This window comes from Streptomyces sp. DT224 (assembly GCF_049844595.1).
Classification (GTDB): Bacteria; Actinomycetota; Actinomycetes; order Streptomycetales; family Streptomycetaceae; genus Streptomyces.
Window position 1 is genome coordinate 286,518 of record NZ_JBNCLI010000002.1, and the last position, 57,671, is coordinate 344,188.

Annotated in this window: 35 protein-coding genes (2 of these 35 cut by a window edge); 19 read left to right on the forward strand and 16 right to left on the reverse strand. The window is 72.7% G+C overall.

Annotated elements, in window-relative coordinates; genetic code table 11:
• The 3 genes from ACLQ2N_RS05000 to ACLQ2N_RS05010 form a co-directional block, all read right to left on the reverse strand.
• On the reverse strand, positions 1-1,184 hold the beginning of the coding sequence (locus ACLQ2N_RS05000; RefSeq protein ID WP_425809420.1) for an ATP-binding protein. Its footprint begins 2,023 nt before the window's first position; only the first 1,184 of its 3,207 coding nucleotides appear in the window; the start codon lies at positions 1,182-1,184; the stop codon falls past the left edge of the window.
• A 219-nt stretch (positions 1,185-1,403) separates the two neighbouring features.
• The gene (locus tag ACLQ2N_RS05005; protein ID WP_425809422.1) at positions 1,404-4,346 is read right to left on the reverse strand and encodes an FG-GAP repeat domain-containing protein; all 2,943 of its coding nucleotides are present in this window, start codon (positions 4,344-4,346) and stop codon (positions 1,404-1,406) included.
• Positions 4,346-6,904, reverse strand: coding sequence for a S8 family serine peptidase (locus ACLQ2N_RS05010; RefSeq protein WP_425809424.1), 2,559 nt, complete (start codon positions 6,902-6,904; stop codon positions 4,346-4,348). Before ACLQ2N_RS05010 ends, ACLQ2N_RS05005 begins: the two co-directional genes overlap by 1 nt.
• A gap of 245 nt (positions 6,905-7,149) precedes the next feature.
• Here ACLQ2N_RS05010 and ACLQ2N_RS05015 point away from each other — a divergent pair, with 245 nt between their 5' ends.
• Positions 7,150-8,445 carry a hypothetical protein gene (locus ACLQ2N_RS05015; RefSeq protein ID WP_425809426.1) on the forward strand — a complete coding sequence of 432 codons (1,296 nt, stop codon included), beginning with the start codon at positions 7,150-7,152 and terminating at the stop codon, positions 8,443-8,445.
• 15 nt (positions 8,446-8,460) lie between these two features.
• Positions 8,461-9,480: a DUF389 domain-containing protein gene (locus ACLQ2N_RS05020; RefSeq protein ID WP_425809428.1), complete on the forward strand. Its 1,020-nt coding sequence runs from the start codon at positions 8,461-8,463 to the stop codon at positions 9,478-9,480.
• Between the two features lie 6 nt (positions 9,481-9,486).
• On the opposite strand, the gene ACLQ2N_RS05025 is transcribed toward ACLQ2N_RS05020, so the two are convergent.
• On the reverse strand, positions 9,487-10,923 hold the full coding sequence (locus tag ACLQ2N_RS05025; RefSeq protein ID WP_425809430.1) for a phytoene desaturase family protein: 1,437 nt from the start codon (positions 10,921-10,923) through the stop codon (positions 9,487-9,489).
• A gap of 87 nt (positions 10,924-11,010) precedes the next feature.
• Here ACLQ2N_RS05025 and ACLQ2N_RS05030 point away from each other — a divergent pair, with 87 nt between their 5' ends.
• Positions 11,011-11,853, forward strand: coding sequence for a nucleotidyltransferase domain-containing protein (locus ACLQ2N_RS05030; protein WP_425809432.1), 843 nt, complete (start codon positions 11,011-11,013; stop codon positions 11,851-11,853).
• A gap of 6 nt (positions 11,854-11,859) precedes the next feature.
• Here ACLQ2N_RS05030 and ACLQ2N_RS05035 read toward each other — a convergent pair whose 3' ends face one another.
• The gene (locus ACLQ2N_RS05035; RefSeq protein ID WP_425809434.1) at positions 11,860-12,291 is read right to left on the reverse strand and encodes a MarR family winged helix-turn-helix transcriptional regulator; all 432 of its coding nucleotides are present in this window, start codon (positions 12,289-12,291) and stop codon (positions 11,860-11,862) included.
• A 90-nt stretch (positions 12,292-12,381) separates the two neighbouring features.
• Between ACLQ2N_RS05035 and ACLQ2N_RS05040 the strand changes: the two genes are divergently transcribed.
• A complete protein-coding gene (locus ACLQ2N_RS05040) occupies positions 12,382-13,227 on the forward strand; it encodes an SDR family NAD(P)-dependent oxidoreductase (RefSeq protein WP_425809436.1) in 846 nt (281 codons plus the stop codon).
• Between the two features lie 16 nt (positions 13,228-13,243).
• On the opposite strand, the gene ACLQ2N_RS05045 is transcribed toward ACLQ2N_RS05040, so the two are convergent.
• From ACLQ2N_RS05045 to ACLQ2N_RS05070, 6 genes are all read right to left on the reverse strand, one after another.
• Positions 13,244-14,071 (reverse strand): inositol monophosphatase family protein, encoded by an 828-nt coding sequence (locus ACLQ2N_RS05045; protein WP_425809438.1) that lies wholly within the window; start codon positions 14,069-14,071, stop codon positions 13,244-13,246.
• Between the two features lie 47 nt (positions 14,072-14,118).
• Entirely contained in the window at positions 14,119-15,396 is a 1,278-nt protein-coding gene (locus ACLQ2N_RS05050) for a lectin (protein ID WP_425809440.1), read from the reverse strand.
• 267 nt (positions 15,397-15,663) lie between these two features.
• Positions 15,664-17,346 carry an ABC transporter family substrate-binding protein gene (locus tag ACLQ2N_RS05055; protein WP_425809442.1) on the reverse strand — a complete coding sequence of 561 codons (1,683 nt, stop codon included), beginning with the start codon at positions 17,344-17,346 and terminating at the stop codon, positions 15,664-15,666.
• Between the two features lie 58 nt (positions 17,347-17,404).
• A complete protein-coding gene (locus tag ACLQ2N_RS05060) occupies positions 17,405-19,486 on the reverse strand; it encodes a dipeptide ABC transporter ATP-binding protein (RefSeq protein WP_425809444.1) in 2,082 nt (693 codons plus the stop codon).
• Positions 19,483-20,406: an ABC transporter permease gene (locus ACLQ2N_RS05065; RefSeq protein ID WP_425809446.1), complete on the reverse strand. Its 924-nt coding sequence runs from the start codon at positions 20,404-20,406 to the stop codon at positions 19,483-19,485. Before ACLQ2N_RS05065 ends, ACLQ2N_RS05060 begins: the two co-directional genes overlap by 4 nt.
• A gap of 1 nt (position 20,407) precedes the next feature.
• Positions 20,408-21,391 (reverse strand): ABC transporter permease, encoded by a 984-nt coding sequence (locus ACLQ2N_RS05070; RefSeq protein ID WP_425809448.1) that lies wholly within the window; start codon positions 21,389-21,391, stop codon positions 20,408-20,410.
• A gap of 350 nt (positions 21,392-21,741) precedes the next feature.
• On the opposite strand from ACLQ2N_RS05070, the gene ACLQ2N_RS05075 reads away from it, so the two are divergent.
• Positions 21,742-22,806 carry a lipoate--protein ligase family protein gene (locus ACLQ2N_RS05075; protein WP_425809450.1) on the forward strand — a complete coding sequence of 355 codons (1,065 nt, stop codon included), beginning with the start codon at positions 21,742-21,744 and terminating at the stop codon, positions 22,804-22,806.
• Here the strand turns inward: ACLQ2N_RS05075 and ACLQ2N_RS05080 are convergent.
• Both ACLQ2N_RS05080 and ACLQ2N_RS05085 read right to left on the reverse strand, forming a co-directional pair.
• The gene (locus ACLQ2N_RS05080; RefSeq protein ID WP_425809452.1) at positions 22,803-24,278 is read right to left on the reverse strand and encodes an amidase; all 1,476 of its coding nucleotides are present in this window, start codon (positions 24,276-24,278) and stop codon (positions 22,803-22,805) included. The two genes, ACLQ2N_RS05075 and ACLQ2N_RS05080, sit on opposite strands and share 4 nt — an antisense overlap.
• 114 nt (positions 24,279-24,392) lie before the next feature.
• Positions 24,393-24,746: a hypothetical protein gene (locus ACLQ2N_RS05085; RefSeq protein ID WP_425809454.1), complete on the reverse strand. Its 354-nt coding sequence runs from the start codon at positions 24,744-24,746 to the stop codon at positions 24,393-24,395.
• Between the two features lie 259 nt (positions 24,747-25,005).
• Between ACLQ2N_RS05085 and ACLQ2N_RS05090 the strand changes: the two genes are divergently transcribed.
• The 3 genes from ACLQ2N_RS05090 (at position 25,006) to ACLQ2N_RS05100 (ending at position 30,448) form a co-directional block, all read left to right on the forward strand.
• Complete coding sequence (locus ACLQ2N_RS05090) at positions 25,006-25,779, forward strand: hypothetical protein (protein ID WP_425809456.1); 774 nt, start codon at positions 25,006-25,008, stop codon at positions 25,777-25,779.
• Between the two features lie 127 nt (positions 25,780-25,906).
• A complete protein-coding gene (locus ACLQ2N_RS05095) occupies positions 25,907-29,215 on the forward strand; it encodes a right-handed parallel beta-helix repeat-containing protein (protein WP_425809458.1) in 3,309 nt (1,102 codons plus the stop codon).
• Positions 29,216-29,281: 66 nt separating this feature from the next.
• Positions 29,282-30,448, forward strand: coding sequence for a S8 family serine peptidase (locus tag ACLQ2N_RS05100; protein ID WP_425809460.1), 1,167 nt, complete (start codon positions 29,282-29,284; stop codon positions 30,446-30,448).
• A gap of 6 nt (positions 30,449-30,454) precedes the next feature.
• Here the strand turns inward: ACLQ2N_RS05100 and eccCa are convergent, their stop codons facing one another.
• Positions 30,455-34,417 carry a type VII secretion protein EccCa gene (gene eccCa, locus ACLQ2N_RS05105; protein WP_425809462.1) on the reverse strand — a complete coding sequence of 1,321 codons (3,963 nt, stop codon included), beginning with the start codon at positions 34,415-34,417 and terminating at the stop codon, positions 30,455-30,457.
• A 184-nt stretch (positions 34,418-34,601) separates the two neighbouring features.
• Between eccCa and eccD the strand changes: the two genes are divergently transcribed.
• From eccD to ACLQ2N_RS05160, 11 genes are all read left to right on the forward strand, one after another.
• Positions 34,602-35,993 (forward strand): type VII secretion integral membrane protein EccD, encoded by a 1,392-nt coding sequence (eccD, locus tag ACLQ2N_RS05110; protein ID WP_425809464.1) that lies wholly within the window; start codon positions 34,602-34,604, stop codon positions 35,991-35,993.
• A gap of 13 nt (positions 35,994-36,006) precedes the next feature.
• Positions 36,007-37,485: a type VII secretion protein EccB gene (eccB, locus tag ACLQ2N_RS05115; RefSeq protein ID WP_425809466.1), complete on the forward strand. Its 1,479-nt coding sequence runs from the start codon at positions 36,007-36,009 to the stop codon at positions 37,483-37,485.
• 110 nt (positions 37,486-37,595) lie between these two features.
• The gene (locus tag ACLQ2N_RS05120) at positions 37,596-37,943 is read left to right on the forward strand and encodes a hypothetical protein (RefSeq protein WP_425809468.1); all 348 of its coding nucleotides are present in this window, start codon (positions 37,596-37,598) and stop codon (positions 37,941-37,943) included.
• 53 nt (positions 37,944-37,996) lie between these two features.
• Complete coding sequence (locus ACLQ2N_RS05125; RefSeq protein ID WP_425809470.1) at positions 37,997-38,341, forward strand: WXG100 family type VII secretion target; 345 nt, start codon at positions 37,997-37,999, stop codon at positions 38,339-38,341.
• 42 nt (positions 38,342-38,383) lie between these two features.
• Positions 38,384-38,851 carry a type VII secretion system-associated protein gene (locus tag ACLQ2N_RS05130; RefSeq protein ID WP_425809472.1) on the forward strand — a complete coding sequence of 156 codons (468 nt, stop codon included), beginning with the start codon at positions 38,384-38,386 and terminating at the stop codon, positions 38,849-38,851.
• 45 nt (positions 38,852-38,896) lie between these two features.
• Positions 38,897-41,785 (forward strand): AAWKG family protein, encoded by a 2,889-nt coding sequence (locus ACLQ2N_RS05135; RefSeq protein ID WP_425809474.1) that lies wholly within the window; start codon positions 38,897-38,899, stop codon positions 41,783-41,785.
• A gap of 4 nt (positions 41,786-41,789) precedes the next feature.
• The gene (locus ACLQ2N_RS05140; RefSeq protein WP_425809476.1) at positions 41,790-42,326 is read left to right on the forward strand and encodes a YbaB/EbfC family nucleoid-associated protein; all 537 of its coding nucleotides are present in this window, start codon (positions 41,790-41,792) and stop codon (positions 42,324-42,326) included.
• Positions 42,323-42,640: a hypothetical protein gene (locus ACLQ2N_RS05145; RefSeq protein ID WP_425809478.1), complete on the forward strand. Its 318-nt coding sequence runs from the start codon at positions 42,323-42,325 to the stop codon at positions 42,638-42,640. Before ACLQ2N_RS05140 ends, ACLQ2N_RS05145 begins: the two co-directional genes overlap by 4 nt.
• A 3-nt stretch (positions 42,641-42,643) precedes the next feature.
• Complete coding sequence (locus ACLQ2N_RS05150; protein ID WP_425809480.1) at positions 42,644-51,592, forward strand: hypothetical protein; 8,949 nt, start codon at positions 42,644-42,646, stop codon at positions 51,590-51,592.
• Between the two features lie 93 nt (positions 51,593-51,685).
• Positions 51,686-54,505, forward strand: a complete 2,820-nt coding sequence (locus ACLQ2N_RS05155) for a hypothetical protein (protein WP_425809482.1) — start codon at positions 51,686-51,688, stop codon at positions 54,503-54,505.
• 49 nt (positions 54,506-54,554) lie between these two features.
• Positions 54,555-55,901, forward strand: a complete 1,347-nt coding sequence (locus tag ACLQ2N_RS05160; RefSeq protein WP_425809484.1) for a hypothetical protein — start codon at positions 54,555-54,557, stop codon at positions 55,899-55,901.
• 49 nt (positions 55,902-55,950) lie between these two features.
• On the opposite strand, the gene ACLQ2N_RS05165 is transcribed toward ACLQ2N_RS05160, so the two are convergent.
• On the reverse strand, positions 55,951-57,480 hold the full coding sequence (locus ACLQ2N_RS05165; RefSeq protein ID WP_425809486.1) for an NCS1 family nucleobase:cation symporter-1: 1,530 nt from the start codon (positions 57,478-57,480) through the stop codon (positions 55,951-55,953).
• 97 nt (positions 57,481-57,577) lie between these two features.
• Positions 57,578-57,671 carry the final stretch of a TIGR03842 family LLM class F420-dependent oxidoreductase gene (locus ACLQ2N_RS05170; protein WP_425809488.1) on the reverse strand. 923 nt of this gene lie beyond the right edge of the window, so the window shows 94 of its 1,017 coding nt (coding positions 924-1,017); its start codon lies off the right edge, out of view — the gene reads right to left on this strand; it ends in the stop codon at positions 57,578-57,580.

The following is a 57,671-nucleotide window of genomic DNA, read 5'->3' on the forward strand; positions in this document are numbered from 1 at the left end:
GCCCGCCGGGCGAGGTGGCTCAGCAGCTGGAAGGAGCCCAGGTCCGCCGCGTGCAGGTCGTCGAGCACGATGAGCAGCGGCTGCATGGAGGCCAGCTCGCCGAGCAGGCCGGCGGTGGCGCGGAAGAGGCGGTCGCGCTCCTCCTCGGGGCTGCGCTGGGAGTCGGCGCGCACCCGGCCCAGGGCGGGCAGGAACGCGGCCAGTTCGGGGTACTCCCCGCCGACGCGGGCTCGTTCCGCCTCGTCGCGTTCGGCCAGCCAGCCGTCCAGCGCCTCGGCGAACGCCCCGTACGGCGTGTGGCCCTCCGCGTCGTGCCCGCCACCCCACAGGACGGCCGTGCCGGAGGCCGCCGCCTTCCGGGCCACCTCGCCGACCAGCCGTGTCTTGCCCACGCCGGCCTCTCCGGTGAGCAACCGGACGACCGGGGTGCCGTCCACCGCGAGCAGCCGGTCCAGCTCGGCGGAGCGCCCGCGCAACGGGGTGGCGGCCGGGGCCCGGAGGGAGGCGGGCAGGGAGGGCGCGGTCGGCGGTCCGGTGGGCTCCGCGGCGAGCGCGGCACGGTGCAGGCGCTCGGTCTCGGGGCCCGGCCGCACGCCGAGCTCGGCGTCCAGGGCCGCCCGGCAGACGTGGTACTGGCGCACCGCCCGCCGCCGCAGCCCCAGCCGGGTGAAGGCATCGATGAGTATCTGGTGCGCCGGCTCCTCGGCCGGGTTCGCCGCGAGGACCTGCTCCGCGACGGTGACGGCCTCCTCGGTGGCGCCCGCCTCCAGGTGGGCCGAGGCGAGCCCCAGGAGCAGCTTCTCCTTGAGCTCGGCGAGTTCGAAGCGCCGGCCCTCGGCCCAGTCGGCGTAGCGGTCGTCGGGGAGCAGTTCGCCGGAGAACAGCTCCAGGGCCCGGGCGAGGGCGTCCGCGTCGCCGGTGGTCAGGGCGGCGCGCGCGGTGTCCTGCGCGTGGTCCACGTCGACCCGGACGGTACGGGGGTCGAGGCAGAGCAGGGGCCCGTCCGAGACCAGGTAGGAGGACGCGGCGCGGGAGGCGAGTTCGGGCTCCAGGGCGCGACGCGCGGCGTGGAGGGCGACGCGCAGGCTGCCCTGGGCGGCCTGGGGATCGGAGTCGGGCCAGCAGATCTCCATCACCTGCTCGCGGTGGAGCCGATGCCCGGGTACGACGGCGAGCAGCTTCACCAGCGCCTGTGCGGTCAGTCTCGGCCATCGCGCGGCGGGTTCGGGACCGCCGTCACGAGTGACCTGAAATCCACCGAAAAGGCGTATGCGGAGCAGCGGTGCTGTCGGGCCGTGGCCCGCTGTGTGGCGCGCGTTCATGAGGGCGCCACTGTAACCGGACACGCGGAGGACCCTCCGGGCGGTGCCCGGAGGGTCCTCGGTTCATGCGGTGGGACGGGTTCAGGAGAGCTTGAGCGTCACCATGTTCGGCGTCGAGTCGTTCGAGATCAGGTAGCGGCCGCCGACGAGGTCGGCCGCCGTGTCCACGCCCCGGTCGTCGAAGTTGAGCGAGACCACCTCGTCGGCCCCGTCACCGTCGAAGTCGGCGGTGGCGTAGTTGCGGCCCGCGGAGATGCTGGGCGACGCCCCCAGCGCGTCCGGGTACATGTGCTCACCGTCGAGCAGACTCGGGTCCCAGAGGTAGACACCGCCCTGGACACCGGTGACGATCACCTTCTGGCCGCCGGGGGCGGTCAGCCAGCCCCCGCTCCGGGAGTCCGGCACCAGGAACAGCGTGCGGTCGTCGCCGCCGGCCAGGAACGTCCGGAGGGTCGCCGCGCCCGCCTGCATGAGGGCACCGTCGCCCTCGAAGTAGTTGCCGTGCGTCCACAGCCCGCCGGTGTAGGTGCGGTGCAGCATCTCTCCGGTACGGCCGTCGCGGATCTCCGTGACGTTGTACGGGATGAGGGTGTCCGTGGCGTTGGCGCCGATGGGCGCCCACGCGACCCAGGTGTAGACGACCGCGTGGCCGTCCGCGTAGGGGATCTCGGGCGAGGCGAACACCGCGCGGTCGAGGAGACCGGTACGGAGCTTGCCGTCCACGGCCGAGGCGGGGGCCTTCGGCTCGATGGACCAGCCCTCCGCCCCGGTCTTCGCGTCGAGCTGCACGGCCCGCATCACGGGGGCGTCGATGTCGATGGACTTGACGCTGGTGTACTGCACGTACACCTTGCCGTCGCCCGTCGACGCGTCGGAGAAGAGCACGTCGCCGGCGCTCTCGGGCGCGGCGTAGGTCCACAGCGCCTGGCCGTCGCCCGTGTAGGCGCGCAGGGCGTCGGTCGGGACGAGGATGTCGGCCTTGTTGTCACCGTTGACGTCGGCGAGCGTGACGGACCGGACGAACTGGCCCCCACCGTCGATCGTCTTCAGGACCTTGCCGGTCCGCGAGTCGAGGACCACGACGGCGCTGTCCGCGGCGACCACGATCTCCGGCCGCTTGTCCCCGGTCACGTCCGCGGTCTCGATGCGGTGCACCGAACCCGGCAGGGTGGCCTGCCACAGCTTCTTCGGCGTGCCGTTCAGCAGCGAGGTGCCGGAGTAGGCCCAGACGCCGTGTGCCTCGCCGCCGCCGACGAGGTCGTCCTTCTTGTCACCGTCGACATCGATGCCCTTCGCGTAGGCCATGGATGCCTGGAGCGGCGTGAGGTGCTGCTCCTTGCCGTCCTTGAAGGCGTACGTGCGGACGTCCTGGTCGCCGTCGACGACGCGGATGTGCCGGCCGCTCTTGTCGCTGAAGACGTCCTGGAACATGGGGGACGCGGTGGCGCCCTTGGTCTGCCAGCTCACCTTCCCCTTGCCGGTGAAGACGGTCAGCGACGCGTACCGGCCGCCCGAGTTGGCGGCGGTCCCGATCTCGGTGTCGTCCTGGGCGGCGGCGACCAGCTTCTTGTTGACGACGTCGAGCCGCCAGGTGACGGGCGCGTCGCTCGGGTTGCCGGCGGCCCGCTTCGTGGTGTGCTGCCACAGCGCGGTCTCCGGGTCCGAGCCGTCCAGGACCCGGACCGTGCTCGCACCCACGAACAGGTCGTCCGTCAGCGAGGACTCGCTGACGGCGTACTCGGCCTTGGTGTTCCCGGTCAGGTCGCCGACCGCGAACGCGGTGGGCAGCACGTTGACGCGGCTGTCCAGGGTGGTGCGGCGGCCGTCACCCAGGTCGTAGGCGGCCACCTCGTAACGGAGCTCGTCGGAGGTGTCCGCCTGCTCCACCGCGACGATCTGGTTGCGTCCGGCGTCCAGGCGCAGCTGGCGGCTGTAGAGCGCGCTGTCCATCTGCCAGACGACGGAGCCGTCGCTGGTGTCGAGGACGAGGGTCCGGCCGCGCGCGGCCGTGCCCTCCGTCTTGCGCAGGTCCCAGGAGACGGCGACCCTGCCGTTGCCGAGGTCCTGAATCGCGCCCCAGGTGGCCGGCTGGATCTCCTCGGTGTCGTACGTCCAGGTGCTGGACTCGGACAGCTTGCCGTCGGCATACGAGAAGCGCGTGCCGGTCAGCTGCGCCGTCTCGGAAAGCGGGGCGCGGTCGTTCAGGCGCGGGACGGTGCCGACGAGCAGGGCGCCGTCGACGACCTGGACCGTGGTCGCGTAGGAGTAGAACTTCGACCAGACGGTCTTGCCGGTCTTGCCGTCCAGGACGGTGACGATCGTGCCGGAGGTCATCGTCGTGCCCGGAATCCGGACGCCGGTGGGCGGGTTCTCGCCCACGCTGGCGGAGAAGACCACGTCGGGCACACCGTCACCGGAGAGGTCACCGCTGCCGTAGCCCTGGTCGGACGTGGGGGTGAAGGGGCTGACCGCGTTGTAGCCCATCTGGACGAGCGGCGGGTACAGCTCGGTGTCCCACACGCGGAGCGGCTTGACGCCCCAGTCCGCGTAGAGCGACGTGGCGCTCCGGGTCCACTGCTCGGTGCCGTCGGCGGCGGAGCGCGCGACGTGGCCGAAGCTGTGCAGCGTGAAGTAGTCACCGTTCTTGCTGTCGGCCGGCATGGTGGCGCCGAAGCCCTTCACGCCCTCGACGGACGAGGTGGGCGTCATGGTGACGTGAGCGGCGGCGTCGGTGGTGGCGGCCTGAGGCGCGGCGGCCTTGGCGGACGCGTCCGGCTGCGAGCCGTCGGCGGTGCCGACGACCTCCGCCGGGTCGCTCTTGTCGGTGCCCGTCGTGTCCTGGCCGTACTGGCCGGCCTGCAGGCGGTCCGTCAGCTTCTTGGCCTGGGCGCTGGTGAGGCGCACGCCGTGGCTGCCGTCACCGCTGTCGGCGGCGAGGGCGTGCGGGGCGGCGGTCAGGGCCAGGCCGGCCGCGACCAGTCCGGAGGCGAGCCGCAGGGCGCGCCGCGAGGTGTGGGCTCTCATCACTTGTCTTCCTGGGCGATGTGGACGGCCGAACCGGCGCTCAGAACCGGCTGGTTGAAGGAGTACTGCAGGGCGTCGTCGCCGGTCTGGTTCTCGATGCCCACCGTCGCGCCCGCGCCGCGGTCGGCGACGGACTGGTACTGGAGGGTGACCGAGCCGGTGGCCTCGTCGAAGACGGCCTCGAAGGTGGCGCGGTCTCCGGAGCCGTCGGCGTAGGCGGCGTTGTTCCAGACGATGGCGAAGGAGCGGTTGCCCTTCGAGCCCGTGACCGCGGTCTGCACGCTGGACTTCTTGTCGAGGAGCAGGTCGTCCCAGAGGACGGCGACGGTGCCGTTGGGCCGGGCCGCCGAGGGCAGCGCCGCGTTCATGTAGTCACCGATGCGCGGCTCGAGGAAGTTGATCAGGCCGTTGGTGGAGACGGAGGCGCTGGTGTAGGAGACGCCGTACAGCTTGACCGGGAAGGGCAGCGAGACCGTCTTGGCGTCCTCGTCACCGGTGAGCGCCACCTTGGTGGAGCCCTTGATCCAGGAGTACGTGGCCGGGGAGCAGGTGTTGCCGTAGGCGTCGGTGCGGTTCGGAAGCTTCACGTTCGCCGTCTTGTCACCGTCGACGGTCAGCGAGCCACGCGAGACACCATTGCACAGGATCGGCGCGGCCGGGCTCACGGTGAGGGTGTAGCTGCCCTCGGAGACGGCCGGCAGGGTGTACGTGCCGTCGGTGCCGGTGGTGACCGCGGGGACCGGGGAGCCGGTGACCTGGACGGTGGCCTTGCCGAGCGGGCGGCCCTGGACGTCGAGGACCTTGCCGGAGACCTTGTGGACGGGGACCGCGTTGAGCGCGAAGTCCTTGCCGAGGGCCTGGCCGGCGGTGACCGTGACGTCGGAGAGGGTGGCCGGGGCGAAGCCGTAGCCGCTCAGCCGGAAGGAGTACGTGCCCGGGGCCAGCGTCAGCCGGTAGGTGCCGTCGGCGTGGGTGCTGACCTCACGGGTGCCGGTGGCGCCGGTGGCCTCGATGGTGATGCCGGCCAGGGCGGCGCCGGTGGCCTTGTCGGTGACCTTGCCGGTCATCGTCGCGGCGGTGTGCGGGGCCTTGTCGACGGAGGCGAGGATGTCGAGCTTGCCCTCACCCCACACGTTGTTCATGTCGGCGGTGCCGCCGCAGTGGGTGTCGTCCACGTCGGTCGCGCCCTCGTTCAGCAGGGCGCGGGTGGCGTCGATGTCGCCGATGAGCGAAGGGGCGGCGGACCACAGCAGGGCCACCGAACCGGCGAGGTGCGGCGTCGCCATCGACGTACCGGAGATCGTGTTGTACGCGTCGCCCGGCCAGGTGGAGCGGACGTCGACACCGGGGGCGGAGATGTTCGGCTTGGCGGAGCCGTCGACCAGCGAGGGACCGAAGCCGGAGAAGCTGGCGATCTTGCCGGTCGAGTCGTAGGCGCCGACACCGTAGGACGAGGCCTGCGAGCCCGGCGGGTGGGTGGTCGAGCAGGTGACGCCGTCACCGTCGTTGCCCGCCGCGAAGGCCTCGAAGATGCCCGCGGCGTTCCAGGCCGTCAGCATGTCCTCGTAGAACGGCGTGCCGGCGTCCTCGTTGCCCCAGGAGTTGTTCACGATGTTCGGGGCCAGGTCCGGGCGCGGGTTCTGACCGTTCGCGTCCGTCGGCGCGAGAATCCACTGGCCGGCGGCGAGCAGGCTGCTGTCCGTGCACAGGTCCGACTCGCAGCCCTTGGCGGCGATCCACTTCGCGTTCGGGGCGACGCCGACGCCGTTCTTGCCCACCATGGTGCCCATGGTGTGGGTGCCGTGGCCGTTGTTGTCGCAGGGCGCGTCGGTCGGGCACTCACCGCTGGCGTCGTACCAGTTGTAGTCGTGCGTGAAGGAGCCGTCCCCGTTGTTGCCCCGGTAGTTGTCGACCAGGTCGGGGTGGTCGTACTGGACGCCGGAGTCGACGTTGGCGATGACGATGCCCTCGCCGCGGTCCTGGTAGTCCTCCCAGACGCGGTCGGCCTTGATGTCCTTGACGCCCCACTCGGGGGTGCCGGCCTCCGCAGCCTGTGCCTGCGTGGCGGCCTTCACGGCGGCCTTCGTCTGGGCCTCGGTGGGCTTCGACGCGATGTCGTCCAGCTTGTACTGCTGTTCCTTGACGATTCGCTCGACGTCCGAGCGCTGCGCGAGCTGCTCGACCAGGTCCTGGTCCCCCGTGACCTTGACCGCGTTGGCGATCCAGAAGTCCTGGTGACCGACCTTCTTCTTGTCGAGGAAGGTGTTGAGGGACTGCTGGCTGGTGTGGGCCTTCGCCTTGAGCTCGTCGAACGCCGACTCCGCCCGCGCCGCGTGGCCGTGCTTGCGCTTGGCGGTCGTGAGGTCGGCCTTGTCCTTGAGGACGACGAAGAACGTGCTCTCGCCGCCCTTGTCCACGGCCTTCATCAGCGCGGAGTCGACCGGGGCGGTCGGGCCGGTGGCCGCGGCGGCGGGCGGGGCTATCAGCAGGCCCGTGACGGTGAGCGCTGCTGCCGCCCAGGCGGCAGTTCTCCGCCGGGGCGATCGGGACAGGTGCATCAGGATGCTCCTCCTGGAACGGTACGGGGGAGCTCGCACGTTAGAAGAAGGGCGTTACTCGGGCATTACAAGTCCGCCCCGAACGATGTTTCCGCAGGTCAGGCCCGTTCTCTGGGACTTCACGGCAGGCCTCGCGGACAGGCCGCGCACCACGGTGGCGGACCCCGTTCGGCCCACCCCGCTCGCGCGAACCCGCCGATGAACGTTGCCTGACAGTCAGACAAATCGGACGGCTGGGAGGCGCGGTGGCCGGCATCGGCGCGAGTGACGGCTCCTCAGCCTCGGAAGTCCGGGCCCTGCGGGACCGCGTGACCGCGCTCGAACAGGAGCGCGCCCGGCCGCCCCGGCACCGCGGCCGCTCCTTCCTCGCCGCCGTCCTCGTCGTCCTCGGCTGCCTGCTCGCCCCGCTGTCCGTGGTCGCCGCCTGGGCGTCCGACCAGGTCGGGGACACGGACCGTTACGTGGCCACGGTCGCCCCGCTCGCCTCCGACCCGGCCGTCCAGGACGCCGTGGCCGACCGGGCGACCGACGCGCTGATGGCCAGGATCGACCTGTCCGCCCTGCTGTCCGGGGTGTCGCCGGACGACCGGCCCCGCCTGGAGAAGGCGCTCGGGCGCCTCGGCGGTTCGCTGGAGGACGCCGTCCGCAGCCTCGTCCACGACCGGGCCCGCGCGGTCGCCGCGTCGGACGCCTTCGAGAAGGTGTGGACCGAGGGCAACCGGCGGGCGCACCGGGCCGTCGACAAGGCGCTGACCGGGAAGGGCGGCGGCGCGGTGGAGCTGACCGACGACGCCGTCACGCTGGACCTGGCTCCCGTGATCGATCGGGTCAAGCAGCAGCTGGTGGACCGGGGCATGGCGGTGGCCGGGCACATCCCGGAGGTCCACACCGACATCACGCTCGTCAGGTCGGACGACGTCGGCAGGGTCAGGACGTACGTACGGGTCCTTCAGTTCCTGGGCGACTGGCTCGCCGTGATCGCCGTCCTGCTGATCGCCGGGGGCGTGCTGCTCTCGGTGCGGCGGCGCCGGTCGCTGGTGGCGGGGGCCCTCGGCGCCGCCATCGCCGTCGGCTTGCTCGGCATCGGGCTGCGGATCTTCCGGGCGCTCTATCTGGACGCGCTGCCGGCCGGGGTCTCGCCGGGGGCGGCGGGCGCGGTCTACAACGCGATGACCCGGTTCCTGGGGACGACGGTACGGATGGTGGTGGCCCTCGGGGTCGTCGTCGCACTGGCCGCCTGGCTCACCGGTCCGGGCCGGCGTGCCTCGACCGTCCGGGGGCTGTGGACGTCCGGGATCGGCGCGGTGCGGGCCACGGCCGACGGGGCGGGGCTGCGGACCGGTCCGGCCGGCCCGTTCGTACGACGGTTCCGGGCCTGGTTCACCTGGCTGCTGGTGGCCGCCGCGCTGGTGGTCTACCTGCTGTGGGCGCACCCGACGGGGTGGGTCGTCGTCGGGATCGCGCTCTGTCTGCTGTTCCTGCTGGCGGTGGTGGAGTTCCTGGCGGCCGGGGACCGGGAGCCGGGCGTCGGGCCCGTCTGAGAGAGGAGCGAGGAGATGGCGGGAGTCGACGCGGACGCCGTCCGGAGGATGACCGGCGCGCTGTTCATCGAGCGCGGGCTGCGCAGCCCGAGCTCGACCCGGTTCTGGGGGCTGCTCGTGCTGGCCGCCGTCATCGCGAGCGCGGGGGTGGTCGGGGACTCCACGGCCACCGTGATCGGGGCGATGATCGTCGCGCCGCTCATGACGCCGATCCTCGGCTGCGCGCTGGCGCTGGTGCTGGCCCGCCGCCGCCAGGTGGTGCGCTGCCTGCTGCTGGTGACCGGGGGCGCGCTGGCGGTGGTGGCGATCGGAATGCTGCTGGGCTGGATCGCGGCCCCGCCGGACGCCTTCGCCTCCAACAGCCAGGTCTCCTCGCGGATCAGCCCGCGCCTCATCGACCTGCTCGCCGCGCTGGCCACCGGCACGGTCGGCGCGTTCGCCCTGGTTCGCGCCGACATCTCGGACACGCTGCCGGGCGTGGCCATCGCCATCTCCCTGGTGCCGCCGCTGGCCGTGACGGGGCTGCTCCTGACGGTGCACCGGTACCACGACGCCGGGGAGTCCGCGCTCCTGTTCGCGACCAACGTGGCGGCGATCGTCGCCACCGGGACCGTGGTCTTCCTCCTGTACGGCGTCCGGGCGGGCGCCGAGCGGGCGGACATGCGGGTCGGGCAGTTCCGGGGCTGGACGCTCGTGGCGGTGGCCTGTGTCGTCGTGCTGGTCGCCGTGCCGCTCACCACCGGCACGATCCGGGTCGCCCACGACCGCGCTCTGGCGGCCGACGCGCGGCCGGTCGCGGAGCGCTGGGCGGCGACCGGGAAGTGGCAGATCGCCTCTGTCGAGGCACGCAACGACGTCGTCGTGATCGGTGTGCTCGGCCTGCCGCCGCAGCCCGCGCCGACCGAGCTGCGCCAGGCGCTGGACGACCACGGCATGCGCGACGCCGACCTCGAACTCCACCTGGTCGGCGGGCGTACGCACTGGTGCCCTGCGGACACGGACACCTGCACGGTACGGAGGGGCGGGCGCGGCTGAGGCGGTTCAGCGGCGGCGGCCGGGCTCCCCCGAGGCGCGCAGCCTCCGCCACACCGCCTTCGCCGCGTGGTGTCCGGACATGCCGTGCACCCCGGGGCCGGGCGGGGTCGCCGAGGAGCAGAGGAAGACCGCCGGGTGCGCGGTCGCGTACGGCACGCGGGCGAGCTTGGGGCGGATGACGGTCTGGAGGCCGGCGAAGGCGCCGCAGGCGATGTCGCCGTCCACGTAGTTCGCGTTGCGCTTCGCGATGCCGGGCGGGCCGGCGACCGCGCGGGCGAGGACCAGGTCGCGGAAGCCGGGGGCGAACCGCTCCAGCTGGCGTTCGATGACCTCGGTGGCGTCGCCCCGCCAGCCCGCCGGGACATGTCCGTACACCCAGAAGACGTGCTTGCCCTCGGGGGCGCGGGAGGGATCGACCAGGCTGGACTGCGCGGTGATCAGGAAGGGGACACGGGGGTCCCGGCCGTCGACCGCCCGGTGCAGCGCGTCGTCGATCTCACCGGCGGTGGGGCCGATGTGCACGGTGCCGGCCCGGCGGGGCTCCTCGGCGGTCCACGGCACCGGGCCCGACAGGGCGTAGTCGATCTTGAAGCAGGAGGCGCCGTAGCGGTACCCCTGGTAGGCGCGGCCGAGTCCGGCGATCCGGGCGAGGGCGGCCGGCGAGGTGTCGAAGACGTAGGCGCGGGCGGGCGGCAGTTCGTCCAGGCGCTTGACCTCCGTACCGGTGGTGATCGCGCCGCCCAGCTCCCGGAGGTACGAGGCGAGGGCGTCGGAGATGGCCTGGGAGCCGCCGCGCGGCACGGGCCAGCCCCGCTCGTGCGCGGCGAGCGCGAAGAGCAGGGCGATGCCGCCGGTGGCGATGCCGTTCGTGGGCGCGATGGCATGTGCGGCGAGACCGGCGAGCAGGCCGCGCGCCCTCTCGCCCCGGAAGCGGCGGGAGAGCAGGGAGGCGGGCTGGATCGCGTCGAGCCCGAAGCGTGCCCAGCGGTACGGGTCGCTGGGCAGCCCGTCCCACGGGGTGCGCAAAAAGTCCCGGGCGAGGGAGTCCCAGTGGCCGAGGTAGGGGGCGAGGAGCCGGCGGTAGGCGCCCGCGTCCCCGGGGCCGAGCGACATCGCGGTCTCCCCCACCGAGCCGGCGAGCACGGCGGCGGTGCCGTCGGGGAAGGGGTGGGCGAGGGCGAGGGCGGGCTGGATCCATTCCAGACCGTGCCGGTCGAGGGGCATCGCGTCGAAGGCCGGGGAGCCTATGGCCAGCGGGTGCACCGCCGAGCAGGGGTCGTGCCGGAAGCCGGGGAGCGTCAGCTCCTCCGTACGCGCCCCGCCGCCGACCGCGGGCCCGGCCTCGAAGACCTGGACGGCGAAGCCCCGGCGGGCCAGTTCGACTGCGGCGGTCAGTCCGTTGGGGCCCGCGCCCACCACGACCGCATCGAGCATCGACGGCACCTTCGGACTCCTTTGTCAGCCGACGGTCGGAGCACCCAGGATATTCGCAGGCACCGACAGCCGGGGGGCGGGTAGTGTCCTCGCCCGATGACATCGGAGAACCTCGCGAGCCCCGCCGGCTCCGCAATGACCGCCCGGGTCGCCGAGATGGCCGACCGGCTCACCCACGTGCCCGGCATCCGGGCCGTCCTGCTCGGCGGCAGCCGCGCCCGGGGCGCTCACCGCCCGGACTCCGACTGGGACCTGGGCGTGTATTACCGCGGTACGCCGGACACCGCCGCCCTGTCCGCGCTGGCCGCCGCCTTCCAGGGCTCCCCGGTCGAGGTGGCGGGCCCCGGCGGCTGGGGGCCGTGGGTGAATGCCGGGGGCTGGCTGCGGGTGGACGGCGTCCAGGTCGACTGGATCCTGCGCGACCTGGGCCGGGTCGAGGCGGTCTGGGCCGGCTGCCGCGAAGGCCGCTACGAGGTGGGGGTCCAGCCGGGCCATCCGCTGGGCTTCTGGTCGCCCGCGTACCCGGGCGAGGTCGCCCTCGGGCGCGTACTGTCCGACCCGGACGGGGAATTGACGGCTCTGCAGCAGGAGACCTCGGTCTACCCGGAGCCGCTGCGCGAGGCGCTGGCCGCCGCGGCCTGGGAGGCGGAGTTCTCGGTGGCGGCGGCCCGCAAGTCCGCCCCCGCGGGTGACCGGCTGCATGTCTCCCTCTGCCTCTCCCGGGCCTTCGGCATCCTCGCCCAGTCGCTCCACGCCCACCACCGCACATGGTGCCTCAACGAGAAGGGCGCCCTCGCCGCGACCGCCGCCCTGCCCGGGACCCCGGCGGGCTTCGCGGACCGGGTGGACGCGGCGCTGCGGGGCCTGGACGCGGCGGCGGTGGAGACGGCCGCGGAGCTGGTACGCGAGGTGCGCGCGGTGCTGGACGCCGCTTCCTGACCGGGCTCAGTCCGCGCGGATCGCGGTGACGCAGCGGGCCAGCAGGTCGCGGAGGGTGTCGCGTTCCTCCGGACTGAGCGCGTCCGCGATGCGGCGTTCGATGCGGACCGCGCGCTCGTCGGCGAGGCGCAGGGTCTCCGTGCCGGCCTCGGTCAGCCGGGTCTCCAGCATCTTCTGGTGGTAGGGGTGCGCGGACCTGGCGATCAGGCCGCGCTCCTCCAGGTGCTTGAGCACCCCCGCCATCGCCTGGGGTGTCACCAGGCACGCCCGGGCGAGCGCCGCGCCGGAGATCCCGGGGTTGTCGGAGAGCGCGAGCAGCGCCGCGTACTGCGCGACCGTGAGTTCGGCGTCCTTGAGCGCGGCGCTCTTGGCTGCCATGAGGGCCTGCTCGGCGCGCTTGATGTCCAGGCCGAGGCGTTCACCGGCGGTCATTCCCATGGTCGCGAGCGTACAGCGCCGGATATACAGCAGGATCCGAACCCAAGGCAAGCGTGGAATTTGTATCAAGCTCTTGATATAACTCAAGCCATGGATACCTACACGGCACCCGACACCTTCAACGGAACCGTCCTCATCACCGGCGCCACCCAGGGGCTCGGCCTCCACCTCGCCCGCGACCTGGCCGGGCGTGGTGCGACGCTGCTCCTGCACGGCCGCGACCGCGCCCGGCTCGACCGGGCGGCAGCCGAGGCGCGGGAGCTCTCGGCCGGTCGGGCCGAAGTCCGCACCTATCTCGCGGACCTGTCCGACCTGGACCAGGTCCGGGCCATGGCGGCCGCCGTACGCGCGGCCGAGCCCCGGCTCGACGTGCTCGTCAACAACGCGGTGGCGGGCGGCGGAAGCGAGCCACTGCGGCGCGAGTTCGGCGCCCAGGGGCACGAACTGCGCTTCACCGTCAACCACCTGACGCCGTATCTGCTCACCAAGGAGCTGCTGCCGCTGCTGTCGGCGTCGGCGCCCGCCCGGGTGGTCCAGGTGGCCTCGATGGGGCAGCTTCCCGTCGATCTGGACGACGTCATGATGGAGCGCGGTTACGAGGGCCTTGAGGCGTACTGCCGGAGCAAGCTCGCAATGATCATGGCGACGTTCGACCTGGCCGAGGAGGAGACCGCCCGCACCGGCGTCACCATCAACGCGCTGCACCCCGCCCATCTGATGGACACCGAGGGCGTACGCGCGTACGGGCTGACGCCGGCCGTCTCCGTCGAGGAGGGGGTACGCCCGACGGTGCGGCTGATCACCGACCCGGCGCTCGCGGGGGTCACCGGCCGCTACTTCGACCGGTTCACGGACGCGCGGGCACACGACCAGGCGTACGACCCCGAGGCCCGCAAGCGCCTCACCGCCCTCACCCGGGAGCTACTGGGCCTCTGAGACGGTCCGCCCGCGGTCAGGCGCTCGCGCGCAGCGCTCCCAGGACGCGGTCGGCGGTGGCGCGGTCGCGGGCAGCGGTGAAGGGCAGGGCGTTGCCGCCCGCGATACGGAACGGCTCGCCGGTCAGCGTGGCCTGCGCGCCGCCCGCCTCGGTGACCAGGAGGAGCCCCGCCGCGTGGTCCCAGGCGTACTCCCAGCTGAAGGCGACACTGTCCAGCTCGCCCCGGGCCACGGCGAGGTATTCGAGGCCCGCCGAGCCGCAGGGGCGGGCGGCGAAGCCCTCGGCGCGCAGGCCGAGCAGGGCCGCCTTCTGCGCGTCGGTGGTGTAGTCGGGGTGGGACATCGCCACGCGCAGCACGGCGTCGGGCGCGGGCGAGCCCGCCCGGATCGGGGTGCCGTCGACGCGCGCGCCCCGTCCGCGTACGGCGACGGCCATCTCGTCCAGAGCCGGGGCGTAGGTCCAGGAGGCCAGCAGCTCGCCCCGGTGGGCGAGGGCGACCAGGGTGCAGAAGCCGGGCTCGCCGTGGACGAACTGGCGGGTGCCGTCGACCGGGTCCACGATCCACACGGGCGCCTCGCCGCCCAGCGCCTCGTACACCTTCGGGTCGGCGTGGACGGCCTCCTCGCCGACGACGACCGAGCCGGGCAGGAGCCGGCCGAGGGAGGCCGTGAGGTGTTCCTCTGCGCGCCGGTCCGCGACGGTGACGAGGTCGTGCGGGCCGTTCTTCTCGACCACCTCGTGGGCGGCGAGCTGCCGGTAGCGCGGCATGATCTCGGCGGCGGCCGCTGCGCGGACCGCCGCCTCGATGTCGGTCAGGTCACCGGCGAGGAAGGCATCGATCATGCCTCCAGCCAATCATGGCCACCCGGGGCGCCCGAGGGCCGGGCCGGTCAGCCGTTGACCGTCCACTTCTGGTTGGCCGCCCCCGTGCAGGTCCAGATCTGCAGCCGGGTGCCGTTGGCCGCGTTGTTGCCGGTGACGTCCAGGCACTTGTTCGCCTGGGGGTTCACGATGTCGCGGGCCCCGCTGACCGCCCATTTCTGCGCGGCCGATCCGTTGCAGTCCCAGAGCTGGACCGGGGTGCCGTCCGCCGTGCCGCCGGAGGCCACGTCGAGGCACTTGCCGAGCGCCCGGATGGTGCCGTCCGCGCCCACGGTCCACTTCTGCGCGGCGGTGCCGTTGCAGTCGTAGAGCTGGACCGGGGTGCCGTTCGCGGTGGCGGCGGCGACGTCCACGCACTTGCCCGCGAGCCCGGTGATCCGGCCGCCCGTGGCGGGCGGCTGGCTGTCGTTGGTGGTGACGCGGACGTGGTCGACCACGAGCTGGTTCGGGAAGGCGGTGCTGCCGTCGGGGTCGCCGGGCCAGTAGCCGCCGACCGCCAGGTTCAGGATGAGGAAGAACGGCTTGTTGAACGCCCAGGCGTTCCCGTTGGTGTCGGCGGGAGTGCGCTGCTGGTAGACGTTTCCGTCCACGGACCAGGTGATCGAGTTCGGCGCCCAGTCCACGGCGAAGGTGTGGAAGGCGTCCGCGAACGCCTGGCCGTTCGGCAGGGTGTAGCCCGCGCCGATGCCGCCGGAGCCGGAGTAGCCGGGGCCGTGCAGGGTGCCGTGCACCGTGGAGGGCTCGAAGCCGACGTTCTCCATGATGTCGATCTCGCCCGAGTTGGGCCAGCCGACCTGCCCGATGTCGTTGCCGAGCATCCAGAAGGCGGGCCACATGCCCTGGCCGCGCGGGATCTTCATGCGCGCCTCGACGTGCCCGTACGCCTGGGTGAACTTGCCGGAGGTGTTCAGCCGCGCCGAGGTGTACTGACAGGTGCCGTACCAGCACTGGTAGTTGGCGGGGTTCTCCTTGCGTGCCGTGATGACCAGATGGCCCTGGCCGTCCAGCGCCGCGTTCTTGTTGCCCGAGGTGTAGTACTGCCGCTCGTGGTTGTTGACGTTGTCGCCGGTCTCGATCTGCCACTTGCCGCCGTCCACGGCCGAACCGGCCGCGCCGTCGAACTCGTCGGAGAACGTCGTCGTGGCGGTCGCCGCGGCCTGCGCCATCGGCGCGGCATCCGCCGGGGAGGGCCCGCCGGTGCCGGCCAGACCCGCGGTGGCCAGGGCGAGAGCGAGTGCCGGGAGTACGGAGCGCAGCAGGCGCCGCGAAAGGCGTGGGGAGTCCATGACTCTCCCTTCCGGTGTGTGTGGGGAGGGAAGGGGAACCCCGCCGTGCACACGTAAGTCATGCGCATGACAGGTCGGGCAGACACGGTGGAGCGGGCATGGGCCATTGGTTCGCTACATGATTTAAGAAGTGAAGAAAGGCGGTGTCAAGAGTTTGGTACGGACCACAGGAGTCGAAGTGAGGACCGCGCCCGCACACGCCGGCGGCCCGCGGACATGAGTGACATGTCCGCGGGCCGTCGGTTCAGCGCGCGTGGGCTCCCGGCGTCACTTCTGCCAGCCGACCGTCTCCGGCAGCGGGGTGTAGAAGATCGTCGCGCCGACGTTGGCGAGGCCCTTCTTCACGCCGTACGTGGAGGGCCCGCTGAAAAGGGGCAGGAAGGCGTACTCCTGGAGCGCCTTCTTCTCGACCTCGTTCACCGCCGCCGTCTGCTCGTCCAGATCGGCGATCTCCGTGGTGGCGCGGATCTCCTTGTCGAGGGCCGGGTTGCCGGAGCCGGTGATGTTGGAGTCGCGGTCCGAGCAGTAGAAGTCGCACAGGTAGCGGGCACCGAACGGGTCCATGGAGCGGTTGCCCGACAGGAACAGGTCGAACCGGCGCTCGCTGATGGTCTTGGCGAAGTCCGCGTCGTCGCCCTTCCTGATGTCGAGGTGGATCCCGGCCGGCTTCAGCATCGCGGCCAGGGCCCCGGCGGTGGCCTTGCCCAGCGGGTCGTCGCCCAGCAGGGTGTAGCCCACGTCCAGCTTCTTGCCGTTCTTGACCCGTACGCCGTCCGGACCGGCCTTCCAGCCGGCCGCTTCCAGCGTCTTCTTCGCCTCGGCGGGGTCGTACGTGAGGACCGCCGACAGGTTGTCCTCGTACCCCTTCTGGAAGCTGTAGAGCACCGCCGAACCGGGCAGCGGCTCCTTGTAGTCGAGCCCCTGGAACTGGATCTTCGCGATCTGGGCGCGGTCGACGCTCTGCTGGATCGCCTTGCGGACGGCCTTCTCGGAGAGCACCGCCGACTTGGTGTTGAAGTACAGGGAGTACTCGAAGGGGCTGCCGCCGCTGCGGATCTCGGTGCCCTTGAGGCCCTTGACCTGCTTCAGGCTCTCCGCGTCGACGGCGGAGGTGTAGTCCAGCTGGCCGTTCTTGAAGGCGTTGACGGCCGCCGTGGACTCCAGGTTGACGTACACCCGCTTGTCCAGCTTGCCCCTCTTCCCCCACCACTTGGGGTTGCGGACGAAGGTGATGTTGCCCGAGTGGGTGTCCCACCTGCCAACGGTGTAGGGGCCGGCGCCCCACTCGGGGTGGGCCTTCTTCACGTACGCCTTGTTGAAGTTCTCGACCGTCGCCGCCTTCGGGTGCAGGAAGGTCGCGAACAGGGTGGACCAGGAGGCGTTGACCCCCTTGAAGGTGATGACGGCCTGCTTGGCGTCCTTGCCCTTCGCGACGGAGGTGATCTGGTCGTAGCCGTCCGTGGAGGACGCCGCGAACTCCTTGTCGGAACCGTTGTTGGCCTTCCAGGTGGCCTCGATGGCCCGCCAGTCGATGGGCGTGCCGTCGTTGAAGGCGGCCTTCGGGTTGATCGTCAGGACGACCTTCTGGTTCCCGCCGTCGACGGTCACCTCCACGTCGCTGTAGTAGTCCTTGTTGTACTGCACGTCGCCGGTCGGCGCATACGTGATCGCGTCGGCGTTGTACCAGCCCCAGACCCGGGCCGCGGTCAGCGTGGCATTGACGTTGAAGGGGTTGCCCTGGTCGTCGAAGGTGCCGGCGGTGGTGTACGTGCCGCCGTCCTTGATGTTCTCGTACGGCTGCGGGTTGTAGTCGACGGCGGCCGACGCGGCCTTGGGTGCCTTCTTCCCGCCCCCGTCCGAGCCGTCGCTCCCGCCGGAGGACTGGCACGCGGCGGCGGCGACGGAGACGGCGGCGATCAGGGCGACGGGCATGGCCAGTCTTGCGCGCATGGCGGAGTGTTCCTTCTGATTCGAGGGGGGTGGGAGGCGGGGGGGGAGGGAGATGCCCTCAGACGGCGTGACAGGCGTACGTGTGGCCGGGCCGCCCGGGCACCGGGGAGGCCGCGGGCCGTTCCGTACGACACCGCTCGCGGACGTCCTCCCCGGCCAGCCGGTACAGCGGGCACCGGTCCACGAAGACGCACCCCGCCGGCAGCCGGGCGGCGCTCGGCTGCTCGCCCTCCAGCACCACGCGTGCGCGGGCGCGCTCGCGCTTCGGGTCCGGGACCGGGATCGCGGACAACAGAGCCTTGGTGTACGGGTGTCTGGGGTCGGCGAACAGCGACTCGGTGTCCCCGGTCTCCACGATGTGGCCCAGGTACATCACGGCGATCCGGTCGGAGACGTACCGGACGACGGCCAGGTCATGGGCCACCACCAGGTAGGCCAGGCCGAGTTCACGCTTGAGCCGGGCCAGCAGGTTGATCACCCCCGCCTGCACGGAGACGTCCAGGGCGGAGAGCGGTTCGTCCAGCACGAGCAGCCTGGGCCGGGTCGCGAGGGCCCGGGCGATCCCGACGCGCTGGCGCTGGCCGCCGGAGAGCGCGGCGGGGAAGCGGTCGCTCACCGCCTCGTCCAGGCCGACCAGAGCGAGGAGTTCGCGGACCCGGGCCCGGGTGGACGCGCGGTCCCGGCCGATCGCGCGCAGGGGTTCGGCGAGGAGTTCGGAGACCGGCAGCCTCGGGTCGAGGGCGCCCATCGGATCCTGCATCACGATCTGTACGTCCCGGCGCAACTCCCGCAGGCGAGTGGCGGAATCGGCGGACCCCACCTCGGTTCCGGCGATCTCGATCCGGCCGCCCTCGGGCCGCTTCAGCCGCAGGATCTCCAGCAGGGTGGTGGTCTTGCCGCTGCCCGACTCCCCCACCAGGCCCAGGGTCTCCCCGGACCGCAGCTCGAAGCCGACCCCGTTGACCGCGTGCAGCGTGCCGACGCGGCGTTTGAGGACGGCCCCCTTGGTGACCGGGAAGGTCTTCACCAGGTCCTCGACCCGGAGCACCACGTCCCCGGCGGACGCGGCGCTTTCGACGGACTCCCCCGCCTCCGCCCCGCCCGCCGGATCGAGCGACCCGGCGGCGATCTCGTCCGCGCGCAGGCAGGCCACGTCCCCGTGCCCGGTGACCGCGCGCAGGGCGGGCTCGTCCGTGCGGCAGGCGTCGAGCGCGACGGCGCACCGGCTCGCGAAGGGGCAGCCGGCCGGGAGGTCCACCAGGGCGGGTGGTTCGCCGCCGATCGGGACGAGGGGGCGGCGTACCCCGCTGTCCACCGTGGGCACGGCGGCGAGCAGGCGCGCGGTGTACGGCATCACGGGGCGCGCGAACAGCTCGTCCACCCCCGCCCGCTCCACGAACCGGCCGGCGTACATGACGGCCACGTCGTCCGCGTGGCCCGCGACGACGCCGAGGTCGTGCGTGATGAGGACGAGCCCGGCGCCGGTCTCCTTCTGCGCCACGCGGAGCACGTCCAGGATCTGGGCCTGCACGGTGACGTCGAGCGCGGTGGTCGGTTCGTCGGCGACCAGGACGGACGGTTTGTTGGCGATGGCCATCGCGATGACGACGCGCTGGCGCATGCCGCCGGAGAACTCGTGCGGGAAGGAGGTGGCGCGGGCACGCGGGTCCGGGATGCCGACCAGGTCGAGGAGCTGGACGGCCTGTTCCCAGGCGGCCCGCCTGGTCAGGTCCCGGTGGACGCGCAGGGCGTCGGAGAGCAGCCGGCCCACGGTGAAGATCGGGGTGAGCGCGGAGAGCGGGTCCTGGAAGACCATGCCGATGGAGTTGCCGCGTATCGCGGACAGCTCCCTGTCGCCGAGGCCGACCAGGTCCCGGCCGCCGAGGAGCACCTGTCCGCCGGTCGCGGCGGTGGGCGGCAGGAGGCCCATGATGCCCATGGCCGTGGCGGACTTGCCGGAGCCGGATTCGCCGACGATGCCCAGGGTGCGGCCGGGCAGCAGGTCGAAGCCGATCCCGCGCACCGCCTCCACGGGGCCCGCCTCCGAGGGGAAGGTGATGTGCAGGTCGCGCACCGAGAGGACCGGGGTGACGGCGTCGCCGGGCGGCGGGGCGGTGGGCAGGGTCGTTGCGAGGGTCATCGTCGGCCTCCTGCCGCACCGGTCGTGGACGTGGGGTCGAGGGCGTCGCGCAGCCCGTCGCCGACGAAGGTCATCGACACGGTGAGCAGGACGACCAGGCCCGCCGGGAAGGCGAAGAGCCAGGGCGCGCTGGTGACGGTGTTCGCCCCGTCGGCGAGCATCGTGCCGAGCGAGACGTCCGGCGTCTGGACGCCGAAACCGAGGAACGACAGCGCGGTCTCGCTGAGGACGGTCGCCACGACGCCCAGGGTCAGGTTGACGATGAGCAGCGAGCCGAGGTTGGGGATGATGTGGCGCAGGATGATGCGGGTCGGGCTCACCCCCATGAATTCGGCGGCCGTGATGAAGTCCCGCTCCCGCAGCGAGGTCGAGACGGACCAGATGACCCGTGCGGTGGCCATCCAGCCGAACACCGTCAGGACGACGATGAGCACCCGCCAGTCACCGGCGAGCCGGTGGGAGACCAGGGCGAGGATGAGGAAGGAGGGGACGACCAGCAGGAAGTGGATGACCGCGAGGGTCGCCTTCTCCACCCGGCCGCCGAAGTACGCGGCGCTGGAGCCGATGACCGCGGCGACGACGATGGTCAGGACCGAGACGCTGACCGCGATGACCAGGGAGCGCCGCAGTCCGTGCACGGCGGAGGCATAGATGTCGTTGCCGCCCTGATTGGTGCCGAACCAGTGGGCGGCGCTCGGTGGCTGGGTGAGTGCGGCGAAGTCGGCGTCCGAGTACGCGTACGGGGTGAGGAGACCGCCGAACACGCTGAACAGCACGAGGAGGACGAAGATCGCCACACCGGCGACGGCGAGCCGGTTGCGCAGGAATCGCCGCGCGTAGAGCCGGGCGAGCCCGGAGCCGGTGTGCCGGGGCGGTGCTGCCGGGGCGGGCTTGATGAGCTCCGTCGGTTGTACGGCCATGTCAGCTCACCCTCACGCGCGGGTCGAGGAAGACGGTGGCGATGTCCGCGAGGATCGCGCCGATCGCGGTCAGGGCGGCGGCGAAGGCGGCCGTGGCGACGGTGCCGTGGATGTCGTTCTTGCTGATGGTCTGGATGAAGTAGCGGCCCATGCCGTTCCAGCCGAAGATCGTCTCGGTGATGACGGCACCGGTGAAGATCGCCGGGACGCTGAACGCCACGGAGGTCGCCGTGGGGATCAGCGCGGTGCGCACGGCGTGCCGCCGGATCGCCTGGGCGCGGGTGAGTCCGGTGGCGCGGGCGGTGCGGACGTACTCGGCGTTGAGGCTGTCGAGCAGCAGTGAGCGCTGTGTCAGGTGATAGCTCACGTAGCCCATCAGGGTCAGGGTGAGGGTGGGCAGGATCAGGTGGAGCACGCGGTCGCCGATGGTGGGGAGCAGCCCTTCGACGTTCGGCGAGTTCTCGCCCGCGACGTAGAGGAAGTGCAGCCCGGCGTGCTGGTTGAGCCAGATCGCGACGAAGACCACGGCGAGCGCGGCGACCGAGGTGGGCACGTTGAACACGGCGATGGAGATGGCCTGCGAGACCCTGTCCGCCCAGCCGTACTGCCGGGACGCCGTGTAGACGCCCAGGGCGACGCCGATGAGGACGGAGAGGAGCGTCGCCATGACGACGAGTTCGGCACTGACGAGCGAGCGGTAGCCGATCTCGCCGTTGACGGAGACACCGGTGGGCGACATGCCCCAGTCGAAGCGGGTGACGACGCCGGTGAACCAGTCCCACCACCGCTGCACGAGCGGCACGGACGGGTCCAGGTTGTACGGCGCGAGCGCCCGGTCGATCTGGGCCTCGGTGCGGACGGGCCGCAGTTCCTTGAAGTTCGACCGGGGGTCCAGGAACCAACTGGCCAGGAAATAGGTGGCGTTCGTCGCCACCACGATCATCAGGAGCCAGCCCGTCGCCTTGCGCGTCACATGGCGCAGCACGGGTGGCACCTCCTCGCGCACAGGGGGCGCGCCGTGGGGGCGCAGGGTCTGGGGGGCGTTTGCATGCGCGGTGGTGCTTTCTGGGGGTTGGGGGAACAGGTGCACGAACGTGCTCGCCCAGTCTGATCGGGGGCCGTGCGCCGGCGCCAGGCCCGGAGCCATGCCGCCACGACCTCGCAATACCGCTGTAGCAAACGGCCCGAACAGATCATGATTTGTACGCAATCAGTCGTTGCCGCCGGGCGGGCCGATCATCTGGCGATCGGCGGACTATTCCGTCCGGCGGCGACGTTGTGCCTGGTCGGAGCCCGCACGAGGCGGACGGGCCGGGCGGAAGTGGAGGCAGGACCGTGCACGGTGAGTACAAGATCCCCGGCGGCAAGCTGGTCGTGGTGGACCTGGAGGTCGAGGGCGGCGCCCTGCGCGACGTCCGGGTGGCCGGTGACTTCTTCCTGGAGCCGGACGAGGCGATCCTCGCGATCGACGCGGCTCTGGAGGGCGCCCCGGCGACCACCGACACCGTGGCCCTCGCCGCCCGGATCGACGCGGCGCTGCCGGAGTCGACGGTGATGCTCGGCCTCACGTCGGAGGGTGTCGCCGTCGCCGTGCGCCGGGCGCTGGCACAGGCCACGGAGTGGAGCGACTACGACTGGCAGCTCATCCACGACGCCCCGCAGTCCCCGGCCCTGCACATGGCCCTGGACGAGGTCATCACGGCACAGGTCGCGGCGGGCCGGCGCCCGCCGACGCTGCGGGTGTGGGAGTGGGACTCCCCCGCGGTGATCATCGGCAGCTTCCAGTCGCTGCGCAACGAGGTGGACGCCGAGGGCGTCGAGCGCCACGGCGTCACCGTCGTCCGGCGGATCTCCGGGGGCGGCGCGATGTTCGCGGAGCCGAGCAGCACCATCACGTATTCGCTCGCCGTGCCCCAGTCGCTGGTCTCCGGGCTGTCCTTCGCGGACAGTTACGCGTATCTGGACGACTGGGTGCTCGAAGCCCTCGGGGACATGGGCATCAAGGCGTGGTACCAGCCGCTCAACGACATCGCCACCGAGGTCGGCAAGATCGCCGGGGCCGCGCAGAAGCGCGTGGTCGGCCCGGCCGGCGGCCCCGGCGCGGTGCTGCACCACGTGACCATGTCGTACGACATCGACGCCGACAAGATGCTGGACGTGCTGCGCATCGGCAAGGAGAAGATGTCGGACAAGGGCACGAAGAGCGCCAAGAAGCGCGTGGACCCGCTCCGCCGGCAGACCGGCCTGCCGCGCCAGGCCGTCATCGAGCACATGATCGAGTCCTTCCGCAACCGGCACGGGCTGACCCGGGGCGAGGTGACGCCCGAGGAGCTGGCCCGGGCGGAGGAGCTGGTCCGTACGAAGTTCGCGAACGACGAGTGGACCGCCCGGGTGCCCTAACCGAGGGGCGGCGGCCGGTGGTCCTGCCAGCGCCGGTCCGCCTCCAGCTGGGCCGCCAGCGAGACGAGCCGTTCCTCGCTGCGGGACGGCCCGAGGAGCTGGGCGCCGACCGGAAGGCCGTCCTGCGTGAAGCCGGCCGGGACGCTGACACCGGGCCAGCCCAGCACGTTCCACGGCCAGGCGTACGGGCACGCCTCGGTCATCGCGACATCGGTGCGCCAGGCGCTCAGCCCGTCGAACCGGCCGATCCGGGGCGGCGGCATCGCGGTCGTCGGGGTCAGCAGCACATCGAAACCGGCGCCGCCGCGTCCGTGGTGGAACAGCGCCCCGATCCGCCGGTGCTGGTGCACCTCGCGCGCCCGGGCAGCCCGCACCACCCTGCCGCCCAGCCGGGTGCCGGTGCGGAGCGCGCTGCGGGTGCGCGCGTCCAGAAGCGCCGGCTCGGGGTGCAGGGCGGCGAGCTCGGCGATGCCCGCCGTGGCGCGGGGCACGAAGCCGAGTCCGATGAGCCCGTAGCGCGGCCGGGCCTCCTCGACGTGGTGGCCGAGCCGGGCCAGCGCCTCCGCGATCGCGGTCACCGCGCGGCGCACCTCCGGGTGGGGTGCCGTGCCGGTGAGGGTGAGCGGGGGCCGCCAGGCGAGCGCGATGCGCAGCCGGCCCGGGTCGCGGCGGGCGGCGGCCGAGGCGTCGACGGGCGGCGGGCGGTGCGGGTCCTCGGGGTGCGGCCCGGCGACGGCGTCGAGGAGGAGGGCGGCGTCCTCCACGGTCCTGGCCAGCGGTCCGTTGACGGTGAGGCCCTGGAACGCGTCGCTGTGCGGGTACACCGAGATCCGGCCGCGCTGCGGTTTGATGCCGACCAGGTGGGTCCAGGCGGCGGGGATGCGGACGGACCCCGCGCCGTCCGATCCGAGGGCGGCGGGCACCAGTCCGGCGGCGACGGCGGCGGCCGAACCCCCGGACGATCCGCCCGGGGTGTGGCCGGTGTGCCAGGGGTTGCGGGTGGCGCCGAACGCGGCGCCCTCGGTGAACGGCCACTGGCCCAGCTCGCAGGAGTTGGTCTTGCCGACGATCACGGCCCCGGCCGCGCGCAGCCTGCGTACGGCCTCGCTGTCGGTGACCGCCGCGGCCCGCTCCCCGGCGCAGCCGAAGTACGTGGGCATCCCGGCGACGTCCGTGTCGTCCTTGACCGCGACGGGCACCCCGAGCAGCGGCAGCCGCTCCCCCGCCGCGAGCCTGCGGTCGGCTTCGGCGGCCTCGGTGAGCGCGGCCTCGGCGCGCAGGTGGCGGAAGGCGTTGAGGGTGCCCTGGCTCGCCTCGGTCCGGGCCAGCGCGGCGGTGACGAGTGCGGTGGAGGTGGTCCGGCCGTCCGCGAGGGCCCGCGCACTGTCGGCGAGCCCGCGCGGGGCGGAGTCCGGGGCGTCCCGGTCGGGTACGGGTTCTTCGGCCGTTCGGGTGGCCGGGGCTGAGGACATGGGCGGCTCGCCTCCTCGTACCGTCAGGTGCGCGCGTACACCTGTCCGCGCGAACGGACTTACTGGAGGGTAACGAGTGGGCGGGCCGCCCTCAACCGTTCGGTACGAAGACCCTTAAGGGCGCACGCTGATCTCGCCGATGCCGGTGCCGAGGCCGGCGCAGTGCGCGGTGGACTGGCCGGACTGGCCCGGGGCGAGGGTGACGTGCTCGCCGTCCACGTCGGGTGACCAGCCGCAGACCAGGTGGACCCAGAAGGTCTGGGTGGTGGAGCCGTTGTTCCGGCACAGCGCGTAGCCGGTGTAGTCGTCCACGGCGTGCTTGCCGGTGTCGCAGGACAGGCCGGGCGGCGTGGCGGCGGCCGGGGCCGCGACGGCGAGGCCGCCGGCCACGGCGAGGGCCGCGGACAGGCCGGTGACGGCGGCCCGGCGCAGCGCGGAGCGGGTCGGGTTCCCCAGGGTCTTCTTCATGGTGCCCTTTCGGTGGTGACCGCCCGTGACCGCCGGGGCGGCACGCGCGGTCGCGTTCGACTCTGGCGCGGGCGGACGCAGGAGCGGGCCGCCCGCGGTCTGTCCAACCCGGGAACGCCGGGAAACGTCACGCTGGGTAGGTGCCGCCGGGCGTGCCTTGCGCCGAACGGGCGGCTTTCACTCCCCCGGCGTACGCTCGACGGGACCGGACCGCAGTCATCCGGCAGTCCCCCACGACCCTTCGCACCGAGGAGGCGACGTGACCGGTTCACCTCTCGGCACCCGCCCGGCCGCGTGGGCCGCCGCGTTCCTGATCGGCGCCGGCGGTACCGGCGTCCTCGGCGGCGTGGCCCACGCGGAGGACATCGACCATCTCACCGCCCAGCAGATCGCCGACCGCTCGCGGGACGCGCTGCTCGGCGCGGAGTCCCTGCACGTGTCCACCCGGGGCGACCTGGGCAAGGGCACCCCGTCCATGTCCCTGGACCTGGCCGTGGACCGGCACGGCAATTGCAACGGCTCGGTGGATCTGGGCCGGAGCCAGGGCTCGGTACTGATCGTCAAGCGCGGTGACGACGTGTGGCTGAAACCGGACGCGGACTTCTGGAAGAACCAGGTCCCGAACGGCGGTTCGGCCTTCGCGGCGATCGTCGGTGACCGCTATCTGAAGGCGCCCGCCGACAGCCCCCGGCTGCGCGCCCTGACGAAGGCGTGCGACCTCAACACCTTCCAGAAGCTCGTCAGCGACAACGCGAACGACGACACGGGCACGCTCAACAAGGGCGCGAAGACCGCCATCGGCGACACGTCCGTGATCCCGCTGACCCGGATGCGCGGCGACATGACGCTGACGGTGGACGTCGCCGCGACCGGCAAGCCCTATCCGCTGCGGCTGTCGCTGCACGGCGGGGACGGCACGGACGCGGTGGTCAACCTCTCGGACTTCGACCAGCCGGTGCCGAAGAACACGCCGTCGCCCGCCGACTCGTACGACGTCAGCGCCCTGCTGAGCCGGACGCCCGCCCCGACCTGACGTCCACGGACCTCCATGGCGGCCGACCTGCGACAACGGGCATGATAGGAACGCCCGTTCCCGCAGATTCACCGGATGCCGCGCGTCCCCGCCGCCCTCAGGGGCCGGGGGCCGGGAGGTCAGATTCGTGTCACGCCAGGTCCTCACCGTCGCAGCGGACGGTTCGGGCGACTTCCGCACCGTCGCGGAGGCCGTCGCCCACGCCCGCACCGGAGCCGTCGTCGCCCTCCGGCCCGGCCGGTACGAGGAAGCCCTCACCGTCGCCGCCGCGATCACCCTGACCGCGGCCGAGGGGCCGGGCACCGCGGAGCTGGCGCCCCGGCGCGGGACCGCCCTGACGCTCACCGGCGACGCCCTGATGGTCAGTGACCTGGTCCTGCGCGGCCACGACGACGAGTTGCCCGTGGTCGACGTGCCACGCGGGCAGATCGCCCTGGACCGCTGCGAGGTGCACGGCTCCTCCTGGGCGGCCCTGTTCGCCCGCGGCAGCGGCTCCCTCGCCCTGCGCTCCTGCCGGGTCGGCAACCCGGCGGGAGCGGGCCTGGTGTCGACCTCCGGGAACGAGAGCTTCCTGGAGGACTGCCTGGTCGAGCACCTGGGCACCTCCGCCGTGGTGGCCGGGGAGCGCGGGCGGATCACCGTCCGCCGCAGCCGGCTGCGCGACGCGCGGGGCAACGGCGTGCTGGCCAACGGCCAGGCCCAGGTGCTGTTGGAGGACTGCGCGATATCCGCCACCGACAAGCCCGGTCTCGCCGTGGAGGAGGACGGCACCGCGCGCATGGTGCGCGGCACGGTCCGTGAGTCCCTGGTCGGTGTCCACATCAGCTCCACCGGGCCGTCGGTGCTGGAGGAGGTCACGGTCGGCGACACGACGGGGCACGGCCTCGTGGTGGGGGCCGGCAGTTCGCCCGTACTCACCGGCTGCCGCACGGAACGGACCGCCGGGCACGGACTGTTCGTGACCGAGCGCAGCCGGGGCACCTTCGCCGACTGCGTGTTCGCCGCCGCCCAGGACGCGGCGGTCCGGGTGAGCGGCTTCTCGTCACCGGTGCTGACCGGGACCGTGGTCCAGGACGCGCAGGCCGTCGGGGTGCTGCTGGACGAGGACTCCGCCGCCGAGTTCGACCGGCTGGAGGTACGGGACTCGGGCGCGTCCGGGATCGTGGTGCGGCGCGGCGCCAACCCCCTGCTGCGCCGCGCCACCGTCACCCGGTCCGCCGCGCACGGCGTCGAGGTCGTCAAGGACGGCCGGGGACGCCTCGAGGAATGCGTCATCGAGGGCTCGGGCGGCTCCGCCGTCCATGTGGCCGGGCACGGGAACCTGTACGTCGGCGGCGGCACCCTGCGCACCACGGGCGCGGCGGGAGTCCATGTCGGCGCGCTCGGCACCCTCACCCTGCGCGACACCGGTGTGGACGCGGCCGGCGGGCCCGGTGTCCTGGTGGAGGCGGAGGGCGAACTGTCCGCGGCGCGGGCGCGGATCACCGGAGCGGGCGAGCACGGGGTGCTGGTCGCGGCGGGCGCCCGGGCCTCGCTGAACGCCTGCGAGGTGACCGGGTCGGGCGGTGACGGGGTCCGGGTGGAGGGCGCCGACCCGGTGTCGCTCACCGGGTGCGAGCTCCGGGACAACCGGGGCAGCGGGCTGCGGCAGGCGGTGCCGGGCGAGCGGCTGGCCGTGGACCGGCTGACCAGCGCGGGCAACGGTGCGCCGGACGCCTGGGGCAGCGCGGCGGGCGCCGAGGCGGCGGGCGACGGCCGGCTGCCCGGTGGCGCGGTGCCCCGGGCGGCGGAGCCGGAGCAGGACGGCGGGCCGGTGGCGGAGCTCCAGTCGCTGATCGGGCTCGACGAGGTGAAGCAGCAGGTCCTGACGCTGATCAACCTGAACCGGCTGGCACAGCGGCGCGCCAGTCTCGGGATGCCCGCCCCGCCGATGAGCCGCCACCTCGTCTTCGCGGGCCCGCCCGGCACCGGCAAGACCACGGTGGCCCGGCTGTACGGGGCGATCCTGGCGTCGCTCGGGGTGTTGCGATCCGGGCACCTGGTGGAGGTGTCGCGGGCGGACCTGGTGGCGCAGGTCGTCGGCGGGACCGCGATCAAGACCACCGAGGCGTTCACCCGGGCCCTGGGCGGGGTGCTGTTCGTGGACGAGGCGTACACGCTGCTGTCGGACGGCGGGGGTTCGGGTGCCGACTTCGGCCGGGAGGCCATCGACACCCTGGTCAAGCTCATGGAGGACCACCGGGACGACGTGGTGGTGGTCGCGGCCGGCTACCCGAAGGAGATGGCCGCCTTCCTCGCCTCCAACCCGGGTCTGACCTCGCGTTTCACCCGGAGCGTCGAGTTCACCGACTACACGTCGGACGAACTGGTCACGATTGTCGAACGGATGTGCACGGCCCACCGCTACGAGCTGGAGCCGGCGGCCCGGACCGCGCTGGTCGCCCACTTCGACGCCGTGCCGCGTGACGCGGGCTTCGGCAACGGGCGCACCGCGCGCAAGGTGTTCGAGGAGATGGTGGACCGCCAGGCGTCCCGGCTCGCGGCCCTGCCGGAGGTGAACGAGCGGGACCTCGCGGTGCTCACCGCCGAGGACCTCGGGGTCTCGGCGGCGCCGGCGGCCGGGGCGGGCGACGACCCGCTCCTGCGGCTGGACGCCCTCGTGGGGCTGGCGGCGGTCAAGCGCGAGGTGGGCGACCTGGTCAACCTGCTGGCCGCCGCCCGCCGCCGCAGCGAGGCGGGGCTGCCCGTGCCCCGGATCAGCAACCACCTCGTCTTCGCGGGCCCGCCGGGCACCGGCAAGACCACCGTCGCCCGGCTCTACGGGGAGCTGCTGGGCTCCCTGGGGGTGCTGCCGCGCGGCCAGCTGGTCGAGGCGTCCCGGGCGGACCTGGTGGGGCGCTGGGTGGGCCATACGGCGCAGCTCACCCGGGAGGTCTTCGAGCGGGCCCTGGGCGGTGTGCTGTTCATCGACGAGGCGTACGCGCTCACCCCGGCCGGCGGTTCCGCCTCCTCGGACTTCGGGCAGGAGGCGGTGGACACCCTGCTGAAGCTGATGGAGGACCACCGCGACGAGGTGGTGGTGATCGTGGCCGGCTACACCGAGGAGATGGAGCGCTTCCTCGGCTCGAACCCGGGCCTGGCCTCCCGCTTCGCCCGCCACATCGAGTTCCCCGACTACACCTCGGACGAGCTCGTGACCATCGTGCGCCAGCACGCCGTCGACAACGGCTACGCGTGCGCGCCGGGTGCGGCGACCGCCTTGCGGGCGCATTTCGAGGGGCTGCCCCGGGGCCGTGCGTTCGGCAACGCCAGGCTGGCCCGGCAGACGCTGGAGCAGATGATGACCCGCCAGGCGGGGCGGCTGAGCGCGCTCGCCGCCCCGAGCCTGGACGACCTGCGGCTGCTGCTTCCGGAGGACCTGCCGGCCGTACGCTGACCCGGCGCGCCCCGGGGCCGGTCCGGCCCGCCCACTTCCCCCCGTACCGAATCGAGGAACGGCCCGATGCGCCGAACCGCCACCGTGCTGCTGCTCGCAGCGGCCCTCACCGCGCTGTCCTGCCCGCCCGCTCCGGCCGACGACGGGGCCGGGGTGGTCCTGCCGGCCGTCCCCGAGCGGCTGTCCGCTCAGCAGAAATGCACCTCGTTCAAGGGGCGGGCCGCGCCGGACGCGCCCTGGACCCGCGGCGCGCTCGCCCTGGACCAGGTGTGGGCGCTGTCCCGGGGCCGTGGGGTGACCGTCGCGGTGGTCGGTACGGGGGTGAGCGACGCGCCCGCCGTGCTCGCGGGTCGGGTGAGGGCCCTGGGCGACGCGGGCCGTGACTGCGTGGGCCGGGGGACGTTCCAGGCCGGGCTGATCGCCGGTGCGGTGACCCCCGGTCAGGGCTTCGCGGGTGTCGCGCCCCGGGCCCGGATCCTCGCGGTGCGGGGCACGGGCGGGCGCGGTGAGCCGGACCCGGCCCGGCTGGCGGCCGGGGTGCGGGAGGCCGCGGCGGCGGGGGCGGACGTCATCACGGTGACGGCGCCGCTGGACGGTGGGGACAAGGCGGTGCGGGCGGCGCTCGGGGCCGCCGCCCGGGCCGACGCGCTGGTGGTCGTGCCGGCGGCGGCGGACAGCGTCCCGTCGGGCTCCTCGGGTGCGACGCCCCGGCCCGCGCCCGCGCCGCCCGCGAGCGCGCTGGCCGTTCTCGACACCGGACCGCAGGGCACCCGCCCGGACTCCGCTCCCGGCTTCACCCGCGCCGATCTCACGGCACCCGGCGACGCGCTGGTGGGCCCGGGACCGGTGGGCGACGGGAAGTGGACGGGGTCGGGCGCCTCGCTGGCGGCGGCGGTGACGGCGGGCACGGCGGCCCTGGTCCGCTCCTACCGGCCGGAGCTGACGGCCGCCGAGGTACGGGAGCGGCTGCTGCGGACCGCGTACCCCGGTGACCTGCCGGCGCTCGACCCGTACGGCGCGGTGGCGGGTGTCACCGGGAGCCCGGCCCCGCCGGCGGTCGCGTCCGCCGATCCGGTCCGCCTTCCGGCCGCCCCGGACTCGGGGGGCGCCCGCACCACGGCGCTGCTGGTCACCGGCGGCGCGGTCGGGGCGGCGCTGCTCGTGGCGGGTGCGGCGGCGGTCCTGCCCCGCGGGAGGGCGCGGAGGTGGCGTCCGGGGCGGATCGCGGACTGACCGCCGTCACCGGGGTCCCGGCTCCTCGTCCGGCAGCGCCAGGTGCATCAGGGCGGCTTTGCGGCGTGCGATGCGCACGGCGCGGCCCGGCGGCAGGTTGCGGGGCTTCACGCTGTCGAAGACGTACCCCTCGGAGGGCGGGCAGGAGAACTGGAGGGCCGGGGAGTTGACCTCCTGGAGCTTGCGCATCAGGGGGTCCATCCGGGACGCGCCCGTCGCCGCCCTCGCCACGACGAGGTGGAGGCCGACCTCGTACCCCAGGGGGAGGTGCGGCAGCAGGGGCTCGAAGGGGCCGTTGAACGCCGAGCCGACCATCTCGTAGTCGTCCACCAGGACGAAGAGGCGCGGCCCGGTCCACCAGTCGGCCCGACGCATCCGGGCGGGCGAGATGTCCTCGCCGGGGGCGCGGACGGCCATGGCGCGGGCCACCCCGTCGACGAGCTCGCGCAGCGGGTCGGCGGCGACGGCGTGGCCGAGTCGGTATGCCTCCGGGACCGCTTCGATCAGCTCCCGGCGGTAGTCGACCACGAGGATGCGGGCCTGGTCGGGGGTGTGCGCGGCCATGATCCGCTGGGCGATCAGGCGGAGCGCGCTGGTCTTGCCGCTCTCCGTGTCGCCGACCGCCACCAGGTGCGGGCTCTGCTCGAAGTCGTGCCACACCGGAGCGAGTTCGGCCTCGTCCAGGCCGAGCGGAATGCGCAGCGGGCGGTCGGCCGCGACCGCCGGGAGTGCGGCGGCGGCGAGCCGGGTGGGCAGCATGCGGACCGGCGGGGCCGGGGGCGCGTCCCAGTTCTCCGCGACCGCGTCCACGAGGTCGGCGAGCGCCTCGGCCAGGTCGTCCGTGCCCTCGCCGCCGTCGATGCGGGGCAGCGCGGTGAGGAAGTGGAGCTTGTCGGTGCTGAGGCCGCGGCCCGGCACGGCGGGGACGGTCCCCGCCGTGCGGATGTCGATGCCGGAGTCCATCGGATCGCCCATGCGCAGCTCCAGGCGGTTGCCCACCTGGTCGCGCAGGGCGGCGGAGAGCTCCACCCAGCGGCTGGTGCTGATCATCAGGTGGATGCCGTAGTTGAGGCCGCGGGTGGCCAGGCCGTTGAAGGCCGCGACGTCGTCGAACATGTCGTTGCGGACCGTGGACCAGCCGTCCACGACGAGGAAGACGTCCCCGAACGGCTCGTCCGCGTACTCCCCGGCCGCCCGCCGCTTGCGGTAGGTGGCCATGGAGTCGATGCCGTGCTCCTGGAAGAAGACCTCGCGCCGGTTGAGGAGGGAGGTGACCTCCGCCAGGGTGCGGGAGACCCGCTCGGCGTCGAGGCGGCCGGCGACACCGCCGACGTGCGGCAGCCCGGCCAGCGCCTGCAGGGCGCCGCCGCCGAAGTCCAGGCAGTAGAACTGCACTTCGCGCGGGGTGTGGGTGAGGGCGAGCGCGGTGATGAGGGTGCGCAGAACGGTGCTCTTGCCGCTCTGCGGTCCGCCCGCGACGGCGAAGTGGCCGCCCGCGCCGGAGAGGTCCACGGTGAGCAGGTCGCGTACCTGCTCGAAGGGCTTGTCCACGATGCCGACGGGCACCCGCAGCATCCCCCTCTCGGGCGATCCGGCGCAGGTGAGCCCGAGCTCGGGGTCGGGGACCACCGGGGGCAGCAGGGCGTCCAGAGCGGGCGGGGTGTCGAGCGGCGGAAGCCAGACCTGGTGGGCGGGCGGTCCGCTGCCCGCCAGCCGCTCGATGGCCAGCGCGAGCAGGGACTCGCCGGTGCCGGGCCCGGCGGCCGGTTCCGGGTCGGGCGTCGTGGGCAGGGTCCGGGGCACCACCCAGCCGGTGCCGAGGGGCACGACCTGGCGGGCGATCCGGGCCTGCTGGACGCTGCCCCGCTTGGGCGTGTACGCGCCGGAGACGTAGGCGGCGCGGAACCGGGTGAGGGATTCGACGCCGCTCTTGAGGTAGCCGCTGCCGGGGGTGGGAGGCAGGTGGTAGGCGTCGGGGACGCCGAGGACGCCGCGGCTCTCGATGGCGGAGAAGGTGCGCAGGCCGATGCGGTACGAGAGGTGGCTCTCCAGCTGGTGCATGCGCCCTTCCTCCAGCCGCTGCGAGGCGAGCAGGAGGTGGACGCCCAGCGAGCGGCCGAGCCGGCCGATCATGACGAAGAGGTCCATGAACTCGCGGTGCGCGGCCAGCAGTTCGGAGAACTCGTCCACGACGACGAAGAGCGAGGGCAGGGGCGCGAGGGCGGCCCCTGCCGCGCGGGCCTTCTCGTACTCCAGGACCGAGGAGTAGTTGCCCGCCCGGCGCAGCAGCTCTTGGCGGCGCATGAGTTCGCCGTGCAGGGCGTCCTGCATGCGGCCGACGAGCGGGGTCTCCTCGGCGAGGTTGGTGATGACGGCGGAGGTGTGCGGCAGGGTGTCCAAGCCGAGGAAGGTGGCGCCGCCCTTGAAGTCGACGAGGACGAGGTTGAGCGTCTCGGACGAGTGCGTCAGGGCGAGTCCGAGCACGAGGGTGCGCAGCAGTTCGCTCTTGCCGGAGCCGGTGGCGCCGATGAGCATGCCGTGCGGGCCCATGCCGCCCTGCGCGGACTCCTTGATATCGAGTTCGACGGGCCTGCCGTCCTCGCCGACGGCGATCGGCACCCGCAGCCTCTCGCGGCTCTCCAGGGGGCGGCCGAACAGCTTGTGCGGGTCGTGGGCACGCAGGTCGGGTATGCCGAGCAGGTCGGTCAGTTCGGTGTCGGTGGCGAAGGGCTCGGCCGCGACGGCACCGCCGCCCAGCCGGTAGGGGGCGAGCCGTGCGGCCAGGGCGCGGGCGGCGACGGGTCCGAGCGCGTCGGGTTCGCCGAGCAGCGTCGCCTGCTCCTTGCGGTCGCGGTCGGTGCGTACGAGGAAGAGACCGTCGTCCTGGAGGCGCAGGCGCAGGGTGCCGCGGGCGGGCTTCCAGGTGAAGGAGTCGGAGAGGTCGAGGACGACGGCGTTGCGGTAGCCGGGGCCCTCCAGGCGGTGGCCGGCGGGGACGGTGCCGCCGTCCACGACGATGACGGTGTACGGCTCCTCGCGGCCGGGCGGGGTCTCCGGGTCGAAGGGCGGGCGTTCCGTGAAGTCGGCGCCGAGCAGTTCCTCCAGCTCCACCAGGCCGGCGGCGACGGTGCGGGCGGAGCCCGCGCCGTCGCGCTGGTAGGCGTGCTGGACATGCGGCAGCCACTTCAGCCACTCCCAGTCGGCGCGCCGCTCGTCGGACACGCACACGGCTACGGCCAGCTCCTCCGGTGCGTGGAAGGCGGCGAGCTGGGCGATGAGCGCCCTGGCCAGGGCGCGGGCCCGGTCCTCGTCGCCCCGCACCAGGACGCGGGACCAGGAGCGCAGGTACAGGGCGATGGGCTGGTCCGGCACGGTGCCGTAGGCGCGGATGAAGCGGCGCAGGGCGTGCGCGGAGAGCGGTTCGAGGTCCTCGACGGGCTTGGTGGACAGGGGGGCGAGGCGGCTGCCCAGCTTCTGTTCGCCGACTGCGACGCGGATCTCGGTGAAGTCCTCGTCGGCGGGGCGGCGTTCCCACTGCCGGCTGGTGCCGGTGAGCGCCCAGAGGGCGGCGGGGTCGGGGTGCCGCCAGGCGAGCGCCCGCTGCTGCTCGGCGACGGTGCGGCGGATCCTTCGCCGGGTCTGGGCCAGGTAGCGCAGGTAGTCGCGGCGCTCGCCCTTGAGCTTGCGCTTGCGCTCGCCGGCGCCCCGGATCAGCTGGCCGACGACCATCGCCACGGACGAGAGCAGCATCAGGCCGATGGCGAAGTAGCTGAACGTGGTGACCTGCCCGGGGCGGATGAACATCATCAGCATGGCGAGCGAGGTGAGGCACATCGGCAGGTACATCCACAGCGCCGAGGCGTTGGGCTCCGACTCGGGGAGCGTGGGCGGTTCCTGCAGGCTGATCTCGCCGTCCGGCATGTCGGGGCCCCGTCTGCGGGCCGGACGGCGGAACAGGACAGTGCTCACGCGGGCTTCTCTCTTCGGGCTGCTCGCGCCGGATGCCGCCGGAAGGGGCGGCACCGGCCGGGCACGGGGACGGACCGGCACACGAAGGAGGCAAACGCGTGTGCGACCTGTTGCCCGGTCAACGGTAGTGTGTCGTGATCCACTTCGGAATCCCGGCCTCGCGGAGAGGTGTGGCCACGCCGCCATGACAGACATATCCACCACCGGACTGTGCCGGCTCAGTGTCCGGGCACCGCAGCGCCTGATCGACCTCGCCGTGCCCGCCGACGTACCCCTGGCCGATCTGCTGCCCATCCTCCTCGACCACGCGGGCGAGGACCTCGCCGAGCAGGGCATCGAACACGGCGGCTGGGTCCTGCAACGGCTCGGCGGAGGCCCCCTCGACGAGGAGGGCACCCCCGAGGGGCTGTCGCTGCGCGACGGCGAGACCCTGCTGCTGCGCCCCCGCACCGAGGCGCTGCCCGCCATCCACTTCGACGACCTGGTCGACGGGGTCTCCACCACGATGCGCGAACGGCCGCACGGCTGGGCGGTCCGCAGCGGCCGGTGGCTGCTGCGCGGCACCGCCGTCGTGCTGCTGGCCGCCGGGCTGCTGGTGCCGGCGCTTCCGGGTGGCTCGGCCGAGCTGCGCGCCGCCCTCGCGGCGGGGACCGGCCTGCTGGTGCTCTTCGGGGCGGCGTCGGCGAGCCGGGCGGTCGGCGACGCGGCGGCGGGCGCGGCGCTCGGTGCCCTGGTCGCGCCCTATCTCGCCCTGGCCGGCTGGCTGCTGCCCGCGGGCGACCCCGGCCCCGAGCTGCTGGGCTCGCGGCTGCTCGCCGCGTCGGCCGCCGCCGCGGCCGGGGCGGTCCTGGCCGTCGCCGCGGTCGCCGCGTTCGTCCCCCTGCTGCTGTGCGCGGCGGTCGTCGCGGGCGCGGGCGGCCTGTGGGGCACGCTGATGCTGACCCTGGACGTGCCCGCCTCGCACGCCGCGAGCGTCGTCGCCGTCGCCGCCGTCGTCTTCGGCGGGCTGGTCCCCGGCCTCGCGTTCCGGCTGTCGGGCCTGCGACTGCCCGCGCTGCCGGCCAACGCGGAGCAGTTGCAGGAGGGCATCGAGCCCCACCCGCACCGGACGGTGGTGACCCGCACCGCGCTCGCCGACGAGTGGATGACCGCCCTGTACGCGGCGGCGGGTCTGGTCTGCTCCGGGGTGCTCGCCGCACTGGTGCTGGACCGGCCGACGACCGCGTCCCAGGTGACCGCCGCCGTCCTGTCGGTGCTCCTGCTGCTCCACGCGCGCGGTATCGGCAACGCCTGGCAGCGGCCCGCGGTGATGCTGCCCGGGCTGTGCGGGCTGATGCTCCTCGCAGTGCGCGCCGCCGCGGTGCTGACGCCGGGTCAGCGGCCTTTCCTGCTCGCCGCGTTGCTGGCGCTCGCCGCGACGGCGGCCATCGCCTCCTGGACAGTCCCCGGCCGCCGGATGCTGCCGCACTGGGGCAGGGCCGCCGACCTCGTGCACTCGCTCGCGGCCGTGGCGTTGATCCCGCTCGCCCTGTGGGTGCTCGGCGTCTACGCGACGCTGCGCACCGCGACCGGCTGAGGGGGCGGCAGGCATGCAGTCACGCAAGGACCAGGTCCAGGCGCACATGTTCGTCATGGGCCGCCTCACCAGCGGCATGCTGCGCGGCGACCCGGACGCGCCGGAGTCCCCCGTCGGCCGCACCAACCGGGGCATGGGCTGGGGCCTCGGCCTGGGCGTCGTCCTGGCGGTCGGGTTCCTCCTGTTCGGGCTGATCTCCCCGGCGGGCTCGAAGTCCTGGCGGGAGGAGACCGCGCTGATCGTGCAGAAGGACACCGGCACCCGCTACCTGTACCTCGACGGGAAGCTGCACCCGGTGCGCAACTACGCCTCGGCGCGGCTGATGTCCGCGGACACCCTCACCACGGTCCAGGTGTCCGCCGCCTCGCTGCGCGGGGAGCCGCACGGCACCCCGGTCGGCATCCCCGGCGCCCCGGACTCCCTCCCCGCCGCCGACGATCTGGAGACCGGTGCCTGGCAGGTCTGCGCCGACGAGCCGGAGCGCACGGGCCCCGACGGCACCGGGCGCGCCGCCGTGACGTCGCTGCGGGTGGGCTTCCCCGTCGGGGGCACGTCTCCCGGCGCGGACCGCGCGGTGCTCGTCGAGGCGCCGGACGGGCAGCGGTACGTGCTGTGGGGCGACCACCGGCTGCGGCTCGGCGGGCATGGGGCCGCCGAAGCGCTCGGCTACTCGGGCGCGACCCCGGTGCGGGTGTCGGCCGCTTTCCTGGACAGCGTCCCGGCGGGCGCCGACCTGGTGGCGCCCGAGGTGGACGGGCGCGGGGCGGCGGGCCCCCGCATCGGCGGGCACACCGGCCGCGTCGGGCAGGTGTACCGGCTCTCCTCCCCCGGGGCCGCCGCGCGCTACTACGTGCTGGAGAGGTCCGGGCTGCGGGCGCTGGGCGACCCGGGTGCGGCGTTGGTGCTGGGCGACGACCGTACGGCGAAGCTGGCGTACGGGGGCGAGGTGCCGGCCGCGATCGCGCTCACGGCCGACCAGCTCGCCCAGCACCGCGCCCCGGGTGCGGAGGCGGCCCAGGACCCCGCGCGGTGGCCCGACCGGACGCCCGCGCTGCGGGAGCCGGGCCCCGGCGCCTCGGTGTGCGCGCAGATCCGGCCGGAGGGGGCGACGCCCACGGTGCGCCTCGCACTGGTGCCGAGGGCCGCGAAGGCGGATGCCCCGGCGGCCGGCCCGGAGATCGCGGGGGCGTGCCTGGCGGTGGACGGGGTGGCGGTGCGGCCCGGGGGCGGGGCGCTCGTCCAGGTGCTGGGCGCCGGTGGTTCGGCGATCGGGTCGACGGCATACCTGGTGACGGACGCCGGGGTGAAGTACCGGCTGCCGGACGCGGAGTCGGTCGAGCGGCTGGGGCTCAAGGGCGGTCACGCGCAGGCCGTTCCCTCGCGGCTGCTGGACATGCTGCCCACAGGCCCGGTGCTGGACGTCGCGGCGGCGACCGGGGCGGCCCCCGCGAGGGGCGGCGACACGTGCGGCGACGCACAAAAGATCAAGTAGGGCTCAGATTTGACCCCGAATCATTGTTTCCGACACATCAGTGTCCCTAGCATCTACACACCCCACGTCACAGCGGTCCCTCCTCGCCCTTCAGGAAGGCAGTACCAGCCATGACCACTCCCCCCGCCCCGGGCGGCATCCAGACCTCGGCGCAGTCCGAGAACGAGAAGGGCTATACCGCGCTCGGCATGGTGAAGTCGGGCATCGAGCAGTCCCAGCAGGAGGTCCGCACGACCATGGGGACGCTGATGGCCGCTTACGGCGGACAGGACGGCGGCGCGTTCCAGCGCCTGCTGACGGACTGGAACGCGCAGGTGGACCTCATCACGAAGAACGTCGGCGAGATGATGCAGAAGCTGCAGGAGACCGGGGTCCAGCAGCGCAACGTCCAGCAGCTGACCACGGACACCATCCTCACCAGCGGCCGGTCGCAGAACGTCTTCGACCAGCTGGCCTGATCCGCGCGGCACGTTCCGGCCCGTCCCACTCCCGCTCCCGTAAGGAGTCCGCCATGACCACCCCGTCCGGCTACGACCACTCCAACAAGACCGACGGCATCATCCACGTCGAGTACAAGCACGTGGACCAGGCCGCGGAGGACATGCGGCTGCAGACGCAGCGCATCAAGGACCTCGTCACCGCCCTCAACGAGGAGCTCCAGGGCCTGCACGGCGCCTGGCAGGGTGCCGACGCGGCGACGTACGCGACGCTCCAGACCAGCTGGAACACCGCGACGGAGCAGCTCGGCCAGGTCCTGTCCCGGCACAGCTCGACGCTGAACGAGATCTCCGACCTCTACCGCAGGCACGAGAACCGCAGCGCGTCGGAGTGGGGCGGCATCCGCGTCGGGCGCTGACCCGGTGCCCCTCCTCGTCCGCCGAACCCCTGGAGAGCAGTGATGGCGACCTCGCCGACCGACCTGTCCCACCTGGACACGGAGACCCTGCGCAGATTCACCGATACAGATGTGGCGGAGTTCGTGAAGCTGCTGACGGATCTCATCGAGGACACTGCCGGGCACGAGGTGTCGGGGATGGCGGCGCTGGCGGCCCAGTTCTCCGCGCCGGAGACCGGTTATGTCAGGACGGCGCTGAAGGTGGGGAAGCTGGGAGCCTCCGGTGACGAGGCGTCGGGCCCGCTGTCCGTAGCCCCGCTCCTCACCTACCTGTCCTCGGCGGCCACCTCGCTGGCCGGGATCGAGGAGGACCAGCTCAGGCTGTTCAACGACATCAAGCGTGAACTGGGCGCGGTGGTCACCGACATGGAGAAGACACAGAAGGACAGCCTCGACGAGATCGAGAGCCAGAAGTTCCTGAACGACCTGCGCGACGTGAACACCGATCTGGCCCCCACCAAGCCCGCCTGACCTCCGTTCCCGCGCCGACCCGACCGAGGGAGAAACGAACCGCTCATGGCCGCCGACTCACGCTGGGAATCCGTCGTCAAGCAACTGACCGGCTTCGACGGAGGAACCCGGGTCAACGTGGCGGCCGTGGGCGGTGCGGACGCCGCCGCGGGCGACGGCAGCGAGTGGATGCTCATCGGCATCTCGCACAGCGACGGGGCCCGCGAGACCACACCGGACCTGGAGTCGCCGGGCGCGAAGCTGGGCCGGACGCTGAAGTTCTACGGTCCGCCGGCCAGCAGCTCGAACAACGTCCAGGTGTACACGGTCCAACTGAACCTGCCCTGGTCCTCGTCCAGCGGCGCCGACTGGAGCGACACGGGGAACGCGGGTGCCTACGACTGGGGGTACGGCCAGGCGCTGCGGATGCTGAGGGACGAGCACCGCACGGCCGGGTTCGGGGCCGAGTACCCGCACACCAAGGCGGTGGCCGACGAGGACTCGGTGGACCTGCGGACCTTTCCTGCCACGGCAAGGGCCTTCGACCGGGTCACGGCGTACTTCCGCGGCCGGTCGCCGGTGCTGGAGCAGTGGGTGAAGGACCTGGACGGGGAGTACGCGGCCTACCGGGGCAGCGGTGCCGATGTCTTCCGGGACCTCATCGACGCGCTCGGCACGGGCTACAAGGACCTGCTGAGCGATCTCTCGTCGGCCGGCGGGAGCACCGTCTCGGTCAGCGATCCGTCGTACCGGCCGGACTCCGTCGTGAGCGACCGGATCCTGGAGGCCGAACTGGCGGTCCACAACGCCGCGTCCACGCTGTGTGTCGCCTGGGACTCCTGGGTGGCGACCGGGCTGTGGCTGGGGACCGCCCACCTCGACAAACTCCTCGACGAGGTGGCGCTCTGGCTCAACGAGAACAACATCCGCCGTATGCAGCAGAACGGCGCGGGCGCCTCGCAGGCGGGCGCCGGCTTCCTCACCACGCACCCGGTCTACGGCGACCTGACCAAGGAGGAGAGCTGGAAGGCCCTGTCCCGGGCCGCCTGCTCCGCCTGGACGGCCACCCTGTCCGCGCTGGACACCGCGGCGCAACGGGCGATGCTGGACCTCAACCAGGCCATGATGGTGCCCGGTACCTCCACCGGCTTCACCTTCACCCCGGGCATCGCCACCCTCGCCGAGGCCAACGCGTCGGACGAGGCCGCCAAGGCCAAGGAGGACGCCCAGAAACAGATGGACGACCTGGCCAAGGGCGGTCCCGGGACGAGTGAACCCGGGCTGGGCGACGACGGCGACACATCGAACCCGTTCGCGACCGGCGACGAGGAGTCCGCCACCGGGCCGGGCGGCGACGGGACCACGAGCGCGATACCCCCGCTCGGCCCGAACGGCACGGGAGACGGCAGCTCGTTCGGGCTCGATGGGGCCACCTCCACGAACCCGGACGGTTCCCTCACCACGGCAAACCCGGACGGTTCCCGGACCACCGCCAACCCCGACGGTTCCCTCACCACCACGAACCCCGACGGCTCGCACACCACCACCTTCCCGGACGGCCACCAGGAGACCACTCCGGCGGGCGTCCTCCCGCCGGCCCTCGGCCTCAACGGGACGGGCGCGCCCGGCCTCGGGAGCACGACGGCCAGGACGGTGAAGGGCCCCGGCGGCAGCACGACCACGTACAACCCGGACGGCTCGCGCACCGTCGCGCACAAGGACGGCACGACCACCACGGTCCGGCCGGACGGCTCCATGGTCACGGACAACCCCGACGGTTCCAGGACCGTCCTGAACAAGGACGGCAGCGAGACCGTCACCTACCAGGACGGCACGAAGACCACGATCGGGACGGACGGCTCCACGCTCACCCGCTACGCCGACGGGTCTTCGGCGAAGCTGTCCCCCGACGGCACCGTCACCACCACCGACCCCCAGGGCCACAGCACCGTCAGTCACCCCCGGCCGGGCGCGGCCACGCACAACCCGGACGGCTCCACCACCGCGTACGGCGAGGACGGCACCACGACGACCACGCACGCCGACGGGACGAAGACCACCGTCGCGTCGAACGGCACCGTCACGACCGTCGACCCGGACGGCACGAAGACCGTCTCCCACCTGGGCAAGGGCACGTCCACCGTCCAGTACGCGGACGGATCGGTCGCCCGGATCGGCGCGGACGGCACCGTCTCGACGACGTACAAGGACGGCAGCACCACCAAGCTGGGCCCCGACGGTACGTACACCGCCACCGACGCCGACGGCCACCGGACCATCGAGCAGCTGAATCCCACCGGCGGCACGGGCTCGCTGACCACGCACCACGCGGACGGGTCGGCCACGACCACGTACCCCGACGGGACGGTCGACACGACGCTGAAGGACGGCGGCCACCGGATCAGCTACCCGGACGGACGGACGGTCACCACCGACGCGTACGGGCGCACCACCGGCACCGTCCCGGAGCTCGGCACGAACGGCTCCGCAGACGGGTGGGGCGACTACGACTACTACGACTACCCGGACGGCGCGGCCTCCGACTCGCTCGGGGACGGCGGATACGGGCCCGCCGTGAACGGCGACGGCGCGGCGGGCGGACCGCTGCCCCCGCTGGGGCTGAACCCGCTGGGCGGGCAGGGGCTCACCGCGGGCACCACGGCCGCGGCGGGCGCGGGGGCGCTGGGCGAGCGCACCCGGTCGCTGGCCGTGGGCGACGCCGCGTCGGCGCGCGGGGCCCGGTCGGCCCAGCTCGCGGCGGAGGAGGCGGCCGCGATGCGCCGGCCCGCCACCACCAGCTCGGGCACCCCGATGATGCCCCCGATGGGCGGCATGGGCGGCGGCGCGGGCACCGGCACCCAGAGCGCCGAGCGGGAGCGATCGACCTGGGTGAGCGAGGACGAGGAGACCTGGGGCACCGACGAGGGCGGCGTGTCGGCGGTGATCGGACGATGACGGCGTGCGCACGCCCGAAGAGAACGGCGGTAACACCATGAGCAATCCCATCGAGGAGCGGCTGGCCCAGGCGCTGGCGGAGTTCGAGGAGACCCGTGCCCAGCTGCGGAATGCGGGCGCGGCGGCGGCGCGGATATCGGCGACGGTGATGTCGAAGGACCGCACGGTGGAGGCCACCGTGGGGGCGCAGGGCCAGCTGACGAACCTCCGTTTTCCCGGCACCCGTTACCGGACGCTGCCGCCGGCCCAGCTGGCGAGCGTCCTGATGACCACCATCGCCACCGCGCGTACGCAGGCGGCGGAACAACTGGCCGACGTGTACCGCCCGTTCGGCCCACTGCCGGGGATGGCGCCGACGGACGAGGGCGGTTTCCAGGAGCTGGACTGGGACGAGCTGTTCGCCCCGATGCGCGAGGCGGGGCTGCCGACGCCACCGGTCAAGGCGCCGACGGCTTCCTCCGGCGCGCTGCTGGACGAGCTGGTCGAGGACGAGGACGAGCCCGCCGGCGGCGGCCCGCGCGAAGGGGCGGCCGGCCGGTGACTCTCGACGTCGACACGCAGAAGCTGGGCCGGAGCGGCGAGGACATGGCCGATGTGGCGGAGAAGATCAAGCTGCTCCGCGACGACTACCTGGACAAGATCACCTCATACCACGGCTGCTGGGGGGACGGGGAGTTCGGCGAGAAGTTCGGTGAGAAGTACCTCCAGGGCGTCGATTCCGCCCGGACTGGGGTACGGGAGCTGGCCGACGCGCTCTCCGGCAGTTCGCAGAGCCTGAAGGACGCGGCCAAGGACTTCGGTGCGCAGCAGCAGCACATCGCCGACACGCTGAACCTGCACACCGGAAGGCGCTGACCGGTGTCCTTGGAGTTCCCGCCCGAATGCGCCTGGCTGTTCGCCGCCCTGACCGGTGAGAAGCCGCCGAACGGCGACGAGGACAGGATGTTCGAGCTGGCCGAGGTCCACAAGGACCTGCACGGCAAGCTGTCGAACGACTTCAAGCAGCAGATCGCCGAAGCTCTCGGATTCACCAGGCAGAGCTTCGACGGGGACGCCGCCGCGACGTACCAGGCGGCCATGAAGAGCTTCATCGGCGAGGAGGGGCTCAGCTACTTCGACGCGGTCGCGGACCAGGCGAAGCTGCTGGGCGAGTTCACCCGCGAGGGTGCGACGCAGCTCCAGTACACGAAGTACATGATCATCGCCCAGCTGGTGGAACTCCTGCTGGAGGCGGTCGTCGCGGCGGCGCTGGCGTTCTTCTTCGGAGCGTCGATCCAGGCGTACCTGGCGAAGGTGGCCATCGTCCGCTTCCTGATCCGCTCGTGGCTGGGACGGCTCCTGCTGTCCGTCCTCATGCACGAGGTGATCAACGTGGGCATGGGGGTCGCCATGGACCTCCTCGTCCAGTGGACGCAGTTCAACCAGGGCACCCGGGACACGTACGACGGCACGCTCACGAAGGGCGCGGCGCTCTCCGGGGCGGTCCAGGGGCTGATGGCCGGCCCCTTCCAGTTCCTGGGCAGCAAGTTCGGCAAGGGCCTCGCGAGAATCTTCGGCAAGGACGGCGGCCGGGCCCTCGGCAAGGAGCTCGACAAGGTGCTCCCGCCCCCGCCGGTGCACGGGCCGAAGGGGCCGCCCGGGGTGGGTTCCAAGCCGCCTGAGACCTTCGGGGGCGACCTCGCCAAGAACTTCGCCGACCATCTGCCGCAGACGGCGGGGCCGCGGGCCAAGGCGGCCGGGGACGCGTTCGTGACCGCCGTCGGCGATACGTTCGAGAAGCACCTCGGCGGCAACGCGGCGCGGGACGCAGGCCGGTCCTGGGCGACGGCACTGCTCACGCACACCGGGAAGCCGGACCTCCCGCAGGCCCTGAGCAGGGCCCTGACGCCGCTGGGCAAGGAGGCGGGCGGCCCGCTGGGGAAGGTGCTGAGCCAGGGCGCGGCGGATGTCCTCGGCAGGAACGTCCTGCAGTCGATGGCGGGCGCCGCCGGGCACGGCCTGGGCAAGGGGGTGTTCGAGGGCGCGCACGCGGCCGTCTCCGAGGGCACGTACAACCTGATCTTCAGCGACGAGCACACGTTCAAGACGTCCGGGCTGACCTTCGGCTCGGGCATGGTCGAGGGCCGGATCGGGCATCTGCTGGAGACCCGGGGGGAGCACTTCGGCGCGGACCTGCGCAACTCGGCCCTGGACGCGGGGCTGAAGCTGCCGGGCCATGGTGCGCAGTCTCCGGGCGGACCGTCCGACGCGGGTAGGGGTTCCGGTACGGGCATCAGCACGGAGAGCACGGAAGGCAACGGCGTTTCCGGGGCCGCCCCCGCGACCGTCCCGGTCGACGACACGGCGTTCGACCCGCTCGACCTGACCGAACTGACGTTGGACGACGAGGACACCGCAGCCGGGGACGACGACGGCACGCCTCTCGTCTCCCACCCGCGGCAGGTGCCGAACGGTCTTCCGACCGCGACGCCGGTCCCGTCCACGACTCCGACGCCGTCCACGCCGGTCTCGTCCACGTCCACACCGACGCCGGCGCCGACGCACACACCGACGCAGGCCACCTCCACGAACACGACGACGCCCACTCCTCCTTCGAAGGTCCCGGGAAACCCGCCCGTCACCTCTTCCACGGTCGGAAAGGCGCCGGAGAACCAGGAAAGGATCAACACCACCAGCACACCGTTGAAGGATGTTCAACGGGCCGAAAACGAAAGCGGGGACGCGAAGCAGCAGGTCAAGCCCCAGGTGGTTTCGCAGAACGACACCGACCGGTCCTCCGCGATGAAGCATCTCGCCGTGTCGGACGACGACACGGAGGCGGAGTCCGTCGAGAGCAACGGATCCGGGTGGGACAACAGCAAGGCCCCGTCCAGCCAACCTCCCACGTCCTCGTCGTCGTACATGAGCATCACGATCGACGAACCTCCGATCGGCAACGCGAGCAACACCGCGGACACGACCGCAAGCAACGCCACGGACACGGACTACACGCCGCACGACACCGCAGACAACGCTACGGACACGGACAACACCGCGAACAACACCACGGACAACATCGTTCCGCTGCCGGTCGAGCTCTCCGACGAGGTGGCGAACTTCGGCACCCAGCAGAGCGAGGGCATCAGCGGCGTGCACCTGGAGCCGATCACGAACGAGGTGGCCGCGAACCTCCAGCGGGAGACCCTGGACCGGCTGGTGGAGATCGCCGGCCCCCTCGACCACCAGCAGCGCGCCGAAGCCACCACCCAACTGGCCTCCCTGCTCGCGCCGCAGGCACTTCATGACAACCGGGTGATGCTGTTCAGCCAGGACGGTCACACGATCACCGTGACGGTCAACGACAAACCCCACACGCTCGACGTTCAGCTCCAGCTGACCCGGCCCAGGCCCTCCGCGCTCCACGGGGCCGGAGACCGGCAGCCGCCGCACAACAACGAGCAGCGCCAGGCGGCGGCATTCGACACGACCTCGTCGGCGTCGGCCACCGCCGTGCGCACCGTGTCCGTGGCGTTCTCGCACTTCTTCGACAAGGTCGCGTCCTGGTTCACCGGCGGAACCGTCGCGTTCAACCTGAACGCCACCTACCAGCAGACGAGCCTGACGTCGACGGTCAGCAGCGCCGTCAACTCAACGAGCCTGATGCGCAGCACGGAGCCGTCCAGCCCATTCGACTACACGGTGCTGGGACAGGCGCGGGCGTCTTCCGCGGAACCGTTCCAGCAGATCGACCACCACGCCTCTGCCGCGCACGAGCTGGGCACGGTGACTGCGTGGTTCCCCGAGCACCTGGCGAAGCCCGGCTACGGGACGGAGGACGGCAACGTCTTCACCACACCCCAGGCCCTGGCAGAACATCTGGCCGCCTCCCCGCTGTGGGTCATGGACTCCATGGCCGATCCGGGAAGCCTGTTGCGCGAAGTACGCAAACGGTACGGGATCCAGCTCGGGATGCTCGACCCGAAGTCGTTGCTCACGGTGGAGAAGTACTTCGGTGCGGAGCATTTGCTCGGGGCTCTGCCGCTCCAGTACGAGAGCGGCGTACCCGGTGGCTCCGTCGGGACCCTCTCACCGATCCTGCTCGACAAGGACGGCAACACCCTCGGCCTGTTCAAGGTCACCGCCGACGTCGCGGGCCGTGAGGGCAAGGACATCCAGGTCGGCACGCAGTACAGCCTGGAACGCTTTCTGGAGCGCCAGTTGAAGGCCGACTCGCTGACGAAGATCTCGCAGTCGCTCGGGGGCGATGTCGGCGGCGGCCCGAACGCGAGCAGCCGGCCCGCAGACGCGGACAAGGACTTCCGCGACTTCAACTTCGGTCTCTCGGGACTCATCAAGGTCGGCGGCAGCCTGCAGGGCGACCGGTCGTTCGGCGCCGGCGCCACGCACAGCGTGACACACAACATCCGCACGAACGGCGGGCATGTCCTGACCCACGCGGACGTGACCTACAAGGTCGAGTTCATCCCGGCCGACGGCACGCGGAGCACGCCCTACTCGGTGCCCGCCACGCCGGTCCGGATCAGGACACTGAGCCCGGAGGCCGCGAGCGGCATCAAGCCCGAACAAGGCGAGGAGAAGGAGGCACCCCCCGAGGTGGCTCAACTGGATGCGATCGGCCTCACCACGACTCCGCTCGCGGTGGGCGGGGAGGGCGTCGGCACCGTATTCAGACAGACCCGCGACTGGCTCCGCGACCACGGCTACCTGCCGCTCCCCGGCGAGCAGAACGGTATCGCGAGCGAGTCTCTGGTGAAGGCCCGGCTGGAGAACCTACGCAGACTGTCCATGCTGGAGTCCCAGTACGGCATGCTCGGCATGATGGACGAGCTGGTCGACGGCGGCTCCGCACAGCACTTCACCAAGCCCCTGCTCGGCGGAGGCGTGGAACGGGTCCGTCTGAACTTCTCGTTCGAACGCGACACGCGCGAAGGCTCGGCCCTTCTCCACCTCACGTCGCTGAGCGGCGTGCACATGCCCAGCATCAGCACCATGTCCGTGCCCGGCACGAACCAGAAATCGTCCGGCTCCACCGTCACCGTCGGGGGCAACGCGCAGCTGGGCAACCTGTCGGTCGATGACGTCAGCGGCGCATTCGCCGGGGACTACAAGTACACGTCGCAGACGACCGAAACCTCGGCAGCGGGCGCCGCGCTCTCCCAGTCGCAGTTCATGCTGACGAGCAACCAGAAGACCGAGGTGTTCCGCGTCCCGGCCGTGTTCGCGGTCGACATCATCGAGGAATCCGGGCCGGTGTCCACAGGCCCGTTCACCTCGGCCGGTCAGGACGTACACGTGGACCTCGCCGTACCGGAGGACCGCACGTCCAAGGAGTACACGGGGTACAAGGAGGCTCAGCTCCAGCGCGAGGGCACCGCGCTTCCCCTTGAGGAGAATACCTTCCTGCTGCCGGACAGCTCCCTCGTCGACGTCGTCCGGGGCAGCAAGCAGCTGTACCAGGCCGTGGACGCGATCCTGGCGGAAGCAGCGACGCTGGACACGATCGAGGAGTCCGCGAACTCGGAGGACACGGAGACGCCGGACGGGGGGAACGGATCCATGCCCGGCACGTTCCCGGCGGAAGAGATCGAGCTGGACGACCTGGCCGAACAAGGCAGGGCGCCTGCCCCGACAGCCACGCCGACCCCACCCGCGTCGACCTGGTACTCCACCGCCGCCGGCACTGCCAGGTTCGCCCTCGATGCCCTCCTGTACCTGGGCACGGTGGTCCAGCGGTCCGTGTCCGGCGGCGACCGCTCCGACAGGACGATCCTGCTGCACGAGGCCCTGCACGCGCAGCTCACCCCCGCCGCCCTGCTGTCGCGGGCGCACCAATTGGTGAAGGGGGTGTTCGTCATCGACGACCTGTTCGTACCCGGGGCGACTGCGGGCACCGACCTGGTCGTCGAGGTACGGGCGTTCCTCACGAACCCGAAGGACCTCGGCACGGTCACGCAGTACGGCGAGACGGACATCGGTGTCACGGACAACGCGTCGCACCAGGTGACGAAATCGACGTCGCACGATTTCCAGGGGGGCGTCAACATCAAGACCGGCCGGAGCCGTGAGGAGGTGGAGCAGCACGCGACCCCACCGACGACGGCGGTGAACATCCCGGCCAAGGTGTACACCCGTGGGACGGGGACGGGCACGTCGGTCACGACGTCGGCCTCGACGAACATCACCCGGGTGCCCTCCGAAAGCGGCGAACAGCACCGGATCAGCGCGGACATCACGTACGAGATCACCGTCCGCCGGGGCCACCGGCGGTTCTCGCGCCTGAGCACGACGGCGGACTCCCTCACCCGCACCGTGCACGTGCCCGGGGGCATCACCTTCCTCGCCACCGACGCCCAGCTCAACCGCGGCGGCACGATGCTGGCGTCGTTCGCGGGCACGCAGAACGGCACGACCGACACCGCGACGGCCAAACTGCCGTACCACTTCGTCAAACACGGCGCCCTCGGTCTCGCCGCTGTGCTGGAGGCGACGCCCCTGGACAAAGCGCTCCCGGCCCCGGGCACCGAGAACACCCCGACCTCACAGAACTCGCACGATTCCACTCCGACCACACCGGCCCCACAGATCTCGCAGGAATCCACTCCGGCCACACCGGCCACGAACGAGGATCCCCGGCGCCCCCATCGCCTGCGCCAGGAGCTCACCGATCTCGTCAAGCGCAAGGCCCCGGGCAGTCTCACCCCCGGCCACCGCAACTACGTGCCCGGCCTGGCCCAGCGCATCGCCGACTACACCTCGTCCACCGCGCTCGCCTCGCTACCCGGCCGGGGCGCGGACGGGCAGCTCACCTTCACCTTCCCGTACACGGACGGGTTCGTCACGCGCAGCGTCACGGTCCGGGTGCACGGGAAACCGGCCTGGAACGCGGAGCAGCTGCAGCTCGTACGCGGCCGTCGGGCGAACGCCGGAGCGGGTGTCGAGAACTACTCCGCGCACGCACCCGGGAACGTCACGAAGAGCACCAGTCGCACCCTCCAACGCGGATTCAACCTGCCACTCAGCTTCAGGCGCGTTCTGCCCTCCCCCGGACGCATCAACGTCACCCCGGCGTTCAGCGGCTCGACCAACCGCACGAACACCGTCAGCACATCCGTCACGGCCGAGGACAGGGTGTGGCAGCGCGTCGAAGGGGGAAACGAGTTCACCCTCGGGTACGTCTTCGGCGCCGACCTCCACTTCGAGGGCGACGATCCCCTGGACCGCACGTCCACGGAAGACGTTCCCGGACGTGTCGTCCTGCGGTTCTCCGGTGACCACGACGAGCAGCAGGAATCCCCGCCGACAGCGAACGTGGCCTATGGGTCCACCAAGACCAACCCCTTGCTCACCGCGCCGTTCAACACATCGACGCCCCTGCGGCCGACCGGGACGGAAGTCGCGTACGCGCTGGACAACCAGCGCGCTCTCCTGGAAGCCGTCGAGGAGCTGGCGCCCGCCCTCGCCGGCGGCTACGTCAGCTCCGGGACGTCCGGCGAGGGCGCCGCGGTCCGGCTGACCGAGCTGATCCACGGCGGGAAGATCACCCTGGACCCGGTGCGCGTCGCGGCCGGGGCGGGCGGCGCCGTCACCGGAACCGGCAAGCATCCCCAGGTCACCATGGCCACGCAGCTGTTCCATCCCCGGCTCATCGACTCCACCAAGGGCGTGACGATCGACCGGCTGCGGATCACGGGTTTCAACACGTCGGCCGCCTCCTCGACCGCCAAGAACGGCGGGCTCGGCATAGGTGTCTCCGGCACCTACGGCACCTACGACTTCGGGTTCTCCACACCCTTCGTCCGGTCCCAGTGGACGCCCGGCGGCCAGGGCGGCGGCGCTTCCGCGACCTCCCGGCACTGGGAGAAATCCGGAAAGCCAGGTCCGGTCGACGCCGGGGAGGGCCTGAGCACCCACCTGGTCGAAGTCGACACCGTGACCACGGTGACGGGCCCGGACGGGACGGTGCGGTACGTGACCGGCACCGCCGTCCTGCGCGTATCCGAACGTGATCTGCTGGGGACCGGTGTGCTCCCCGAGGCGAACCGGGGCAAGGGCGTCTTCGACCTGTCCGCCCCGGACGTCCAGAACCTCACGCCCGCCGAGATCGCATCCCGGATCATCGCCGCCGAGGGCGAACTGCCGCCGGGGGCAGTGCCGCAACTGTGGCGGGATCTGGGGACGAACCCCACACCGGAAGCGCGCCTCGAAGCCCTGCACCGCGCGCAGGTCATCGCGCGGGAGAGCGCGCGCACGGTGGAACTCGCTCTGCGCGACCAGGACGGCACCCGTATGTGGGCCCTCCGGCCGGAGGAGTCCCCGTTCCCCGACGTGGCGGCGGGGCGCACCCAGCTGGACGAGGCGCGCCAACGGCTGGCGCAGTTCGAGGAGGCGCGCGACCGGCGCGAACCGGACCCCGACCCGGAGGAGGCAGTGCGTCGGGCCGAGGCGCGGCGTGACGCCGCTGAAGGTGCCGTGCGCGAAGCGCAGCTGGCGTACGAAAAATGGCACCAGGCCGTGGCCGGTTACGAGACGACCGAGGAGGATGCGAGGAGCGCCCTGAAAGAGGCGGAGGACCTGCTCCAGACCCTCCGCCACCGCCCTGCCGAGGCCACGGCCACCCCGGCTGAGTCCGTCCTGGGCAAGAGGATGGCGCAGCTGAGGAACCAGGTCAGGGCCCACGAGCAACTGCGCGATGCCGAAATGCGGTGGGAGCGGGCCGAAGACACCCGAGACAACGTACGCAGCGAGGAGGCCACCGCCCGTCTGGACGTGCTGCGGTACCAGGCGCAGCAGGCGGTCGAGCAGGCCGAAGCCCGGTACGCGGAGCAGCTCGCGTTCGCCTCGCACCTCGCGCGGGCCCACCTCGCCGGCGGCACTCCGGTCCCGGGCATCCCGGTGCCCCCGGTGACGGACCCGACCGCCCAGTCACTCGCGTCCCTCACCCCCGAGTGGCCCGCACCGAAAACCCCCGTGACCGGCACGACGCCGCCGGGGAACGGGAACAGGAGCAGGACCGGCCCGACGCGCGAGCCGGGACAGCGGACGCGGAATCCCGTGCCGACGCACGAGGTGAGGCAGTTCGACAAGGACGCCACGACGGCCGCCGTGCACACCGAGCGCTTCGACCCGAAACAGGACCAGAGCCGGCGGCAGGCCGGCCGCCTCAACGGCTCCATGACACTGATCCGCAACCATGTGCGCCGGATGCGGATGCCGGACGGCCGGACGGTGCGCCAGTTCTTCGTCGCGCTCCCCATGCGGCTCACCGACGGGCTGAGCCCGCAGGACCTGGCCGCCTTCCAGGACCGTGTCCAGTCGGCCCTGGACACCATCGTCAACTCGGGCTACACCCTGCCCGAATCGGGCGACCAACTGCATGTGACAGCCGAGTTCGTGGAGTACGCCACGCACAGCGAGGCAGTGACGCTGTCCCGGGCGGACGGCACCCCGAACCGCGCCGACCAGCGCACCTGGGACGTGGGGCACAGCGACGCGGAGCTCGTCCACGAGATCCTGCACTACCTCGGTCTCGCCGACGAGTACTCCGACGCCGGGGAGAAGCCCGAGGACCGCCACCTCTTCCGGCGCGACGAGTCAGCGAGCGCGGTGCATGACGAAGGACTCATGGTGAACACCGGTCAGGAGAGCCTGGAGAACCTGCCGCTCGACTACCTCGCCCTCATCGAGCGCATCAGCTGGAACGCGAACATTCCGACGCACGACGTGGCAGTGAAGCCGCCCCCGCCGGGACTCTCCGATCTCACGGTGGCGATTCTCGCCGGCAAAGGCAGCACCGGCGGTTCTTCGTGATCCGGCGAAGCATAAGGTCGACGACGCATCGAGCAGGATCAGTGAGGGAGAGTCAGTGCAGCACAGCGGCTTCATCCGTCGGAACGGCGCCCGATGAGCGGCTTGGCCGCGCGGCTGCCGAGATGGCGCAGACGGCCCACGGCGGCGGCACCCGCCCCCTCCGGCACCGGCCTGCCCGCCCCTGACGGCCCGCACACGGTGGTCGAGGAGTTCGGCACGGATACCGGCACGGGGAGCGCGGCCGGATTCCTGCTGCGCTCCTCCGCCGACCGCCGTACGTCCGTGCGCGACCTGGCCCACCGCCTGCCCGTCGACCGAGACCGGCCGGTGATCGTCGTGGACGTCACGGGGGACGCGGCCCGGAACCTCGGCGAGGCGCTGGGCGGTCTGCTCGCCCGGCTCCGCGACGAGCACCGCACCGCCACGCGCCTCGTGATGTCCGGTGCCGCGGCGCCCAAGCCCGACGGCCTCCGGCCCCTCGCCCAGCGGCTGGCCGACGCGTGGCAACTGGAGATCGAGGCGCCGGACGCGGCGGCCGTCCTGGTGCCCGGCGGCGGGTTGTACGTCGCCGAGCCGCCGACTCCCGTGGGGGGCTGGTGGCGGTTCGCACCGGACACGGGGCCCGTGGCCCTGGGCGCCCACCTTCCGGCACCCCACTGGCAGCGGGCTCTGGCCCGGGTTCCGCTCGGGGACCTGGGCGGCAGCACGGCGCACCGGATACCGGCGGGCCTGCTCCTGAGCCCTGCCGGGACCGCCGTACCCGGCCCCGGCCACGCCGCGTACGCCCTCGCGGTGCACCCGGACCGGCTGACCGTGCTGGTGGGCGGCGCCGGCGCCCGGGCCGACACGGCGGACGACCTGGCCGCCCTGCTCGCCCGGCTGCCCGCCCAGCTGCGGGACCGCGTGCGGCTCGCACCGGCCGGCGGGGACGACCTGCTGCCCGTCGCCCAGCGGACGGCGGACCTGCTCGGCACGGAGGTGGAGGTCTGCACGGGCGTGCCCCTCCCCGCACCGGCCCCCTCGGCCGACGCCCCCGCCGAACGGATCGCGCTGACCGCGGCGGATGGCACCGCCGCCTGGCCCGCCCTGCTGACGGCGGTGCGCTGCGTCCCGGCCGGGCCGGACACCGCGGGCGGCGAACCGCGCCCGGTGCACTGGCTCCTGCCCGACTCCGTGGGGACCCCGGACACGGAACCGGCGGCCCGGCGCCTGGGCGCGGAGTATTACGTGGTGGCGGTGCGGGCGGGCCTGTGGGTGGGCAGCTCCGCCACGCCCCCGGCATCGGTGCGGGAACGCCCGGCCGAGGCGCGGGCGGCGCGGATCGACGTGGGCGACGCCGGCACGGGCCACGAGGAGCGGGACGCGCTCCTCGACGCGCTCGCGACCGTGGTGCCCGCACTGGACGAGCAGGTACGCGAACACGCGGAGGTCGCCGCGCCGGTGGACGCGGACCGGGCCACGGTGAACGCGCTGCGCCGCTTCGCGGTCCGCCACGGACTGGCATGCGCCGGGACACCGACGGGGGTTGGGCCGATGCCCCGGCCCGAGACGCCGAAGCCGGACGCCCCGGCCCCGGAGCCCGCCACCGCCCCGGCCCCGGACGCCGCCCGTGCCCCCGATTCCGTCGCGGACCCTGATTTCGTCGCGGCCCCCGCCTTCGTCGCGGACCCCGAGGCCCCGTCCGCCCCGTCGCACGGCCCGACCGCCGCCCCCAAGGCCCCGTCCGCCGGCCCCGAGGCCCCGACCGCCCCGCCACCCGGCCCCGAGGCCACTCCGGTACGCGAGACCGCCCGGGCCGCCGAGCCCGGCACCCAGCCCCTCTCCTCGCCCGCCCCGAACGCCGAAGGCGTCGCCACGCCCTCGACCGAGACCGGCCCGGAGCCCGAACCCGTGCCGCCCTTCGCCGCCGTGCCCGTCGCGGCGACCGCGCCGTCGGCGTCCGCACCGTTGCCCGGGCAACCCGCACCCGCCGCGGCAGCCCCCGTCCCGCCCCCCACCCGTGCCGCCCGTCCGGCCACCAGCAGCCGCCCCGGCACCGAGTCGGCCCTCGCCCCCTCGGTCGAGGAGGTCCCGGGGGCCCCGGCCACGCGGGCGGAGGTCCGGGCAACCACCGCCGGGGCCGCCCCGGTCGCCGGGACGGCCCCGCGCCCGCAGCACACCGCCGCCCCCGCCCGTGCCACGGCGACCGGGTTCAGCAGCAGCGCCCACCGGGCCGCGTTCCGCGAGCTGGCGGCCGCCGTCTGGGCGGACTGCACGGGACCGGTCGATCGGGCGCTGGCCGGGCTACCCGCTCTGCGCGGGCCCGCCGAGGAGCAGGCCCGGGTCGACCTCGTCGCCGTACACCTGTACCTGGCATCGGCGCCCGACGGGCGGTTCGGCACCCGGGCGCTCGCTGCCGAAGCGGGCCGGGAAGACGGCGAGTTGGCACCGTATGCCGCCTGCCTGAGCTCCGGACTCCGGAGGTTGCCGGCGCTCCGGGGAACGCTGATGCGCGCCGTTCCCGGACCCGGCGTTCCGGACGAGGCCGTGGTGGGTGCCGTGCTGCGGTGCGACGCCCCGCTCGACGTCGTGCACGTGGAGCACAAGGGCGCTCCGTCGCCGCCCCGGGAGCAGGTCCGCTATGTCATCCGGCCGATGACCGCCCGGCGTACGTCGATGCTGGCGGGCCCGGGCGCCGGCGGGACGGCGTTGTTCGCGGCCGGCACGGAGTTCACCGTGCTGGCCCGGCACGCGGCCGCCGGGGAGCGTCCGGCGCGCGTACTGCTGGCCGAAGTGCCCGAGGGCGCGACGCGGTTCAGGTCGCCGGCGCCCGAGGTGGTCGCCCGGCTCGACGAAGCGGCCGGCCTGATCGACGACACGTCGGGGACCGGCTGGCCCGCCCGGTGCACCGGCCCCCTCCCGCGCCGCCCCTGACCCGGCGCATCCGCCCCGCCCCCGTCCTGATCCATCTGAGAGGCACGTCATGGCAACCAGCGAGTCAGCCGCCGCCCGCGCGGTGGCCGTCCAGGCCCCGGCCGAGGAACCGGCCTCCGGGCTGTTCCCCGAGGAGCCGCCGGCCGCCGCGGAGCCCGAGGAAGCGGTCCGGACGCGGACCGCACCCGCCCCCGGGGCGGAGACCGCAGCGAAGGACGGGCCGGAGGCCGGGCAGCAGGCCGAAGCGGAACGCGAACCGGAAGCCGCATCCGAAGCCGGACCGGAAGCTGAATCGGAAGCCGGCCCGGCGCGGGCCGAATCGGAGCCGGAAGCCGAACCGCGCGCCGCTCAGGGAGCCCGGACGGAGACAGAGGAGGAGGCGACCGCCCCCGCGCGGCCGGCCACCGCCATCCCCGGCCGCCCCGGAAAGCCCTTGGTCGCCGCTGCGGTGGCCGGAGGCGTGATCCTCATCGGCGCCACCCTCCTCGTCTCCGGCCTGTCCGGGTCGGACGACGACCCCGCACCGGCCTCCGCCGCCGCCCCGGCCGGCAGCCGGATGGGTCCCGACGGCTCCGGCCCGGGTTACGTACCCGGCCGGCAGAACGCGCCGGACGACACCGCGCAGACACCGCGCACGGGCAAGGCGACAGGCTCGAAGCCGGACGCCAGGAACGGCGGCACCGCCGGGAACGGCGACACCGCGAGGAGCGGCGGTGTGCACGAGACCGGCGCCCCGCAGGAGAAGACCGCCGGCCACAGGACCGGGGAGGCGGACACGAAGGCGCGCGACACCACGGCGAAGACGCCCGCGAAGTCGGAGGCGGCGGCCGGTCAGGACAGCACCGGTAAAAAGCCGGCCGGCTCCCCCGCCGAGGACAGCGCCCGGGTGGCCCCTGTCACGTACAGCCACTTCATCGGCCCCGGCTGCGACACCCCCGGTTTCGTCACGTCCGACCGGTGGCGGGACAGTAACGAGGGCTGGCGCGGAAGCGGCGGCAGCCAGACGTCCTACGGCTGCAGCGGGTTCTACTACAGCCTTCCCATGTCCGGCAGTTCCACCAAGACGACCGACTGGGCGCAGTGGAAGTTCCCCACCGGATCGGTTACCAAGGGCTCCTGCCAGGTACGGGTGTTCATTCCGAACGTCAGGGACATCAGTTACGTGGGCGGCAGCCCCGCCCATTACACGGTGCACCGGTACTTCGAGGCGAAGTCGAGCACCGTGATCGACACCTTCGAGATCAACCAGACCGCACACCTCGGCCAGTGGGTCTACGCGGGCACCTTCCCGGTGAGCACCGGAAAGATATCGATCGTGCTCGACAACCGGGGCAGCGGCGCGAGCAACCGGCACGCCGCCGCAGCGCCGATCAAGGTGAACTGCACGGCCTCCTGACAGCACCGCCCGGGTGCGCCGGACGAACCCCGGCGCACCCGGGCGGCCTTCAGGCCCGGCGGCGACCGGTCATCGGTGCCACGTACACGAGGAGCGAGGCCGCCAGCCCCACCGCCCAGCCGTAGTCCGCGAGCGGCTTCAGGAACGGGATGACGCCGTCCGAGGGGAACGGCCCCTCCCCCGGCTTCGAGTGCGAACCGCCGATCGCGAGGACACCGCCGACCGCGAAGGCGGCGACGGCCCGCCAGTTCCAGCCACCCGTGTACCAGTAGCGCCCGCCGGGCCGGTAGAGGTCCGCGAGATCGAGCACCGTGCGGCGGACGATCCAGTAGTCGGCGATCAGGATGCCCGCGACCGTGCCGAGCAGCCCGCCGACCAGGCCGAGCCAGGTGAAGATGTACAGCTCGGGCGTCTCGGTGAGCTTCCACGGCATGATGACGACGCCGACGACCCCGGTGATCAGCGCGCCCGTACGGAAGCTGATGAACTTCGGCGCGAGGTTCGCCAGGTCGTACGCGGGTGAGACGACGTTCGCCGCGATGTTGACGGAGATGGTCGCGACCAGGACGGTCACCAGGGCGTAGAGGAGTCCGAAGACGTTGTCGGTGTGGGCGACGAGCTCGACCGGGTCCCAGACGGCTTTCCCGTAGACGGCCTGCGAGCCGGAGGTGACGAGCACCGAGAGGAGCGCGAACAGGGTCATCGTCGTCGGCAGCCCGAGCGACTGGCCCCGGATCTGGGCCCGTTGGCCCGCGCCGAAGCGGGTGAAGTCGGGGATGTTCAGGGAGAGCGTGGCCCAGAAGGCGATCATGCCCATCAGGGACGGGAAGAAGACGGGCCAGAAGTCCTTGCCCCACCCGAGCTCCGACGGCTGGTCGAGCAGGGGTCCAAAGCCTCCGGCCTTCACCGCGATCCACACCAGGAGGACCAGCGCGCCGACGATGACGAAGGGTGCCGCCCAGTTCTCGAACCGGCGCAGCGCGTCCATCCCCCGGTGGATGATGGCGAGTTCGAGCGCCCAGAAGAGGGCGAAGCACAGCCAGAGCGTCCAGGGCTGCCCTCCGATCTCGGACGCCTCGGCCCACCCGCCGAACACCTTGCCCAGCAGGGTGAAGATGCCGACGCCGCCGATCCAGGTCTGGATGCCGAACCACGCGCAGGCGACCGCCGCCCGGATGAGCGCCGGCAGGTTGGCGCCGCGCAGCCCGAACGAGGCCCGGGCCAGGACCGGGAAGGGGATGCCGTACTTGGGCCCGGCGTGGCCGGTGAGCAGCATGGGCCCGAGCACGATCAGGTTGGCGAGCGCAATGGTGAAGACGGCCTGTTTCCAGTCCATGCCGAGGGCGACGAGACCGGAGGCGAGCAGCCAGGACGGGATGTTGTGGGCCATGCCGACCCACAGGGCGGTGAAGGTGTACGTGGTCCAGACGCGCCGTGCCAGCGGGACGGGGAGCAGGTCCGCGTTGACGAAGCGGTTGTCGTCGGGGACGGCGCCGGGCGCGAGTTCGACGCGGTCGGTGCGGTCGGCCGGTATGGGTTCCGGCGAGGGGGACGGTGACGGGGGTGCGGTCGATGTCATGGCGGCTGGACCCTTCGCTCGGGGCGGTGCCGTGCGGGGCGGGCGGGGCGCGGGGGGTTGCGTACGACCGGCGTTGCGGGTGACCGGGGTGCGGCCGTCAGTCGGTGAGGGCGGGGATGACGGCGGAGCCGTAGGCGTCGATGGTGGCCTCGCGGGCGTCGTGCATGTTGTACACCGCGAACTGGTCGACG

Bases quoted from the DNA above. Each gene is read 5' to 3' on its own strand.
- ACLQ2N_RS05040 (WP_425809436.1), top strand. From the start codon at position 12,382: ATGGATACCTACACGGCACCCGACACCTTCAACGGAACCGTCCTCATC.
- ACLQ2N_RS05050 (WP_425809440.1), bottom strand. From the start codon at position 15,396: ATGGACTCCCCACGCCTTTCGCGGCGCCTGCTGCGCTCCGTACTCCCG.
- ACLQ2N_RS05080 (WP_425809452.1), bottom strand. From the start codon at position 24,278: ATGTCCTCAGCCCCGGCCACCCGAACGGCCGAAGAACCCGTACCCGAC.
- ACLQ2N_RS05035 (WP_425809434.1), bottom strand. From the start codon at position 12,291: ATGGGAATGACCGCCGGTGAACGCCTCGGCCTGGACATCAAGCGCGCC.
- ACLQ2N_RS05060 (WP_425809444.1), bottom strand. From the start codon at position 19,486: ATGACCCTCGCAACGACCCTGCCCACCGCCCCGCCGCCCGGCGACGCC.
- ACLQ2N_RS05010 (WP_425809424.1), bottom strand. From the start codon at position 6,904: ATGCACCTGTCCCGATCGCCCCGGCGGAGAACTGCCGCCTGGGCGGCA.
- ACLQ2N_RS05055 (WP_425809442.1), bottom strand. From the start codon at position 17,346: ATGCGCGCAAGACTGGCCATGCCCGTCGCCCTGATCGCCGCCGTCTCC.
- ACLQ2N_RS05125 (WP_425809470.1), top strand. From the start codon at position 37,997: ATGACCACCCCGTCCGGCTACGACCACTCCAACAAGACCGACGGCATC.
- ACLQ2N_RS05045 (WP_425809438.1), bottom strand. From the start codon at position 14,071: ATGATCGATGCCTTCCTCGCCGGTGACCTGACCGACATCGAGGCGGCG.
- eccB (WP_425809466.1), top strand. From the start codon at position 36,007: ATGCAGTCACGCAAGGACCAGGTCCAGGCGCACATGTTCGTCATGGGC.
- ACLQ2N_RS05155 (WP_425809482.1), top strand. From the start codon at position 51,686: ATGAGCGGCTTGGCCGCGCGGCTGCCGAGATGGCGCAGACGGCCCACG.
- ACLQ2N_RS05085 (WP_425809454.1), bottom strand. From the start codon at position 24,746: ATGAAGAAGACCCTGGGGAACCCGACCCGCTCCGCGCTGCGCCGGGCC.
- ACLQ2N_RS05005 (WP_425809422.1), bottom strand. From the start codon at position 4,346: ATGAGAGCCCACACCTCGCGGCGCGCCCTGCGGCTCGCCTCCGGACTG.
- ACLQ2N_RS05130 (WP_425809472.1), top strand. From the start codon at position 38,384: ATGGCGACCTCGCCGACCGACCTGTCCCACCTGGACACGGAGACCCTG.
- ACLQ2N_RS05120 (WP_425809468.1), top strand. From the start codon at position 37,596: ATGACCACTCCCCCCGCCCCGGGCGGCATCCAGACCTCGGCGCAGTCC.
- ACLQ2N_RS05030 (WP_425809432.1), top strand. From the start codon at position 11,011: ATGACATCGGAGAACCTCGCGAGCCCCGCCGGCTCCGCAATGACCGCC.
- ACLQ2N_RS05100 (WP_425809460.1), top strand. From the start codon at position 29,282: ATGCGCCGAACCGCCACCGTGCTGCTGCTCGCAGCGGCCCTCACCGCG.
- ACLQ2N_RS05135 (WP_425809474.1), top strand. From the start codon at position 38,897: ATGGCCGCCGACTCACGCTGGGAATCCGTCGTCAAGCAACTGACCGGC.
- ACLQ2N_RS05160 (WP_425809484.1), top strand. From the start codon at position 54,555: ATGGCAACCAGCGAGTCAGCCGCCGCCCGCGCGGTGGCCGTCCAGGCC.
- eccD (WP_425809464.1), top strand. From the start codon at position 34,602: ATGACAGACATATCCACCACCGGACTGTGCCGGCTCAGTGTCCGGGCA.
- ACLQ2N_RS05165 (WP_425809486.1), bottom strand. From the start codon at position 57,480: ATGACATCGACCGCACCCCCGTCACCGTCCCCCTCGCCGGAACCCATA.
- ACLQ2N_RS05065 (WP_425809446.1), bottom strand. From the start codon at position 20,406: ATGGCCGTACAACCGACGGAGCTCATCAAGCCCGCCCCGGCAGCACCG.
- ACLQ2N_RS05020 (WP_425809428.1), top strand. From the start codon at position 8,461: ATGGCGGGAGTCGACGCGGACGCCGTCCGGAGGATGACCGGCGCGCTG.